Origin of the sequence: Mesorhizobium sp. ESP-6-4, from assembly GCF_020164735.1 — a bacterium.
GTDB lineage: Bacteria > Pseudomonadota > Alphaproteobacteria > Rhizobiales > Rhizobiaceae > Mesorhizobium.
The window spans coordinates 55,762-106,643 of record NZ_JAIUGS010000018.1 but is presented as its reverse complement, the minus strand read 5'-3'; the positions used below and the strand labels follow the sequence as shown (position 1 = coordinate 106,643).

At 61.7% G+C, this 50,882-nt stretch carries 42 protein-coding genes, 1 tRNA gene and 1 pseudogene (1 of these 44 running past the window's edge); 18 read left to right on the top strand and 26 right to left on the bottom strand.

Translation table 11 applies throughout. From position 1 onward, the window contains the following. Together LB523_RS24315 and LB523_RS24310 are read left to right on the top strand one after the other, a co-directional pair. Positions 1-363, top strand: a pseudogene (locus LB523_RS24315) (amylo-alpha-1,6-glucosidase); the annotation flags it as partial. A 200-nt stretch (positions 364-563) separates the two neighbouring features. Continuing rightward, positions 564-860 (top strand): DUF982 domain-containing protein, encoded by a 297-nt coding sequence (locus LB523_RS24310; protein WP_224545718.1) that lies wholly within the window; start codon positions 564-566, stop codon positions 858-860. A gap of 117 nt (positions 861-977) precedes the next feature. Here the strand turns inward: LB523_RS24310 and cysQ are convergent, their stop codons facing one another. The 3 genes from cysQ to cysD are packed head-to-tail and all read right to left on the bottom strand — an operon-like array spanning position 978 to position 4,610. After that, positions 978-1,757, bottom strand: coding sequence for a 3'(2'),5'-bisphosphate nucleotidase CysQ (cysQ, locus tag LB523_RS24305; RefSeq protein ID WP_224607722.1), 780 nt, complete (start codon positions 1,755-1,757; stop codon positions 978-980). Between the two features lie 7 nt (positions 1,758-1,764). After that, on the bottom strand, positions 1,765-3,702 hold the full coding sequence (gene cysN / locus LB523_RS24300; RefSeq protein WP_176476986.1) for a sulfate adenylyltransferase subunit CysN: 1,938 nt from the start codon (positions 3,700-3,702) through the stop codon (positions 1,765-1,767). Between the two features lie 2 nt (positions 3,703-3,704). Next, positions 3,705-4,610 carry a sulfate adenylyltransferase subunit CysD gene (cysD, locus tag LB523_RS24295; protein WP_263493165.1) on the bottom strand — a complete coding sequence of 302 codons (906 nt, stop codon included), beginning with the start codon at positions 4,608-4,610 and terminating at the stop codon, positions 3,705-3,707. A gap of 453 nt (positions 4,611-5,063) precedes the next feature. Between cysD and LB523_RS24290 the strand changes: the two genes are divergently transcribed. Together LB523_RS24290 and LB523_RS24285 are read left to right on the top strand one after the other, a co-directional pair. Continuing rightward, on the top strand, positions 5,064-6,356 hold the full coding sequence (locus LB523_RS24290; protein ID WP_224607715.1) for an O-antigen ligase family protein: 1,293 nt from the start codon (positions 5,064-5,066) through the stop codon (positions 6,354-6,356). Beyond that, a complete protein-coding gene (locus LB523_RS24285) occupies positions 6,353-7,297 on the top strand; it encodes an NAD-dependent epimerase/dehydratase family protein (RefSeq protein WP_224607713.1) in 945 nt (314 codons plus the stop codon). Before LB523_RS24290 ends, LB523_RS24285 begins: the two co-directional genes overlap by 4 nt. Positions 7,298-7,310: 13 nt before the next feature. On the opposite strand, the gene LB523_RS24280 is transcribed toward LB523_RS24285, so the two are convergent. The 3 genes from LB523_RS24280 to LB523_RS24270 all read right to left on the bottom strand — a co-directional run bounded on the left by LB523_RS24280 (position 7,311) and on the right by LB523_RS24270 (position 10,889). Continuing rightward, on the bottom strand, positions 7,311-7,847 hold the full coding sequence (locus LB523_RS24280) for a sugar transferase (RefSeq protein WP_224607710.1): 537 nt from the start codon (positions 7,845-7,847) through the stop codon (positions 7,311-7,313). 3 nt (positions 7,848-7,850) lie between these two features. After that, positions 7,851-8,762, bottom strand: coding sequence for a glycosyltransferase family 2 protein (locus LB523_RS24275; protein ID WP_318011863.1), 912 nt, complete (start codon positions 8,760-8,762; stop codon positions 7,851-7,853). A 93-nt stretch (positions 8,763-8,855) separates the two neighbouring features. After that, positions 8,856-10,889 carry a UDP-N-acetylglucosamine 4,6-dehydratase gene (locus tag LB523_RS24270; protein ID WP_224607707.1) on the bottom strand — a complete coding sequence of 678 codons (2,034 nt, stop codon included), beginning with the start codon at positions 10,887-10,889 and terminating at the stop codon, positions 8,856-8,858. A 572-nt stretch (positions 10,890-11,461) separates the two neighbouring features. Here LB523_RS24270 and LB523_RS24265 point away from each other — a divergent pair. From LB523_RS24265 to LB523_RS24245, 5 genes are all read left to right on the top strand, one after another. After that, positions 11,462-12,592: a DegT/DnrJ/EryC1/StrS family aminotransferase gene (locus tag LB523_RS24265; protein WP_224607703.1), complete on the top strand. Its 1,131-nt coding sequence runs from the start codon at positions 11,462-11,464 to the stop codon at positions 12,590-12,592. Next, positions 12,559-13,527, top strand: coding sequence for a glycosyltransferase family 2 protein (locus LB523_RS24260; RefSeq protein ID WP_224607700.1), 969 nt, complete (start codon positions 12,559-12,561; stop codon positions 13,525-13,527). Before LB523_RS24265 ends, LB523_RS24260 begins: the two co-directional genes overlap by 34 nt. 44 nt (positions 13,528-13,571) lie before the next feature. Continuing rightward, a complete protein-coding gene (locus LB523_RS24255; RefSeq protein ID WP_224607697.1) occupies positions 13,572-14,474 on the top strand; it encodes a WxcM-like domain-containing protein in 903 nt (300 codons plus the stop codon). Then, entirely contained in the window at positions 14,464-14,844 is a 381-nt protein-coding gene (locus LB523_RS24250; RefSeq protein WP_224607694.1) for a GtrA family protein, read from the top strand. Before LB523_RS24255 ends, LB523_RS24250 begins: the two co-directional genes overlap by 11 nt. 355 nt (positions 14,845-15,199) lie before the next feature. Beyond that, positions 15,200-15,823: a class I SAM-dependent methyltransferase gene (locus LB523_RS24245; protein WP_224607691.1), complete on the top strand. Its 624-nt coding sequence runs from the start codon at positions 15,200-15,202 to the stop codon at positions 15,821-15,823. A gap of 68 nt (positions 15,824-15,891) precedes the next feature. Here LB523_RS24245 and LB523_RS24240 read toward each other — a convergent pair whose 3' ends face one another. The 11 genes from LB523_RS24240 to LB523_RS24190 all read right to left on the bottom strand — a co-directional run bounded on the left by LB523_RS24240 (position 15,892) and on the right by LB523_RS24190 (position 28,646). Beyond that, positions 15,892-19,605, bottom strand: coding sequence for a glycosyltransferase (locus LB523_RS24240; protein ID WP_224607688.1), 3,714 nt, complete (start codon positions 19,603-19,605; stop codon positions 15,892-15,894). Between the two features lie 53 nt (positions 19,606-19,658). Continuing rightward, positions 19,659-20,363: an ABC transporter ATP-binding protein gene (locus tag LB523_RS24235; RefSeq protein ID WP_224604970.1), complete on the bottom strand. Its 705-nt coding sequence runs from the start codon at positions 20,361-20,363 to the stop codon at positions 19,659-19,661. Positions 20,364-20,395: 32 nt separating this feature from the next. Next, positions 20,396-21,211, bottom strand: coding sequence for an ABC transporter permease (locus tag LB523_RS24230; RefSeq protein WP_224607685.1), 816 nt, complete (start codon positions 21,209-21,211; stop codon positions 20,396-20,398). A gap of 192 nt (positions 21,212-21,403) precedes the next feature. Continuing rightward, the gene (locus LB523_RS24225; protein ID WP_224607682.1) at positions 21,404-22,564 is read right to left on the bottom strand and encodes a glycosyltransferase family 1 protein; all 1,161 of its coding nucleotides are present in this window, start codon (positions 22,562-22,564) and stop codon (positions 21,404-21,406) included. Positions 22,565-22,627: 63 nt separating this feature from the next. Next, entirely contained in the window at positions 22,628-23,125 is a 498-nt protein-coding gene (locus LB523_RS24220; RefSeq protein ID WP_224607679.1) for a GNAT family N-acetyltransferase, read from the bottom strand. A gap of 19 nt (positions 23,126-23,144) precedes the next feature. Next, the gene (locus LB523_RS24215; RefSeq protein ID WP_224607676.1) at positions 23,145-24,272 is read right to left on the bottom strand and encodes a DegT/DnrJ/EryC1/StrS family aminotransferase; all 1,128 of its coding nucleotides are present in this window, start codon (positions 24,270-24,272) and stop codon (positions 23,145-23,147) included. Positions 24,273-24,289: 17 nt separating this feature from the next. Further along, positions 24,290-25,207, bottom strand: a complete 918-nt coding sequence (rfbD, locus tag LB523_RS24210) for a dTDP-4-dehydrorhamnose reductase (RefSeq protein WP_224607673.1) — start codon at positions 25,205-25,207, stop codon at positions 24,290-24,292. After that, a complete protein-coding gene (gene rfbB / locus LB523_RS24205) occupies positions 25,204-26,382 on the bottom strand; it encodes a dTDP-glucose 4,6-dehydratase (protein WP_224607719.1) in 1,179 nt (392 codons plus the stop codon). Before rfbB ends, rfbD begins: the two co-directional genes overlap by 4 nt. 14 nt (positions 26,383-26,396) lie before the next feature. Then, positions 26,397-26,951 carry a dTDP-4-dehydrorhamnose 3,5-epimerase gene (rfbC, locus tag LB523_RS24200; RefSeq protein WP_224607670.1) on the bottom strand — a complete coding sequence of 185 codons (555 nt, stop codon included), beginning with the start codon at positions 26,949-26,951 and terminating at the stop codon, positions 26,397-26,399. Next, positions 26,944-27,834, bottom strand: coding sequence for a glucose-1-phosphate thymidylyltransferase RfbA (gene rfbA / locus LB523_RS24195; protein ID WP_224607667.1), 891 nt, complete (start codon positions 27,832-27,834; stop codon positions 26,944-26,946). Before rfbA ends, rfbC begins: the two co-directional genes overlap by 8 nt. A gap of 221 nt (positions 27,835-28,055) precedes the next feature. Continuing rightward, positions 28,056-28,646, bottom strand: a complete 591-nt coding sequence (locus tag LB523_RS24190) for a biotin transporter BioY (RefSeq protein ID WP_224607663.1) — start codon at positions 28,644-28,646, stop codon at positions 28,056-28,058. 222 nt (positions 28,647-28,868) lie between these two features. Here LB523_RS24190 and LB523_RS24185 point away from each other — a divergent pair, with 222 nt between their 5' ends. Beyond that, positions 28,869-29,777 carry an MBL fold metallo-hydrolase gene (locus tag LB523_RS24185; RefSeq protein WP_224607661.1) on the top strand — a complete coding sequence of 303 codons (909 nt, stop codon included), beginning with the start codon at positions 28,869-28,871 and terminating at the stop codon, positions 29,775-29,777. Here LB523_RS24185 and LB523_RS24180 read toward each other — a convergent pair whose 3' ends face one another. Together LB523_RS24180 and LB523_RS24175 are read right to left on the bottom strand one after the other, a co-directional pair. Beyond that, a complete protein-coding gene (locus LB523_RS24180) occupies positions 29,778-30,563 on the bottom strand; it encodes a DUF1499 domain-containing protein (RefSeq protein WP_224607658.1) in 786 nt (261 codons plus the stop codon). 82 nt (positions 30,564-30,645) lie between these two features. Then, positions 30,646-32,274, bottom strand: coding sequence for a fatty-acid--CoA ligase (locus tag LB523_RS24175; protein ID WP_224607655.1), 1,629 nt, complete (start codon positions 32,272-32,274; stop codon positions 30,646-30,648). Between the two features lie 190 nt (positions 32,275-32,464). Between LB523_RS24175 and LB523_RS24170 the strand changes: the two genes are divergently transcribed. Then, the gene (locus LB523_RS24170) at positions 32,465-32,821 is read left to right on the top strand and encodes a hypothetical protein (RefSeq protein WP_095766801.1); all 357 of its coding nucleotides are present in this window, start codon (positions 32,465-32,467) and stop codon (positions 32,819-32,821) included. Between the two features lie 204 nt (positions 32,822-33,025). After that, on the top strand, positions 33,026-33,415 hold the full coding sequence (locus LB523_RS24165; RefSeq protein WP_224605016.1) for a DUF427 domain-containing protein: 390 nt from the start codon (positions 33,026-33,028) through the stop codon (positions 33,413-33,415). An 83-nt stretch (positions 33,416-33,498) separates the two neighbouring features. On the opposite strand, the gene LB523_RS24160 is transcribed toward LB523_RS24165, so the two are convergent. The 4 genes from LB523_RS24160 to ppdK form a co-directional block, all read right to left on the bottom strand. Beyond that, entirely contained in the window at positions 33,499-34,236 is a 738-nt protein-coding gene (locus tag LB523_RS24160; RefSeq protein ID WP_224607651.1) for a polysaccharide deacetylase family protein, read from the bottom strand. A gap of 135 nt (positions 34,237-34,371) precedes the next feature. After that, complete coding sequence (locus LB523_RS24155; RefSeq protein ID WP_224607648.1) at positions 34,372-35,472, bottom strand: glycosyltransferase family 9 protein; 1,101 nt, start codon at positions 35,470-35,472, stop codon at positions 34,372-34,374. Between the two features lie 309 nt (positions 35,473-35,781). Then, positions 35,782-36,885, bottom strand: a complete 1,104-nt coding sequence (locus tag LB523_RS24150) for a glycosyltransferase family 9 protein (RefSeq protein ID WP_224607645.1) — start codon at positions 36,883-36,885, stop codon at positions 35,782-35,784. Positions 36,886-37,004: 119 nt separating this feature from the next. Then, positions 37,005-39,689, bottom strand: coding sequence for a pyruvate, phosphate dikinase (gene ppdK / locus LB523_RS24145; protein WP_224607642.1), 2,685 nt, complete (start codon positions 39,687-39,689; stop codon positions 37,005-37,007). Between the two features lie 214 nt (positions 39,690-39,903). Between ppdK and LB523_RS24140 the strand changes: the two genes are divergently transcribed. The 5 genes from LB523_RS24140 (at position 39,904) to LB523_RS24120 (ending at position 44,317) form a co-directional block, all read left to right on the top strand. Then, a complete protein-coding gene (locus tag LB523_RS24140) occupies positions 39,904-40,248 on the top strand; it encodes a VOC family protein (protein WP_224607639.1) in 345 nt (114 codons plus the stop codon). Between the two features lie 202 nt (positions 40,249-40,450). Next, positions 40,451-41,875, top strand: coding sequence for a phosphomannomutase (locus LB523_RS24135; RefSeq protein ID WP_224607636.1), 1,425 nt, complete (start codon positions 40,451-40,453; stop codon positions 41,873-41,875). Between the two features lie 99 nt (positions 41,876-41,974). Next, complete coding sequence (gmd, locus tag LB523_RS24130; protein WP_224607633.1) at positions 41,975-42,958, top strand: GDP-mannose 4,6-dehydratase; 984 nt, start codon at positions 41,975-41,977, stop codon at positions 42,956-42,958. A 95-nt stretch (positions 42,959-43,053) separates the two neighbouring features. Further along, a complete protein-coding gene (locus LB523_RS24125; RefSeq protein ID WP_224607630.1) occupies positions 43,054-44,010 on the top strand; it encodes an NAD-dependent epimerase/dehydratase family protein in 957 nt (318 codons plus the stop codon). Positions 44,011-44,242: 232 nt separating this feature from the next. Beyond that, positions 44,243-44,317: transfer RNA gene (locus tag LB523_RS24120), tRNA-Gln, on the top strand. An 86-nt stretch (positions 44,318-44,403) separates the two neighbouring features. On the opposite strand, the gene LB523_RS24115 is transcribed toward LB523_RS24120, so the two are convergent. Then, complete coding sequence (locus tag LB523_RS24115; protein WP_224607628.1) at positions 44,404-44,913, bottom strand: anthrone oxygenase family protein; 510 nt, start codon at positions 44,911-44,913, stop codon at positions 44,404-44,406. A gap of 249 nt (positions 44,914-45,162) precedes the next feature. Here LB523_RS24115 and LB523_RS24110 point away from each other — a divergent pair, with 249 nt between their 5' ends. Then, complete coding sequence (locus tag LB523_RS24110) at positions 45,163-46,875, top strand: HAD family hydrolase (protein ID WP_224607625.1); 1,713 nt, start codon at positions 45,163-45,165, stop codon at positions 46,873-46,875. Positions 46,876-46,907: 32 nt separating this feature from the next. Here LB523_RS24110 and smc read toward each other — a convergent pair whose 3' ends face one another. Together smc and LB523_RS24100 are read right to left on the bottom strand one after the other, a co-directional pair. Beyond that, positions 46,908-50,366: a chromosome segregation protein SMC gene (gene smc, locus LB523_RS24105; protein ID WP_224607621.1), complete on the bottom strand. Its 3,459-nt coding sequence runs from the start codon at positions 50,364-50,366 to the stop codon at positions 46,908-46,910. A gap of 63 nt (positions 50,367-50,429) precedes the next feature. Further along, positions 50,430-50,882, bottom strand: the 3' portion of a protein-coding gene (locus LB523_RS24100) for a DsbA family protein (RefSeq protein ID WP_224607619.1). It continues 294 nt past the right edge of the window; only the last 453 of its 747 coding nucleotides appear in the window; its start codon lies beyond the right edge, outside the window; the stop codon is at positions 50,430-50,432.

Genomic DNA, 50,882 nt, shown 5'->3' with positions numbered 1-50,882 from the left:
AGCAGCATGTTCGAGGCGGCGGTCCGGTTCAATATGCGGCTTCCGGAGCTGTTCTGCGGCTTTACGCGGGCGATCGGGGATGCGCCGATCGCCTATCCCGTCGCCTGTCTGCCGCAGGCATGGTCGGCCGGTTCCGCGTTCATGATGCTGCAGGCCTGCCTGGGGATCCGCATCGATGGTTGGAAGCGCGAGATCAATGTCGAACGCCCACGGTTGCCGATAGGCATCGACAACATCGTCATCCGGCACTTAGCCGTGGGCGAGGCGAAGGTCGACCTCAATTTCCAGCGCGTCGGCGACCGGGTCGTCTGCTATCTCGGCGAACGGCACGAGGGCTTAGTGCCGCTGGTCGTTCGTTCTTAGGAACCGGGACAGCAGGGCCTGCCATCGATGCTCACTGTAGCATCGAGGTTCTGCTGGCGACGTCTCGCAGGCTCCTCTTGAACTGAAAAGAGCTGCTTCCAATCTTTTCTCTTGTCCCCAGCCGGGCGTGCAGGTGTTCGAATATTAGCGGTGCATCTGCGGAAACGATCAACGGGGTCAGTTGTTGAAGGGAGGTCACTATGGAAAGTGATGCTTTCAAGCAGCCAGTTTTCGTAGGGGAGAATGGCTACATCCAAAAGATTGACTGCGTGATGGATGCCATTGAGTTTTTGGAAGAATGGCCTGTGGAGAGACGTGGCCTGCTTCACGCGGCGGCCTGCGAGGCGTGCTACTCGGCCTATGACGGTCGGAAACCAGTCGAGGCCGCGCACAAGGCCTTTACGACTTGGGCCCGCAAGGTTGGCGCCATCGAGGACGTGCCCACAGCACCGCCGTGGATGACTGGGCCTAAGATCAGCAACGCAGACCTCTTGTAAGGGTGCGAAAGGGCTCCTCGTCAGGCGCAGCTTGCGACGAATCGCGCCGGAGCGAAACGCAAATGTCGGCGCCGATCCCCTTCTGACCTGCCGGCCATCCCCCCTCAAGCGGCGAGGTTACGCGCCCTTCCCTCGCGCAATGAAATGCGGATTGGCGAAATCGCCGTCGCTGGCCTGGTTACGCTTGCCGTAGACGAGCGGCTGGCCGTCCAGCGTGCGCGTCATGCCACCGGCGGCGCGCAGCACTGCGTCGCCGGCGGCCGTGTCCCATTCCATGGTGCGGCCGAAGCGCGGATAGACATCGGCTTCCGCCGCGGCGAGCAGGCAGAATTTCAATGACGAGCCGATCGAGACGATCTCCGCGGCGCCTAGATCGCGGATGAATTCCTCGGTTTCCGGCGTGTTGTGCGAGCGGCTTGCCACGACCGCGAGCGGCGTGCCCCCTGCCCGCACCGTGATCGGCCGGCGGCCGGCGATGCGATAGTCGGCATCGACCTCCAGCGCCTCGGCCTTGCCGGGTCGCCCGGAGAAAAAGCGTCCCGTGCACGGCGCGAAAACGACGCCGACTTCCGGAACGCCATGGCGGATCAGCGCGATGTTGACGGTGAAATCGGTGCGGCGGTTGACGAATTCCTTGGTGCCGTCGAGCGGATCGATCAGGAAGAAGGCGCCGTCGAGATCGGGCGTTGCAATTCCCGCTGCGACCTCCTCCTCGGCCACGCAGGGGATGTCCGGATAGGCGGCGCGCAGGCCGGCCAGGATGATCTTCTCGCTTTCGCGGTCGGCTTCCGTTACCGGCGAAGAATCGGCCTTGCTGTCGACGGCGCAGCCTTCGTGGAAGACGCGCATCACCACGCGCCCGGCCTCGAGCGCCAGGCGCTCGAAGACGCCGAGCATCGCCTCGTCAGATACCGCCGCCATTGTCATACTGCTCCTCGGCAATGTCGCGCTCGGTCAGCCAGTGTTCCAAGGCTTCCGCCATCTCCTGCGGGCTCCTGCCCAGAGTTTTCAGGTGTATTTCCGGGTTCTCCGGCGCCTCATAGGGGGAATCGACGCCGGTGAAATTCTTGATCTCGCCGCTCAAGGCGCGCGCGTAGAGACCCTTTGGATCGCGGCGGGCGCATTCCTCGAACGGGGTGTCGACGAACACCTCGACGAACTCGCCCTCGGCCATCAGCTCGCGCGCCATGCGCCGTTCGGCGCTGAAGGGCGAGATGAAGGAGACGATGACGATCAAGCCGGCATCGGCCATCAGCTTGGCCACCTCGGCGACGCGGCGGATGTTTTCCACGCGGTCGGCGTCGGTGAAGCCGAGATCGCGGTTGAGGCCGTGGCGGACATTGTCGCCGTCGAGGATGTAGGTGTGGCGGCCGGACGCGAACAGCTTCTTCTCGAACAAATTGGCGATGGTCGACTTGCCTGAGCCGGAGAGTCCGGTGAACCAGAACACTGCCGGACGCTGGTTCTTCAGGTCGGAACGGCCGCGCTTGCCGACATCGAGCGACTGCCAGTGGATGTTTTCGGCACGGCGCAGCGAATGCAGGATCATACCGGCGCCGACGGTGGCGTTGGTGATGCGGTCGATCAGGATGAAGGCGCCGGTGGTGCGGTTTTCGGCGAAGGGATCGAAAGCGATCGGCGCGCGCGTCGACAGGTTGCAGACGCCGACCTCGTTGATGTCGAGCGACTTCGCCGCCTCATGCGCGAAATCGTTGACGTTGACCCGGTATTTCAGGTCGGTGACAGTCGCGCTCACCTGGTCGGTTTCGGTGCGCAGGATGTAGGAGCGGCCGGGCAGCAGCGCCTGCTCGTCGAACCAGACGATGTTGGCGGCGAACTGGTCGGCGACCTGCGGACGCGCGGCCGGCGACACCAGCAAGTTGCCGCGCGATACCTCCACTTCGTCCTCGAGGACGAGCGTGATCGCCTGGCCAGCGACCGCCTGCTCAAGGTCGCCGCCTTGCGCGACGATGCGCTTGACCCGGGACGCCTTGCCGGATTTCGCGACGACGACCTCGTCTCCTTCAGAGACGGTGCCCGAGGCGATGGTGCCGGCAAAGCCGCGGAAATCGAGGTTCGGACGGTTCACATACTGGACGGGGAAGCGAAACGGCAGCTCGACGGCGGCCTCGTCGACAGAAACGGTTTCCAGATGCTCGATCAGCGACGGCCCGGAATACCAGGGCGTGCGCTCCGAGCGGCTGGTGACGTTGTCGCCAAAGCGCGCCGACATCGGGATCGGCGCGACGCTCATGAAGCCCAGTTCCTTGGCGAATTCGCCGTAGTCGGCGACGATCCGGTCGAACACCGTCTTGTCGAAGCCGACGAGGTCGATCTTGTTGACCGCAAGCACGATATGCCGGATGCCGAGCAGCGAGGCGATGATGGAGTGACGCCGGGTCTGACGAAGCACGCCCTGGCGCGCGTCGATCAGCACGATCGCGAGATCGGCGGTAGAGGCGCCCGTCGCCATGTTGCGCGTGTACTGCTCGTGGCCGGGCGTGTCGGCGACGATGAACTTGCGCTTCGGCGTGGCGAAGAAGCGATAGGCGACATCGATGGTGATGCCTTGCTCGCGCTCAGCCTCCAGCCCGTCGACCAGCAGCGCGAAATCGATGTCGTCGCCGGTGGTGCCGTGCTTGCGCGAATCCTTTTCGAGCGCGGCGAGCTGGTCCTCGAATATCTGCTTGGTGTCGGAGAGCAGCCGGCCGATCAGCGTCGACTTGCCGTCGTCGACCGAGCCGCAGGTGAGGAAGCGCAGCAGCGACTTCTTCTCCTGCGCGGCCATGTAGTCGCGGATCGAATCGGTCGGGGCGAGGCTCTTGGCCATCATGTGGCGCATTATCAGAAATACCCTTCGCGCTTCTTCTTTTCCATGGAGCCGGCCTCGTCGCGGTCGATAAGGCGGCCCTGGCGCTCGGAGGTGCGTGCGGTCAGCATCTCGCCGACGATGGCTTCCAGCGTGTCGGCATCCGACTCGATCGCGCCGGTCAGCGGATAGCAGCCCAGCGTGCGGAAGCGCACCAGGCGGTTCTCGACCGCCTCGCCGGGATGCAGTTCCATGCGGTCGTCATCCTTCATGATGAGCATGCCGTCGCGCTCGACCACCGGCCGCTCTTTGGCGAAATAGAGCGGCACGATCGGGATGTTCTCCTGCAGGATGTACTGCCAGATGTCGAGCTCAGTCCAGTTGGACAGCGGAAAGACGCGGATCGATTCGCCCGGCGCGATGCGGGTGTTGAAGATCTTCCACATTTCCGGCCGCTGGTTCTTCGGGTCCCAGGCGTGCTGGGCGTTGCGGAAGGAAAAGATGCGCTCCTTGGCGCGCGACTTCTCCTCGTCGCGGCGGGCACCGCCGAAAGCGGCGTCGAAACCGTATTTGTCGAGCGCCTGGCGCAGCGCCACCGTCTTCATGACATGGGTGTGGGTGTTGGAACCATGGTCGAAGGGATTGATGCCGTCGCGCACGCCGTCCTCGTTGACGTGGACCAAAAGGTCGAAGCCGAGCTTCTGCGCCATCTGATCGCGAAAGGCGATCATCTCGCGGAATTTCCAGGTGGTGTCGACATGCAGGAACGGGAAAGGCGGCTTGGCCGGATAGAAGGCCTTCATTGCCAGATGCATTAGCACCGAGGAATCCTTGCCGACCGAATAGAGCATCACCGGCTTGGAGAAAGACGCCGCGACCTCGCGGAAGATGTGGATGGATTCGGCCTCGAGCCGCTGCAGATGCGTGAGCGCGATATTCATGGAGCGTCGAGCGTTCTCTCGTGCCGTGGAGCGGAAATCTTGCATCGCAGGGGCAATCCGATGCCGCCCAGGCGCAGATTTCACTTCGGACAAACTGTTTCGTGCGGGCGTTCTAACAGATCGACGCCGCCGATAACAATGCAAGACCCGCACGGCGCGCGGTGATTGGAGAACGAATTTTCCAAACACGCCCTGCAAAGCGGAAAATCCTGCCGGAGCCATCGAAAACGCTGAGCGGGAAAAGCCGTGGCGCCCAGAAAATTCCTGAGTTCCCCGATCCTCGCCAGACCAGGGGATTTCTGTCGCAACATTGTCGACCGCACTATCGCGGATCGGCGCCAGCCGCTATATGGGCTCGGGGTACGGGCAAGGCGCGGCAAACGGAGACCGGCGAGGCGGCCTTTGGCTGGCTCGATGGATCCGGGCGCAACCTGGAATTGCGAAGCGAAGCATTTGAACCCGTCTACAACGCTCCGGCGCCACCTCACGCCCGCACAGATCAACATCTATTTCTCGATCGTCTGCTTTTTTTCGCCGCCGGTGCTTGGATCGCTGGTCAGCATCGCCTTCAATGCCGGTGGCGTGTGGTCGGCGATGCTGGTGGCCGCGAAGCGGCGACGCTTCAATATCGACCGGCCGATGCTCGCCGTCACGGCGGCGATCTATGCCTATTGCGCGGCGATGGTTCTCGCTTCGATCGTCAACGGCACGCTGGCTGCTGATTTGCGGTTCTTCCTGCCGTTGATCACCTTCCTGCTTTTCCCCCTCTCCTATTCGACGTGGAGCATCACCGAGAAGACCGCGCTGGCACGCATCGCCATTCTGGCCAGCACCGCGGCCTGCTTCGGCGCGCTGGCGATGGCCGTGTTCCAGTCCCACCGGCTCGGTGTGAGGGCGGAGGGCGGCGCCGGCAATCCGATCGTCTTCGCTACCGTCACGTGCCTTGCCGCCATGACATGCCTTGCCGGCGCGCTGTCAGGCATCGAGAAACGCTGGAAGCTGCTGGTCCTGGCAGCGATAGCCGGAGCCCTGGCGATCGTCTATTCGGGATCGCGCATGATCTGGGTAGCCGTGCCGATTGCTGGCATCGTCGTGCTCCTCATCAACCGCCGCCGGTTCACCGGCGCCAGCGTGGCGCGCTTCGCGGCGATCGGCATCGTGGTGGCCCTTGTGATTGCCGCCATCGGCTCTCGCGTCATCCTGGACCGGGCCGATTTCCTGGTCAGCGACTGGGATGCGCTGAATGCCAATGGCGACCATTCGACCGCGCTCGGCTTGCGCGTGGCGATGTGGGAAATCGGTTTTGCCGCGTTTCGCGAGATGCCGATTTTCGGCCACGGCATCTCGGCGAGCCGGGCGCTGATAAAGCACGGCTTGCAGGACCAGTTCGGCCTACAGCAGGGTTTCAGCCATTTCCACAACGGCTTCCTGACGGCGCTGGTCGAGGCCGGCCTGCTGGGAGCATTGGCCCTGGCGTCGATCTTCGTCGTTGCCGCACGGAATGCGGCACGGACGCTGCGCCGCAGCGCCGATCCGGTGGAGAGGTTCGGCGCGACGATGATCCTTGTCGCCGTCATCACCTATCTCACCGGCGGAATGGCCGGAATCCTGGTCGGCCACGATATCCTCGACGCGACGCTAATGGTGTTCCTGATCTCGGGAACCTACCTCGCTTCCGGACGGACGATAGAACCGACCGGAAAAAGCGCGCCCACCATGGCGCCGGGCGCCAGCCCGCAACCATGAAGGTCCTGGTCACCGGCGCGACGGGCTTCATTGGACGCCGGATCGTCAGCCGGTTGGGCGAGGCCGGATTCGACATACGGATTGCATCGCGCCTGCCGCAGCGGCTGGCAGGCGAGGACGATGCCGTCGCGCTGCCCGGTACCGATGCACCGCAGGAGGCCTTTCTGACCCTGATGCGTGACGTGACGCATGTCGTCCACTGCGCGGCGCTCAATAATGACCGCAGCGCCGGCGCGGCCGACTTGCGAGCCGTCAACGCGACGCTGACCGGACAGCTCGCCCAGGCCGCCGCCACGCGCATCGACGGGCGCTTCGTCTATCTCTCCTCGATTCGCGCCATGGTGGGCGCAAGGTTCAGCGGCACGATCGACGAGGCCACGCCCCCTGCCCCGCAATGCGCCTACGGGCGCTCCAAGCGCGAAGGCGAGATCGCAATTCTGGAGGCTTTTGCAACGGCCGGACGCGCCGGCGCGACGGCGCTGCGGTTGGCGCCGGTCTATGGCGAAGGCATGAAGGGAAATCTGCGCGGGCTGATGCGGTTGGCCGCCACCGGCCTGCCGCTGCCGACAGCCGCTCTGACGGCGGTTCGTTCGCTCGTCTCGCATGAGGCCGTGGCCGGCGCCGTGACGCATCTTTTGAGCCGTCCCACGGCGCCGCTCCCAACTTATGTGCTGGGCGATGCTTCGCCGGTTGGGATGTCCGAAATCGTCACCGCGTTCCGGCGCGGATACGGCCGCCCGCCCCGGCTTCTTCCCATGCCGGCCTGGCCGTTTCGGATGCTGGCCACGCTCAGCGGCAGACAGGCTGCGTGGCATGCGCTGGTGGCGACGCAGGTCTGCGATTCGTCGTTGCTTGCGTCGGAAGGCTGGGAACGGGAGGCCGACACACTCGGCCGGCTTGAAGAACTAGCGCGACAGAGGAGCCGTTCGCCGCTTCCGTGAGCGGTGAAACGCTCTATGCGCGGAAGAACGTGCCCAGCAATATCTTGAGGTCCAGGCCGGTCGAGGCGGCCTTGACGTAGGCCGCATCGGTTTCCGCGCAAAGTCTTGGATCGGACATGTCGATGCCCTTGACCTGCGCCAGCCCTGTGATGCCTGGAAGTGCTGCCAGCACGGCCAGTTCCTTGCGCCGTTCGATCAGCTCCGCCTGCGTCGGCAGGCATGGACGAGGGCCGACAAGGCTCATCTCACCCTTCAGCACGTTCCAGAGCTGCGGCAGTTCGTCGATCTTGGTTGCGCGCAGAACCTTGCCGACCGCGGTGACCGAACGGGCCGGCGCCTCGTGGGTGGGCAAGGAAGGGGTTTCCCGATACATGGTGCGCAGCTTGTGACAGGCGAAGAGGGCTCCTCCCCGGCCGACGCGGATCTGCGAGAAAATGGCTGGGCCCGCCGACGTCGCCCGGATAGCCAGCATCGCGGCAAGCAGGACGGGTGACGCCAGCGCCAGCATCGGAACGGCGACCGCCAGGTCGAGCGCGCGCTTTGCCGTCATGGCTCAGATCCGGCGCCAGAGGAAAGCGACATAGAGCCCGACCGTGCCCATGAATGTCTGCCGGTAGACACCGCTTTTGCCGAGCAGGCCGAAGCGCCTGAAGATATTGCCCTTGCGCGCCCTGATGAACAGGCGAAGGCAAAGCGCTGCATCGCGCGCGATGAGGTCGCGGTTGACCGCTAGGCCGCGCAGATTGGTGTCCGTCCAGGTGGCGAACTGGCCCTTGAACAGACGGCCCAGCCTTGAAAACCTCGCTTTCCATGAAACGTTGGCGCCGACGAGGTTTGCCGCGTGCTGGCGGTATCTGACCAGCGGCCGCGGCTCGTAGCGGACTTTGCCGCCGGCGGCGGTGACGATGAGATAGGCCCACCAGTCGTGGCTGACGAATTCGGTTCTGGCTGACGCTTTTGCCAGAAGGTCGCGCGCCTTGCGGTTGAAGAGCATGGTGTTGCCGCCGGCGATGCTTTGCACCAGCGCGTTGCGGAAGGACGGCGGGCGGCGAAAGAGCGGCGAGTAGCCGGCCGGAGCACCGGCCTCAGAAATAGTCGCTGTGCGCGAGCAGAACAGGAGCGGCGTTTCCATGTCCTCTCCCTCCATCCAGCGGATGGCGGCCTCCAGCCGATCCGGCTCCCAGACATCGTCCTGGTCGCAAAAGGCGTAGCAGTCGGCATCGATGCGCGGATCGAGGATCATGGAGCGGAAATTGGCGGCGAAGCCCCTTCGCGGGCCCTGCAAAAGTGTCAGCGACCCCTTGGTCCAGCGCGATCGCCACGCCTCGACGATCGCGGCCGTGGCGTCCGACGAGCCGTCGTCGGAAACCCAGAGATCGACGAGCGGCCAGGATTGCGTAGCCAAGGATTCCAATTGTTCGCCGATATAGGCCGCGCCATCCTTCGTGCCCATGAGAACGGCCACGCGCTGATCTTTTCTGGTCACGGCTTTGGAATCACTTGCCCGCGAGGTGCTTGAAAGGTTTTCAATAGCTAATTGCGGGCCCGCGGCAAAGTTTTAACCGACCTGCCCGGCCGCTTTCGGCACCGCCTCTTCGCGCACGCCGCCCATGTCTTCTTCCGCCCGATAGAGCCCGGCCAGGATGGCAAGTGCCGCGGTCTTGTCTCGAGCTTGCATCGCGGCCGCCAGCGCCGGCAGGGCCGCCTCAATCCTCGGCCATTCGACGACGCCGGTCCTGAGGCCGAAGATCTTGGCGGTGTCGAGCTTGACCACCTCCTCGTTCTCGGCGTGCAGCGTCTCGTGCAGCTTCTCGCCTGGCCTGATGCCGGTGAAGCGGATCGGAATATCGGTGTAGGGGCTTTTGCCGGCCATGCGGATCATGGTTTCGGCGACTTCGAGGATCGGCACCGGCTTGCCCATGTCGAGCATGTAGATGGCGTAGTCGTCCTTGCCCTGGCGCTGCTCGGCATCGGCGGCCGACATGATGACGAGATCGACGGCCTCGGCCATGGTCATGAAATAGCGGGTCATGCGCCGGTCGGTGATGGTGACCGGCCCGCCGGCCTCGATCTGCGCCTGGAAGACGGTCGCCACCGAGCCGTTGGAGCCGAAGACGTTGCCGAAGCGCACGGCGATGAATTTCGTGCCCGAATGACGCAGATCGGCGGGGCCGGCATGGCCGTTCGCCGCGCCGGCACGCGGCGGCGGCGAGGCCGCCTGGGCCTCATGCAGCGAGGACACGATCTGTTCGGCCGCACGCTTGGTGACGCCCAGCACCGAGGTCGGGTCGACGGCCTTGTCGCTGGAAATCAACAGGAACTGCGGCACGCCGCATTCGGCGGCGATCTCGGCGCAGGCGAGCGTGCCGAAGACATTGGTCTCGATCGCCGCTTCCCAGTTCTCCTCGAGCAGCGGCACATGCTTCAGCGCCGCAGCATGAAAGATGATGGCGGGTTTGAACTCGCTGACGAGGCGCGTCATGTGAGGCCGGTCGGTGACGTCGACGATGCGGCTGGTCAGCCGGTCGCGGTCGGCGTCGTCGGTCTGCTGATCGAGCTGGAAAATGCCGAATTCGGAATTGTCGGCCACCAGCACCGCCTCGGCGCCCAGCTCCAGCGCGCGCTTGACGAGCACGCGGCCGATGGAGCCGGCGCCGCCGGTGACCATCACGCGCTTGCCGCCAACGAAGGTGCCGATGCGCGTGGTATCGGTGGCGACCGCCGAACGGCGCATGATGGTTTCCATCTCGACGGCATCGAGAACCAGCTTGCCGCCCTGGCCCAGTTCCGACAGGCCGGCAAACTGGACGACGGCGATGCCGCTGTGGCGGGCGACGCGCACCAGCTCGGCATAGTCTTCGATCTCGCGCTCGACCCCCTGGCCGAAGATCAGAAGGTCGAGGCTTTGCGTGCCTTTGACATAGTCTTCCAGCACCTCGACCAGGCGCGGTCGCAGCGCCACGACCGGAACGCCCTGGATCCGCGTGCCGAGCGGCGCGGCGCTCTCGGTGGCCATTATGCCGGCGATGGCGTATTCGGCGGGCTGCGCCGTGCGGGTGAAGCGCACGATCAGATCCGCTTCGCCCAGCCGGCCGATGAACAGCGCCTGCTTGGTCGAGGCATCGCCGGCGGCGCGGCGCAGGATGCGCCAGCTCGCGCCGTCGCGCAGGAAGCGATAATAGAGCCTGGGCGCCGAAATGATGGTGAAGGAGACCAGGAAGAAGACGATGAACTGGCGCTCGTTGAGGCCGGCGACCGGCTGGAAGAAGAAGCGGAAGGTAAGCGAGGCCAGATAGAGCACCACCGTCAGGCTGCCGCAGCCCTTGAGGATGTTGAAGAAGTCGGGCGTGGAGGCAAAGCGCCAGACGGTGTTATAGAGACCGCTGGATCGGAACAGCAGATGGGCGATGAGCACGATGAGCGCCCAGCAGGCCAGCCCGCCGACGGAGAACGCGTCGAAGGAAAGCCGCGACTGCGACAGGATGAGACTAAGCGCCACCGCGACCAGGACCATGACGAGATCCTGGACCATGATGATGGCGCGCCGCATCCTCGGTCGGAGTTCCGATACGGCTTCTACGTATGCGGTCATTGGGCAGTACTGACTCCAGGCGCGGTGATACTATCAGAACGGCCGCGGACAAAACACATCGCCCACCGCCACTTCAGATTGCAATCCCCAACCCCGTCACCCGGTTACCGCCTTAGCGCGGAGAGGGCGGGAGGGCTAGAGGTTTTTTGGGCGATATTCGATTGTGCGGATGATTTGACTTGAAGCCGCAATAACTCAGGCTGGATTGCCAGTCGTTCAGAGAAACTGTCAGATACCCAACAGGGAAAGCTAATAAATGTCACGATGTGACGATCCGGCTTCCATCTTTGGCTTCAGCGAGCTCGGCGAGCGGCCGAGTGGAGTCGCTGACGGCGGTGACGATCAGGTCTGCGGAAGCGGTTTGGCCAGCCCCTAGGCTCGCAGCGTCCCACAAAATGACGACAGCCTGTCGCGACCGAGCCGGGATCTCAATAGTTGGGCACGCGGTTCCGGCTTTCCGCTGTCTCCGCGATGCAAGTATTCTTAACTGAGTCATGTCAGAATCATCTGAATTTCCGGATGTTTGCGGGGCGAATACGCCGGAACGAAGAAGACACGCTGTCGAGTTGTCGATGACGAAGCCGAATGCCGTTCCGATGAATGATCTCAAGCGTCTGTACCAGCGCTATGAGGTTGAAATCGCGCGCGAAGTAGCAAGCACGCTGCGGTCCGGATGGTGGCTCAATGGCGCGGCAGGGAAGCGATTCGCGGCGAACTTTGCGACGTTTGCAGGAGCCTCGGATTGCATCCTCGTCGCAAACGGAACGGACGCCCTTGAACTAGCCTTACGCTCCATCGTCGGGCTCGGCGATGCGCATGGACGCGAGGTGATCGTGGCGGCGAATGCCGGGGGATATGCCAGTTGCGCGTGCTGGCACAACGACCTCATTCCAAACTACGTCGACATCGAACCAGCCAGCCAACTTGCAAGCGTCCAGTCGGTGCTGGAAGCGGTGAGTACCGACACGGCAGCGATTGTCGTTACCCATCTTTACGGCGGCGTGGTCGATGTTCCCGCTATCCGGGCAGGACTTGTCAATGCCGGCATGTCGCACATACCGGTCATTGAGGATTGCGCCCAGGCACATGGTGCTCGCATCAGGGGTGAAACGGCTGGATCGCTTGGAGACATCGCCACTTTCAGCTTCTATCCGACCAAAAATCTCGGCGCGATGGGTGACGGCGGCGCAGTCCTCACCTCCAACCCAAGACTGGCGGACCGCGTTCGTCAGCTTCATCAATATGGCTGGAGTTCCAAATACCATGTGGCCCTGCCGGGAGGGCGCAACTCTCGCATGGACGATGTCCAGGCCGCGATTTTGGATGTGCTGCTTCCGGACTTGAACAGCCGCAACGAACAACGCCGTAGCATCCTTGGCCGATTTAAGGCCGCCACCGGACGCCGGCTCAAATTCCTTGACGGCGGCAACGGCGCCGTCGCACACCTCGCGGTTCTGCTGTGTGACGACCGGGACGCATTCCGCACTTTCATGAAGGAGCGCGGGGTCGATACCGATGTCCACTATCCCGTGCTCGATTGCGATCAGGTTGGTTGGGCTGCCCTGCCCATGAAAGGGACCGAAAATCTCGCAATCTCCAGGGCAAGCATCAGTCGTCTCTGTTCCGTCCCGTGCTACCCGGACATGACGAATGATGAGGTCGAGCAAGTGTGCGGGGCCTTGGGCGAATGGGAGGCAATGTGACTGCGCGCTCTCTTGTTTTTCCCATTTACCGCAATGAGCCGAACATTCCTTCCCTGTTGCAGGCCGTCGCCAAATTCGACGCCATGTATGAGGGCGACATCGAGTTTGTCTTCGTCATCGACGGGTCGCCCGACCAGTCGGGCGGCCTGCTGGTCAGAGCTTTGAAGGACGCCAGCTACAGGTACAAGATCATCTTCCACAGCCGGAATTTTGGCTCCTTCACGGCCATTCGGACGGGGCTTGAGCACGCATCCGGCAAACATGTGGCCGCGATGGCGGCCGACCTGCAGGAGCCGCCCGAGCTCATTGTCGAATTCTTTTCGATGCTGGAAAAGGATACGGCCGACGTCGTTTTTGGCCGCAGAACCGGCCGCGACGATCCCCTTCTGACACGTTTCCTGTCCCGGGCCTTCTGGAGCGTCTACCGCAGGCTGATCTTGCCCAGCATGCCGAGCGGCGGGGTCGATATATTTGCCTGCAACCGCCAGGCGCTCGATGCGATCCTGTCAATCGAGGAGCCAAACAGCTCGCTTGTGGTTCAGCTGTTCTGGGTCGGGTTCAGGCGGGAGTTCGTGCCCTACCGGCGGCGCGAGCGGGAGCATGGGAAGAGTGCCTGGGGCATTGGGCGCCGGCTCAGATATATGATGGATTCGATCTTCTCGTTTTCCGATTTTCCGATCGTTTTCATACTCTGGGTAGGCATTGCGGGCTGCGTGCTCAGCCTTGTGTTTGCCGTGATCACCGTCGTCGCCCGCTTGCTGGGCAAGATCGATCCGGCCGGATACACGACCCTAGTGCTGCTGATCGTGGGCTTTGGATCAGCGATCCTCGCGGTGCAAGGCATCCTTGGCTGTTATCTTTGGCGGGCGGTTGAAAATACCAAATCGCGCCCGTTGCGGATAATAAGCCGCATTGTTGACGGGACGTCCGCATGAACGACAAACCATTTTTTGTTCATGACCGCGGGATCTGCGAAAGCATGCGCGTCGGCAATGGCACGCGCATATGGGCGTTTGCCCATGTCCTCCCAGGCGCCGTGATCGGCGCGAACTGCAACATCTGCGATCATGTCTTCATCGAAAATGACGTGAGCGTCGGCGATGACGTCACGATAAAAAGCGGCGTTCAGCTATGGGACGGCGTCCGGCTGGGCAATCGCGTGTTCGTCGGCCCGAATGCGACCTTCACCAACGACCGCTTCCCGCGTTCGAAGCACTATCCGGAGCAGTTTCTCCAGACGATTGTCGAGGACGGCGCGTCGATCGGTGCCAACGCAACGATCCTGCCGGGCATAACGATTGGCCGCCAGGCGATGATCGGCGCCGGCGCCGTGGTGACCAAGAACGTGCCGGCAAACGCCGTGGTGGTTGGAAATCCGGCCGTCATCGTCGGCTATCAGACCGGCCCGCAGGTCGAGCCTGTGATGACGCAAGCGGCCCCCGGCGCCGCGGGCGACAGAATGGCGCTGGGCGTCGGCGGATGTGAACTCTGGCGGCTGCCGCATTTCAGCGACCTTCGCGGCGAGCTGGCCCCGCTCGAGTTCGGACACAACCTGCCGTTCAAGCCCTTGCGCTCGTTTCTCGTCTACGGCGTCCGTTCCGACAAGGTCAGGGGCGAGCATGCGCACCGCCAGTGCCAGCAATTCCTGATTGCCACCCATGGCCGCCTGTCGGTGGTCGTCGATGACGGTCACGACAGAAAGGAAGTGTCGCTGGCAGACCCTTCGGTCGGGCTCTATCTGCCGCCCGGGGTGTGGGGCATCCAGTACAAGTTCCAGCCGGACACGGTCTTGCTCGTCATGGCCTCGCATCCATATGACGCAAGCGATTATATCAGGGACTATTCGGATTTCCTCGCGACGGTCGGGCCGGATGGCCGCTGACCGGATAGGCTCGGACGCGCTTCGTTTTCTTGCGGCGGGAGGACTGAACACCGCGCTGACGAGTGCCGTCTACTTTGCCGGCCTGACGATCCTGTCGTCGGGCATTTCCTACACGATTGCCTGGCTGGCAGGCCTCGCATTCGTGATGGTGTTCTATCCGGATCGTGTCTTTCCCGGCGGGCGCACCGGCTTGACGGACCGGCTGGCGGTCGGCGGCTCGGTCTCCGCGGTGTTTGTGGCAGGCTTGGTAAGCCTTCATCTTCTCGAGCGAGCGCTGCAAAGCCGAGCGGCGGCATTCTTTGCAACGCTTGTCGTCACGACGATGCTCAATTTCCTGGTTTCTCGATGGATACTGCGCAGACGATACTGACACGCCCCTCCTCGATCCGGGCGGCGGTCTCGGTGGCCATGATGCCGGCGTATTCGGCAGGCTGGGCCGTGCGGGAGAAGCGCACGATCATGGCGCGCCGCATCCTCGGTCGGAGTTCGCAGAGGGACATGCTATCAGAACGGCGCCGGACAAAACATCGTCCGCCGCCACTCTGGATTGCAAATCCTCAACCCTGTCGCCCGACTACCGCCTTTAATGTTCACGTCAAAGTGAAGACTGCTGCGTCCATCGGTTACCTACTAAGGGGCCACCGCCCTGATGTCTCCCAGATTACTGTCTAGATGCATGCTGTTGCGAATTGCCGACCCGACTCTTGAATCAGAGGAAGTTATCAGTGAGCCGAGACTGGGAAAACTGGGATGTTGGTGAAATCGCAAATGAGATTCATTCAATCTGGCAGAAGTCCCCAATTGAAAACGCTCATCGCCAAGAGCTTGTGGATATAGTATTGGGTCACGTCCCTGCTACAGCACCGTCGATTTTGGAAGTCGGTTGCGGGTCAGGTCTTATCTATCAAAAACTGATAGGACGTCTACCTACTGGCTCCAGATATATGGGCGTCGACTCGTCTTTAAAAATGTTGAATATAGCGAGAAAAAGTTTTCCCAAAGGCGAATTTCATTTCGGGGACGGCTACGGCCTTCTATTCGAAGATCGGGAATTCGACGTAGTTCTGTGCTTTGAGGTGCTCGGGCATATTCCCGAAATAGAACAGTTCGTGGCGGAATTGCTTCGCGTTTCACGCAAAACGTGCATCTTTACCACTTGGCCGAGCGAGAGTCAGGAGGTAGTGGAAAATTACGAAACGATTGGCAACGTTCAGTTTCTGCACCGACGGTATTCAGACGCCTTTGTTCGGAAAACAGTCAACTGTAGGAAGTTGGAGAGCCAAGGCAACATTGAATCCGTCAAGCTCCGCTCGGGAGGGCAAGTCTATATTGTAACGCGCACGCCATGACGCCTGGTGTGCGCGATGCACTCTACTGTCCGTAATTTATGAGCCGATTGAAGTGCCGTGCCCTTGTGCTACTCGAACTTGGCAAAAGGGAAACGTTTTGGCGTGCCGTACAGCGCCGTTGGCCGCACTACTTCATAGATGGTGACAGGTACGTCTGCTTCCCGCACGAACACTCGAAGCCGCCAGCCCGCCTGAAGATCGGTGACAGAGGTATTCAGGGAAAACTTCACTGGAAGATCCGCTTCAAGGCCCGAGAGAGAGCGTGTCGTAGAGCCAAGGATCTTGTCTTTGTTTGACACGATTTCTATGCCTATGAACCCGACTGCCGTCGGGGCAAGCGGCACGACGCCAAGATAGACTGTCGCGAGGGAGGGAAGCGCGAATTGCACCGTGTACTCCCTGTAGGATAGCTCCGATAGACTCTCGCTCAGCCGCAGCTCATCACGTCGGGCCCGGCCAAAGTGCCGACGGCTGAACAGCTCAAGCGGAGAAAACACGGAGGAAATGGTATCCCACACTTCGCTCGACCGCCAGGTGACGGCTCTCGCAAGTCTGAGTGGGCGAGAGAAATGCTGAGCCTCCACCTCCGAATGGAGCCTAGCAATTGTGGAAGCCACGGTGGGTTCAAATCTTTCGTGGAGCATGTCTGGTCGGACTCCCGAGGCGTCGGTGATTACGCCGATGGACGTGGGCGCCCATCTTTTGAAGGCACTGGCATAGAGGTCCATCAGTTCCGCACGGACGTAGCTCGAGCGCCCAAGAATAGATATCGTCCGGTAGGCGGCGCGCAACATCTCCGCCCGCCGTACAGTTGAATACCCAATAAGCTCCTTGACGGACTGCGCCAACTCTTCAGGTGACGTATTCTTAGCTATCAGGCCGCTATAGCGATGCTTGATCAATTCGGATACACCACCAACATTAGCCGATACAACAGCCAAACCAGACGCCATAGCCTGCAGCATCGTCTGCGGCATGGATTCGTCTAGCGCGGAGATAAGCAACAAGTCGCAGCTCGCGTAGAAGCGTTCCGGATCAGAAACGAAACCATGAAAAATTACATGATCTTCCAGACCTTGCTCCACCACATAATCGCGGCATACTTTAGCGTAGTCAGGGCGGAGGTCATCGTAACCGAGCACATGAACTGTAACGTCGTGCCCCACCTTCTGCAGCAGGAGAGCCGCCTTGATGGCAGCGAGTTGATTCTTGCGAGGCTGGAGCGTTCCTGAGACGACTATCTGCACCGGACTTTGCATAGCGAAGTTCCGAGCCTCACGAGCCTCGAAAAGCGAGAAAAAGACGCTATCAACTGGACAGACAATGCGCCGCACGGGAACCCCAGACGCTTTCTTCCATTGCTCTCCATGCGTTGACGAAGAACAATGAATCGCATGGGCGAAAGCCCGCGTGTTAGCACCCTCATAATATTGGTGGACACTGGCAACAACCGGAACGCCCAGTACCGATCCGAGTGCCGTCATGGTTGGCTGCCATGTAGCGAAATGAACAAGTCCAACATTCGAATCGCCCAGTCGTTCCCCAACGCGTTGGGCAACCTCTATATCGGTCGCATGTAGCGACCGTGCCTTGAATTCGTCGGCGCTGTTCGCTCCATGAGGCCAGTCCTCCTCCAACAGAGGTGCATCCTTCACTGCTTCGCGCCAGCGACGAGCAAACTCCGGTCCGAACTTGTCGTCCCGCCGGACCAAACCAACAACCCGGAAGCCAAACGACGCCACAAGCGCCGCATGTCGTAGCAAATGAAGCGTCGCACCTCCCAGTGCCGCTTCGTGAAACGCGTATAGAACTGCCTTGTTCTTCAAACGCTTGTGAAGTCCTGTCGCAGCGAGCGCGCCATACAGGTCGTAATACTGCACCTCCGCAGTATAGGCACCTTCGACAAATGCCCGCGCCCGCTCCAAGATTTCATCGCGCTGCTCCGCCTTGAGTGTGAGCAAACCTTCAATCGCGTCTGCCCAATCCTCAGGTCGATTACGCACTTTGACACAAACCGTGTCAGGCAGGCCGCTATAGGGTGGCACGTCACTCATCACACTAATTGCACCGGCGGCGACCGACTCCAGCAATTTGATAGGGCTTTTGCTCTGATCTGCGCGTGTCTCACCCTCGAGTGGCGTGAGCGAGAGATCGAAATACGTGCTGCTCAACTCATCCAGATATCTCTCGTAAGAATGGGTGAAAGGCCTGAAATGAACATCGCACTTCAGTGCCGGAAAATCACCCGGATCAACTCCCCAGAAATGAAATTCAACATTGTCTCGGTATTTAGACGCAATACGTTGAAGCCCTGGCCATATCTTCGATATAACTGGCGCGCGAAATTTATTGCTAAATATCGCAATCCTAAGCTTTCCATTCCGTTTGTATAAACGTGGCTCTATGTAGCGACGCTGTATACTGGTATTTAGTCTAATTGCATGCGGGTTATAAGTTTTGACGTCGTCGAGAATTTGATCGCTATATCCAATAACGGCATCAGAAGCAGTCACCTGAGCCACTATGCTGCGATATGCTGGCGTGCCAGGCGCGATAGAGGAATGTTCTGACCCCACTTCATGGAAGCGAAGCATATTGTCATCCATAAGGTAGGCGCAGGAGATCCCTCTTCCCTCGGTGCCCGTCACTAACTTTTCTGCCGATCCTACAGTGCGGTATAGAATGGCTACGTCGGTATCCGAGGTGTCAAAGGAAGGGACATCTCGCTCCCTAACGAAGGTACTTGAAAAACCCTTCTGCCCCTCAAGACGCTCGAAATTGCGGATAGTTACATCGACCGATGTGCTGTAGTCCGGCTTCGACACCAGGATGCGCCTGTGCTGCATTGCTCCTGATGCAGCAACTGCCATTTCTGTAGGAGTACAATAATCATTGAACTTCGATATGAAAGGCAATGCCTCCTCTCTATAATATTCCCTTATCTCTTTATCCGAGAACCTATTTCGCCAACCCTCCGCTGAAACCAGATCGTAATTAGCAATATTGTCAGGTCTTAGCTTTCTATCCCGATCAACTTGGAGGTACTTTGAAGTGCGGGTAAAATCTGCTCGTATATCTCGACCGAGCGAGTTCTTCATGTTAGCGTGAACAATTGAGCACGTCGTATCTATCCATTGGAACGGGGCACTTCGTCCGAAGCGCAGCCAAAGATCGTAATCCGAATATCGCCTTGCCACCACGTGAGGATCGTACATGCCGTGCCTCTCGAAAAGAGCGGCATGGTGAATCACTGAGTTGTTAGCGATGTAATTGCCCTGTAGGAGAAGGGCGTAATTGAACTCCTGTCCCAGCACGCGCTGAAAGGCCTCGCCCTCTTCGGTCGAGCGATAAGCATCGCAACTTCCATAGACGACGCTTGGTACGGACTGGCGCTCGAGCCACCCCATGCGAACCTTCAAGCTGTCTTCCGTCCAAAGATCATCATCAAACTGATAAGCGATGTACTTCCCACGGCCGCGAAGCGCAGCCTGATTCACTCGTAGAGCCGGAAGGCCACTATTATGTTTATAAGAGTGGATGACGACCCGATTGTCGGCAGAATGGTATTCATTCAGCACATCAGCGGTTCCATCGCGCGAACCATCATCCACGACGATGAGCTCTAAGTCACCATAACTCTGTGAAAGGACGCTCTCAATCGACAGCTTCAGAAGCCCATCTGCGCGCGCAAATGTGGGAAGGATAACCGTCACCCTGGGTTCTGATCCTCCCTTCTCTATGCGCCTAATGGAAAGATCGTGGCCACAGTCACCAAACTTCATGCTACCCTCGTAATTCTATGTTTATCAAGTATAAATATCAAAATCAAACATAACTATCCCTGAACCGACTCATACTTTTCTATCACTTCATCAGTCTTTCCGTCCATGACGACCCTTCCTTTTTCGAGCCATACCGTCCGAGCACAAAAACTTCTCAATAAATCAAAATTATGTGAAGAAAAAACTAATATTTTACCTTGTTCCATAAACTCGAACATTCTTCGCTTTGCTTTATTTGCAAAACGAATGTCGCCAGCTCCCATGACTTCGTCAATCAAAAGTATTTCTGGATTTATACTTGTAGATACAGCAAATGCAAGGCGGATGAACATGCCCGCGGAATACGTACGGACGGGATATGACAAGAATTCTCCAAGCTCGGTAAAATCCTCGATTTCAGGCAGCTTTGCCTCTACCTCTTCGGGCGTCATGCCGAGCAGCAATCCTCGGATGCGTATGTTATCTCGACCGGTTTGGTGCATTTCGAAACCGGTTGCAAACTCAAACATGGGGCAGACATGGCCCTCCGTTTCGGCGATACCGCTGGTCGGCGTGTAGATACCTGCTATAACCTTCAACAGAGTGCTCTTGCCCGCCCCGTTAAGTCCGATAAGCCCCACCCTCTCCCCCTGTTCGATAGCGAGAGTGACGTCCTTGAGTGCCTCAACACTGTAGGTGCTGGGGATTGCGCCTCCGCTCCGCTTTCTGGCTAGCCATCCAATCAAGCCGTCGGTGTTCATATCGCCGGTGAAACGCACACCGACGTTCTGTAATCGTATGAAGTTCCGCGTCAAAGGAGAAACACCACCTTCTTGTCCAACCGCCCCGCCACGTACCAGGCAACGCAATACACCACCACAATATAGATCGACACAAAGCCATAACTCGAGAGCGGCGCCAATTCGCCAGTCAGTATTGGATACCGAACGACTTCAATCAAATGATAGATCGGATTGATGAGATAAACAAATTCTAGCCCATGAGTCTTTAGAACACTCGCCGGAACGACGATCGGAGTTAAGTAGAATACTATCTGCAACACACCCGCTAATGCATGCGGCAAATCGCGAAAGGCGGTTCCTAGGTAGGAAAAGACAGTAGTTTGGCCTAGTAGCGCAACATATAGCAAAACAAGACCTGGGGCAGCCAAAATCCACCCGGAAATTTGAACGGTTCCTATAAAAATTTGCACAACAGCCACAGCCAATAGACCCATTGCGAAATTCGTACTGGCGCTTACGACTGCCCGTAAGATATATATCTGCTTTGGGTATGAAAACTGCTTAATATAACCTTCGGCGCTCACAAAGACCGATCCAGCATCGATTACGGACGCGGAAATCACCCCCCAAGTGACGAAACCGAGCATCAGATAGGGTAGAAACGCCTTCAGATCTTGCCCGAACATGACGCCATAGACGAAACCAATAGCCCCAACATACATGCCGAGGTTGAGAAGAATCCACAACGGACCGATGAACGAACGACGGTAGCGACGCTTGATGTCTTGCATACCGATGAAGAACCAGACGCGATGCAGCAGCAACGAGCGAATAACATCCCGGAGTAGCCTGCTCTTGTCTGCACTGGAATAGCTATGCTTCATGAACCGCACCGGTTTGCCCAAGATCGTTTCGCTTCCAATCATGACGCCGTTTCGGGCAATTCCAAGGTTTGAGAGTGGAGCATATCTGGATCAGCCGACACGATGTCACCATGAGTGACCACAATCCCTCGGCGCTATACCGCCCTCGGCAGATGACGCACCCGGATCGGCTAGACATCAAGAAATGAGCCATCAAGCAATTACCAATAATTTTTTGGCTATCCTTCTAGCTACCAAATAAATTCCACCTTCAATATAAGAAATATGTATGTAAATTGCGTATCTTTGCAATTTTCTTAAAGTCTTTCTCCATCCAAATCCGCCACGCCCAAGTTGTTTTGTAAATTTTTGCCTCGACATATCTATGCTTTGAAATAACCTAGCCCACTCAAGTGCCACTTTTTGCAAATTATATATCTCATCTACGTGATTAAACGCCGAATTACCAATATTTTTCCGGGTTCCTGGTGAGCTAATTAGATTTTCGATCGCATTTAGCCACAGCTCTTTGGTGTTTTCGATCAGTAATCCCGTTTCATTGTCTATAACTACATTTCTATAGGGGGGAATATTTGAGTATATACCTGCTATGCGGCACGCGCCATATTCCCGATACTTGTTGTCGGTTTTGCCGCGGTTCGCCTCGTGGTCAAGCAAAGGCGCCAAGCCAATTGCCCAGTTCCTCGAAGCTTGGAACCTGATATAGGTGGCGTAGTCACCGGTATGTGGAAAAAAACGTACCCTCGTCCCCGCTGCGATCCCTCTCGGAAGAACACCGGCAAACTCGAAAATCGTTTTCGGGAATCTTTCCAGAACCGGTTCTATAAGCGGCGCGATCAGATCCAGATCGTCGATACGTGAGGGACTTCCCGCAAATCCGATCCGGATTTCCTCGCTAGCGGATTGAGCCACCCCCTCAATAAGCGAGAAATCAAAAAAAGCCGGCAGGATTGCCACGCGGGTATTAAATCTGGAAACGAATGTTGCTAGTTCAGGAGAATTGACGATCACCGTTTCAGCATGGGAGACCGCGAATTGTAGGGCCTTTCTAATGAGTGGGTGCCGATAATACACGGCAAGCGGGCTTTCCCCTCTGATCCGCCAGAAGTTGTCATCAATGTAGTATATGTACGACCTGTTTGCATCGACAAGCAATTGTGCCCACGAAAGAACCAGAGGATCACCGCACCGCACAAACATGGGGATGGTATTTGGAGTAACGTCGTCGATCCGAAGTTCATTTAGAAATTTCACTTCGTAGTCAACACCATGCAATCCACAAGCTCGCATGATTTGCTCTACCAAATATGTGGTAGCAATCTTTGCTTCTATAACCATTAGAATGCTAGCCATGTCGGCCTCGCAAAGCTGTTCGATATGGCGACCACAGCATCCGCTCAACGGTGCGCCCAAGGATCATGAGGCTCTATCTCGGCCAAGGGCCATGCGAATTAAGCCGTCCTGTCGGCTCTCTTCAACGAATCCCTGGCGTGTGTAGACACGAATAGCCCTGGCATTTTCCTCCATCACTTCCAGAAAGAGGTAGGAGAGGTTCAGAAACCCGGTGCTGAAACGGATGATCTCGGCGCACGATCGGCCAATGTAGCTTTTTCCCGCCATTTCAGGCGCAACAAGAAACCGCCCTATTTCGGCGCTTCCGTTAGTGATGCCGTAAACACCGCATTGGCCGACCGGCTCCCCATTCGCTTCCACCAAGAAGAAAAAATCGTCTTCCTTTTGAAGGTAGCTTCTGTACCAAGCAAGGTGCGCATCGAACGCAATCTTGTCGGAGTTTTTGAACCAAACCCGTGCCTCGTCGCGATTGCGCCAAGCGAGGATGGTCTCGAGATCTCTTTCCTCCATAAGCCTCAAGACGATGGTTCCATCTCCAAAGGGAGCGACGTGCTGCTTCATTGTGCGTAGACGTGCTGCTTCATTGTGCGTATTTGAGAACCAAGTCCGAAACCAGATCCACGTCCGCCTTGCGCATCCGAAGGTGTAGAGGCAAGGAGATGATTTCTTGGCTTGCGATTGCCGCATTCGGGCATGTGCCCGCCGCGAAAGCGTACATCTGGTAATCGGTGTTGTCGCGATAATGGACGCCGGGATAAACGCCGTGCTCGTTCAACGCCAGCATCAGCATGTCACGATTCTTCACGCGTATTTGCAAGAGATGCTGCGCAGATTCACACTCCTTGGCGGTGGGCACAACGGTTACCCTGTTGTGTCCATCAAAATGCTGCCGATACCAGGCGGCCAGCTGCCGCCGGAAGGAATTGTCGATATCGAGATATTTTAACTGGACGATGGCCATGGCTGCCATGATCGAGTTGCCGTGGAACTTGTAGCCGACCTCCTCGACGTCATACATCCATTTGTAAGCCCCCTGGGCGGCAGTGCGGGCATAAGTGTCCTTGTTGATGCCCAGCCAAGTGAGCTTGCGGACCCGTTCGTCGTCTTCGGCCTCCTTGAAGCAAATCATGCCGGAGTCGGCTGTGGGGAGATTTTTGACAGCTTGGAAGCTGAATACCGAGACGTCCGCCTCACCGCCAACGTGCTTGCCGTCAACGCGGGTGCCCGCCATGTGAGCCGCATCGAGCACAACTTTGATGCCGTTCGCACGGCATATTTCCAGGATTTTCTGATACCTGCCCACGTTCCCGCCCATCCCGACGAAAATGACGGCTTTTGTTCGATCGGTGATGAGCTTAGCGACGCTTTCAGGGTCCAGGCAAAGATATTCGTCAACGTCGGCGAACACCGGCTTGAGGCCAGCGTAGAGAATGGCGTGGTTTGTCGAAACGAATGTCAATGGCGTTGTTATGACTTCGTCTTCGTTGGTCCATCCATATTTCGATTTAAAAATCTGGAAAGCGAGATGAAGTCCAACCGTATTAGAATTGAGAAAATGAGCGTGTGGAATGCCGGTGTAATCCTTCCACGCCGTTTCAAATTCCGTTGTCTTGAAGCCTAGTCCTGTCCAGCCTTTTTCGAGACACTCACGGATCTCCGATAGACACTCTTCAATGCGGAAACTTGGTACAAATAGCTGAACAGTCATAGTTCCTCCAGCGTTGCCTACTGGTTCAGTTGTGTGTTTGCCAGCCTCGCCTCTCTGAGCACAAGACGAGACACGATTTCTACAGTGGACCGGCGCCACTGTGGCGCGGTCCATCCGAACGCCGAGGCGAATTTCTCTGTTGAGAGCCGTGAATTAACAGGACGCCTAGCCTTGGCTGGATAATCTGCCATAGCAATATCGCGTATCTGCGCATAAGGACCACCAAACTCCCGGCTGCTGTCCAGGATGTGACGGGCAAAGCCGCTCCAGTTGGCATCACCGGTTCCTACCAGATGATAGACGCCGAATCTGGAAAGGTTCCCGTCGTCACGCAGGCTTGCCGCCGCCAGCAGAATCGCCTCGGCGATGTCGAATGCCGACGTCGGATTGCCCCACTGGTCGGCGACGACCGCGATCTTGTCCCGCTCCGTGGCCAGCCGCAGCATCGTCTTGACGAAATTCCTGCCGAAGGGGCTGTAGGCCCAGGCCGTGCGCAGGATGAGGTGGCGCGGGTTGGCCGCGGCGACCGCCTCTTCGCCGGCGAGCTTGGAGGCGCCGTAGACGCCGAGCGGCGCGGTCGGGTCGGTCTCGACATAGGCGCCGTGCTTGGCGCCGTCGAAGACATAGTCGGTCGACAGATGGATGACGGGGACGCCGAGCCTTGCGGCGGCTTGCGCCACCTTGCCGGCGCCGGTTGCGTTCACGGCGAAGGCCAGGTCCTTCTCGTCCTCGGCCTGGTCGACGGCGGTGTAGGCGGCGGCGGACACGACGATGTCGGGCCTTGCCGCTTCAAGGGCCGCGAGCACCGTGTCGGGTCGCGCAAGGTCGAGCGCCGGCCGGCCGACGGCGACGACCTCGACATCGTCGCGGCCCCGCGCCGCCTCGACCAGGCTTGCGGCAACCTGGCCTTCGCGTCCGGTGACGGCAAGCCTCACGTCGTTACCTTCCTGCTCTCAGCCGCGTTCCCGACCGGGCCGCCTTCGGTCTTTGCAGCGCCGATCGGGGCGTTGCCGATCAAGGCGTTCTCGGCTGGGGCGTTCTCGACTGGGCGCGCCGTAGCCCGGCCCAGCCGCGCGCCGTCGTAGCGCTGCTCGCGGATCGGCTCCCACCACCATTTGTTGTCGAGATACCAGTCGACGGTCCTCGCCAGGCCGCTGTCGAAATTCTCCTTGGGCGTCCAGCCTAGCTCGCGCGCGATCTTGGAGGCGTCGATCGCATAGCGCCGGTCATGGCCGGGGCGGTCGGTGACGAAGGTGATCAGCTCGCGATGGCGCTTGCCGCCGGCGCGCGGCCGCCTGAGGTCGAGCAGGTCGCAGATCGCCTCGACGACGCCGAGATTGGTGCGCTCGGAATTGCCGCCGACATTGTAGCTCTCGCCCGGCCGCCCCCTGGTCGCCACCAGCTCCAGGGCGCGCGCGTGGTCCTCGACGAACAGCCAGTCGCGCACATTGGCACCGGCGCCGTAGACGGGCAGCGGCTTCTCGTCGAGCGCGTTGAGGATGACCAGAGGGATCAGCTTTTCCGGGAAATGGTAGGGGCCGTAATTGTTCGAGCAGTTGGAAAGCACCACCGGCAGGCCGTAGGTCTCGTGCCAGGCCCGCACCAGATGGTCGGAGGCTGCCTTGGAGGCCGAATAGGGCGAGGACGGCGCATAGGGCGTTTCCTCCACGAACATGCCGCCGTCGAAAGGCAGGTCGCCGAACACCTCGTCGGTCGAGACGTGGTGGAAGCGGAAGCCCGCCTTGCGCTCCTCGGACAGGCCGCGCCAATATTCCAGCGCCGCGTTCAGGATGCGGTAGGTGCCGACGATGTTGGTCTCGATGAAGGCGCCCGGACCGTCGATCGAGCGGTCGACATGGCTCTCGGCGGCGAGGTTCATGACGATGTCGATATCGTCGCGGCGCAGGATCTCCAGCACCGCGCGCTCGTCGCAGATATCGGCCTGCTCGAAGCGGTAATTATGCGCGTTCTCGATCGGCCGCAGCGAAGCGAGGTTGCCGGCATAGGTGAGCTTGTCGAGATTGGTGACGCGGTAGGCCGGATTGGCGCATAGATGCCGGCACACGGCCGAGCCGATGAAGCCGGCGCCGCCGGTGACCAGGAAATTCATGCCGCCGTCCCTCCTCACGCGAACACCTCCGCCGCGCCGAGCAGCGGCGCGTTGCGGTCCTTGTCCGAAAGCTGGAAGCCGCCCGCGATCTCCGGCCATGCGATGCCGATCGCCGGGTCGTCGAAGCGGATCGAGCGGTCGTGCCCGGGCGAGTAGGTGTCGGTCACCTTATAGAGCACCTCGGTATGCGGCACGAGCGTGACGAAACCATGCGCGAAGCCTTTCGGCACCAGGACCTGGTTGCCCTTGTCGGCCGATATCTCCAGCGCTTCCCATTTGCCGAAAGTGGGCGAAGAACGGCGGATGTCGACCGCGACGTCGAGCACGCTGCCGCGGATGACGCGCAGCAGCTTGGCTTGCGCGCGCGGCGGCAGTTGGTAATGCAGGCCGCGCAGCACGCCGGCCGCGGCGGAATAGGAATGATTGTCCTGCACGAAAACGAGATCGATGCCGGCTTCGGCAAAGTGCTCGGCATTCCAGGTCTCGCTGAAAAAGCCGCGCGCATCGCCATGCCGCTTCGGCACGATCTCCAGCACGCCGTCGAGGCCGAGCCGCCTGACCTCAAGCACCGCGTTCCTCCATCAGATCGGTGACCCGCCGGCGCAGATAGGCGGCATATTCGTTCTTGCCGAGCCGCGCGGCGCGATCCAGCACCTTGTCGGCGCTGATCCAGTGCTGTTCCAGCGCAATCTCCTCCGGACACGCGATCTTGATGCCCTGGCGATGCTCGATCGTGCGCACGAAAGACGATGCCTCGAGCAGGCTGTCATGCGTGCCGGTGTCCAGCCAGGCATAGCCGCGGCCGAGGCGGTGGACATGCAACTCGCCACGCTCGAGATAGACATTGTTGACCGCGGTGATCTCGAGCTCGCCGCGCGCCGAAGGGCGGATCGTCGAGGCGATATCGACTACCTTGTTGTCGTAGAAATAAAGACCGGTGACGGCCCAGTTTGACTTCGGCTTTTGCGGCTTCTCCTCGATCGTCAGAGCCTTGCCGGTGGCCTTGTCGAAGGAGACCACGCCATAGCGCTCGGGATCGTCGACATAATAGGCGAAGACCGATGCGCCGCCGTCGCGCGTCGCCGCCTCGCGGCAGAGCTGCGACAGGCCACCGCCGAAATAGATGTTGTCGCCGAGAATCATCGACACGCTGTCCTTGCCGATGAAGTCGCGGCCGATGATGAAGGCCTCGGCGAGGCCGTTGGGCTGCGCCTGCACGGCATAGGACAATTCCAGCCCGAATTCGGAACCGTCGCCCAGCAGCGCCTGGAAGACCGGCAAGTCGCGCGGAGTTGAAATGACCAGAATCTGGCGAATTCCCGCGAGCATCAGCACGCTCAGCGGGTAATAGATCATCGGCTTGTCGTAGATCGGCAGTATTTGCTTAGAAACCGCTAATGTTAGCGGATAAAGACGTGTTCCGCTGCCACCCGCAAGGATAATTCCTTTCAACAAGCTCTCCTTGAACTACCGCGGCCCCCGCCTCGACGCCAAGTTGCCCGTGCTTAGTTTTCGGGCGCTGGCTTGTCAATGTCGGCTTTGACTGCTTCCCGACGTTACTTCATCGCTTTCTATCATCTGGTATAAGGCGGTTTCGAGCGAAATCCGACTGCGCCATGAAAAAGGGCCGGCGGGCGCTTGTCGCCCGCCGGCCCTTTTCTCGTCGATTGTTCTCAGCCGCGCTTGAGCAATGTCCACACGGCCGGCACCAGGCTGGCGGCCAAAGCCACCTTGATCAGGTCGCCGACGATGAAGGGCAGGACGCCGAACTGCCAGGACTTTTCCGGCCCGATCAGCGTGGCCAGCCAGGCAAAGCCCATGGCCATCATGACGACCTCGGCCGTCAGCATGGCGCCGAACAGCTTGAAGGGATCGCGGTCCCAGCCGCGGTCGGCGGCCCATCCGGCGATCGCCGCCATGACCACGAAGCCGGCGAGATAGCCGCCCGTCGAGCCCAGCATATAGACAATGCCGATGCCCTTTTCCGGCGTGCCCTGGAAGACCGGCAGACCAAAAGCGCCCTCGGCGAGGTAGAGAAGGAGCGTCGCGACGGCAAGGCGCAGGCCGAAGGCAGAGGCGATCAGCAGCACGGCCAGCGTCTGCAGCGAGATGTCGACCGGGCCGAGCACCACTTTGGTCTTGGCCGAAAGCGTCAGCAGCAGGATTCCGGCGAGCGCCAGGAAGAGCTGGGTCGCCAGCCGGGCAACACCCCGATCCGGCAGGGTGAGAGAAACAAGCGGGCGCATCGTGGTTGCAGTTGCCATGGTCTTCCCCATTCTGGCTGATTTGCCGGGTGGCTGATTAGCTGGCTCTTAAAGCGCATCGCGCAGAAACGCATTCAGGCGACGCGCTTTAAAAATTGTCTTTATGCATGTCGTTCTCCCAAAAACCGCTGCGCAGTTTTGGGCGACATCCATTGATTTTCCTATATTGGCTTCCGTATCGGACGGCAATCATTTTGCCGCATCGCAACGGAGCCCGCAGGCATGGCCCTTGAATTCGACACCAGCTTCGATCCCGCCTACGGCCGGGCGGTTCCGGTTGCGCCGGATGTGCTGCGCATCACCGCAAGAAATCCGGGTCCTTTCACCTTCCACGGCACCAACAGCTATCTCGTCGGCAGCGACACGCTGGCGGTGATCGATCCGGGGCCGGAAGACGACGCCCATCTCGAAACACTGCTCAAGGCGATCGGCGGCCGACCGGTCAGCCACATCTTCGTCAGCCACACCCATCGCGACCATTCGCCTTTGGCGGCGCGACTGAAGGAGCGCACCGGCGCGGCAACGCTTGCCGAAGGCCCGCATCGGCCGGCGCGCCCCTTGCGCATCGGCGAGGTCAATCCGCTCGACGCCAGCGCCGATCTCGCCTTCGTTCCCGATGTCGTGCTGGCCGACAATGCGCTGACTGAGGGCAACGGCTGGGCCATCCGAACCGTGCTGACGCCCGGCCACACCGCCAACCACGCCGTGTTTGCCCTCGAGGGAACCGGAACGCTGTTTTCAGCCGACCATGTCATGGCCTGGTCGACCTCGATCGTCGCGCCGCCGGACGGCGCCATGGCCGACTATATGAGCTCCCTCGACAAGCTTTTGGCACGCGACGATCGCTTGCTGTTACCTGGCCACGGCGGACCTGTGGCCACGCCCCAAAGCTTCATGCGCGGCCTGAAGACGCATCGCAAGATGCGCGAAAGGGCGATCCTGGAGCGCATCCGCGCCGGAGACCGGACGATCGCGGAAATGGTCGCGGCGATCTATCGCGACACCGACCCGCGGCTATACGGCGCCGCCGGTCTTTCGGTGCTTGCCCATCTCGAGGATCTGGTTGCACGCGGCCTCGTGGCCACAGAAGGCGATCCGGCGATCGACGGCGTTTTCAGCCCCGCCGCGTGATCACTCAGCCGGCGCCGCGCCGACCTGCCCGGCGACTTGCTGGTCCAGCTCGCCAAGGAAATCGGTGATGCGGGCGGCGTTGTCGCCGAGGTCGTAGCGGCCGTAGCGCGAGGCCGAGCGCATGTCGACGATGACCTGCTCGCCGTCGTCCGTGATGCGGATGGCGACGTCGGCCGGCAATCCGAGCACAAAGCCCCTGGCCAGCGCGTTGATCGTCGCCTCACTCTGCCCGTTGATGTCGGGATAAGGCGCCGTCAACTGCCAGTCGCGGCGGTCGAGCACGGTTTCGACAGCGTCGACGACGGTTTCGAAAGGCAGGTTGTAGCTGCGCCCGCTGACCAGCGGATAGGCCTCGGCCTGCAGGGCCTGCTCGCCCGGGGTCGGCGGCGACAGCTCGTTCATGTCGGCGGTGCGGTCGCTGGTGTCCAACGCGGGCGGATCGTCGAGATCGGTCGAGATGTCGCGCAGCGGCGGATAGATCGTCGCCCAGTAGACGGCGATGCCGTAGGGTGCCAGCACCAGCAGCGCCAGCAGCGCGCCGATGGAGAGATCGCGGCCGCCGCGATCGCCGAAGCTCCAGACCCTGGCCAGGCCGAGACCGGCCAGCAACAGGGCAAGCGCAGCCAGCAGCGCCACGAGCGCCAGCACCCACAGGAAAGGCGGCGTCTCGACGAGACCCAGCCTGTAAGCGGCAACGGCGGTGAGCAAAAGGACGAGAGAGAATGCCCCGATCCGCCGCGACCAGCCGGCCGCCCTTGACGTCTGCCGTTCAGGAATTGTAGCCATTGTCTCCCGCATTACCCCAGTCCGAACCGAGACTTAGAGGTTTTTGGCGCGGGCTTGAAGCCGAAAGATCGAACATTTTTCGTCAATCCGTCGGCAGGCGGTAATCCTTGAACTGGGCACGCAAACTGGTCTTCTGGATCTTGCCGGTGGCGGTGTGCGGAATTTCGCCGACGAAGGCGACGTCGTCGGGCATCCACCACTTCGCCACCTTGCCGCTCATGAAGGCGAGGATGTCGGTCTTGGTCGGCTCCTTGCCGGGCTTGCGCACGATGACGAGCAAAGGCCGCTCGCCCCATTTGGAATGCGGGATGCCGATGGCCGCCGCCTCCGCCACGTCCGGATGGCCGACGGCAAGGTTCTCGAGATCAATGGTCGATATCCACTCGCCGCCGGACTTGATGACGTCCTTGGCGCGATCGGTGATCTGCATATAGCCGCTGGCGTCGATATGGGCGACGTCGCCGGTGTCGAACCAGCCGTCGGCGTCGAACTGCTCGGCGCCGGCGCCGCCATAATATGCTCGTGCCACCGCGGGGCCGCGCACCTTGAGATGTCCGAAGGTCTTGCCGTCCCAGGGCAGCGCGTCGTTGTCGTCGTCCGTCACTTTCATCTCGACGCCGAAGGGGGGAAAACCCTGCTTGCCTTGGACATCGAGCCGCGCCTCGCCGGTCAGCGCCTCATATTGCGGCTTCAGGGTGCAGAGGGTGCCCAGCGGCGACATCTCGGTCATGCCCCAGGCATGCACCACCTGCACGCCGTAATTGTCCTGGAACTTGGCGGTTATGGCGCGCGGACAGGACGCCCCGCCGATGACGACCTTATTCAGGTGAGGCAGCTTCTTGCCGGTTTCCTCAAGATATTGCAGCAGCATCATCCAGACGGTCGGCACGGCCGCGCTGAACGTCACCTTCTCGGTGTCGAGCAGCTCATAGATCGAGGCGCCGTCCATCTTGCAGCCCGGCATCACCAGCTTGGCGCCGATCATCGGCCCGCTCTGGCCGAGCCCCCAGGCGTTGGCGTGAAACATCGGCACGACCGGCAGGATCACGTCTCGGGTGGACATACCCATGGCGTCGGGCATGGCGGCCATCATGGCGTGAAGGACATTGGAGCGGTGGCTGTAGAGAACGCCCTTCGGGTCGCCCGTCGTGCCCGAGGTGTAGCACATGCCGGCGGCGGTATTCTCGTCGAACGTCTTCCAGGTGAAGGCGCCGTCGGCTTCGGCCAGCCATTCCTCGTAGGCGACGGCGTTCGGCAACGACGTTTGCGGCATATGCGCCAGGTCGGTCAGCACGATAACCCGTCGCAGCGATCGGACCGCGCCGGCGATCTTTTCCAGGATCGGCACGAAGGTCAGGTCGACGAAGATCGCCTTGTCCTCGGCATTGTTCATGATCCAGGCGATCTGCTCGGGAAAAAGCCTCGGGTTGAGCGTGTGATAGATCGCGCCGATGCCCATGATGCCGTACCAGGCCTCGATATGGCGGGCGGTGTTCCAGGCAAGGGTCGCGATGCGGTCGCCCAGCCTGAAGCCGTCACGCTCCAGCCGTTGCGCCACCTTGAGCGAACGGTGATGGATTTCGGCATAGCTGGTGCGCACGATCGGGCCCTCGATCGAACGCGACACGACCTCCCGGCTGCCGTGCTGGCGTTCCGCATGGTCGAGCAGCTTATGGCAAAGCAGCGGCCATTCCTGCATCAATCCAAGCATCAATTCCTCCCTTTGCGCATTCGCGTCGTTTTGTTTCACGCATTGTGAAACGAACCGGCGGTTTGTCCAGCCGCCATAAGTCGAAGCCAGTGGATGGATCGAAGGACCGGGAAAACCGCCATAATCCGGCCATCGTCGCCGTTAAGCTTCGTTAACGGGCTGGGTGAGATTGGCGAATGGAGAGATTCGCATGGACGCGCAGCTCGACGAAAAAGCCCTCGAAAGCACGCTTGCCGAAAGTCTGGACGATCTGACGCCGGACATCAAAACCGTTTCCGAAGATGAATTTGCCGAAGTCGTCGGCGGTGCGCTGGAGGCCGTCGGCGGAACGCTGCTGTTCAAGATGCGCGTTGAAAACGGCGCCGAGGGCGAGCATGTCGCCGCGGCCTGCATCGGCAACGCCGACAATCGCCAGTTCCTGCTGCTCACGCTGCCGACCACCGGCGGCGCGCTGAAGGTCGAGACGGCGGCGAGAAGCACCAATCCGGTCGCGGGCATTGCCGCCGCCTATGCCGGCCTCATGGATGCCTTCAAGACGGCCGCCTGACGACCGGAAGCAGACGTTCAATGAATGGTGATGACGCCAAGCGGGACGCGCGCTTGCGCGACGCGCCTGCGCGACACATGTAAGTCTCCCCTGAGAACGTTTCACGTTTCGCGGAAACGACGAAACGTTCTCTCTTTGTTTTGACGCAATTCCGGACGGAAAACCGCTTCGCACTTTTCCTGGAATTGCTCCAGGAGACCATTCATGGACAAGCTTGCCAATCCAGCCCCCGGCTTCCAGCGCAACCCGGACAAGGTGATCACGGTCGAACCTTATCGCGGCACCGTCACGGTCCGCGCCGGCGACAGGATCATCGCCACATCGACTGCGGCAAAGGTTCTCTCGGAGCCACCTTACCCGGCCGTCTTCTACATCCCGTTCGACGATATCGATTTCGGCAAGCTCGCCCCGACCGACCATTCGACACATTGCCCATACAAGGGCGATGCCAGCTACTGGAGCGTCCAGCCGGCCGGCGAAGCCGGCGAGAATGCGATGTGGGCTTATGAGCATCCGTTCGACGAAATGGTCGAGATCCGCAATCACGGCGCGTTCTACACGAACAAGGTGACGGTCGAAGCCACGCCGGACTGAGCCGTAAAGGGAGGGGCGCTTAGGTCGATCTCGGAAGGAGGTGGCCGCCAAAATTCAGCGGTCGCCACCCTCGCGCCGCGCTCTCAATCGGTGGTGCCGTCATTGCCGACGCCCTCGGCATCGTCGAGGCGTACGAAGGTCATGCCCTTCTGCTTCAAGGCCAGCAAGCCCTGAACCACGCCCTCGCCGGCGGCATGGGTCGGCTGGTTGATGTGGGCGATGATGACGTCGCCGTCCTTGGCGGCGCCGATGCGGCGCGCCGTTTCCTTCGCGCCGAGCAGCGAACCGCCGTCGCCATTGACCGAGAAGCCTGCGATCTTGAAGCCCAGCCTGCGGATCATGGCGATCGCCGAGGGACTGTATTCGGCGGTGGCGCCGCGAAACCATTTTGCCGCAGGGCCGCCCGCGCCGGCCAGGGCGGCGGCGCCGGATTCAACCTCGGCCTGCACGGCGTCCGGGCTGCCGGCGCTGCGGATGCCGAAGATTTTCCGCGGCGTATCGACCGCCGGAACGTGGCGGCCGCCGTGATTTTCCAGCTCGAACAGGTCGGGATGCGCCCGCATGATCTCGACGGCCTCGGCATTGCGCTTCAGCCAGATGCCGGTAACGAAGATCGTCGCCGGTATCCTGTTGTCGACAAGCGCCGAAAGTATCCTTGTGTCGGTCTTTCCGCCGCACGCATCGAGCGTCAAGGCGACGCGACCGCCGCCTTCAACGCCCTGCGGCTTCAGATGCAGCGTCGGCTCGAGCAGCGTCGCGGCATTCCCCGCCGACGCCGCGAACAGCGCCATCGCGCAAAGGGAGTTTCGAAGCAGACCCATCATTCATTCCACACCGGCACGCTCGGCATCATCCTTCGCGCCGCGCCAAAAACTTGTCTCTAGAAGACCGGCATCTAGGCGAAAATCGGGACGGCAAACAGCGCAAAAACAGCAATCGCGAAAATTTGCTTTCGCCTATACCGCTGCTTCCAGAGGCATCTCGGTTCGGGCCAGCAACTGGAGCGCTGCCTCGACGACCGCGTCGACCTCCAGGCGCCAGACGCAGCATGCCTTGTTGGGGTCGGGCCTTTCGCACAGGTCGCCACCGACGCAGTCACAAGGCATGGACGGGCATACCGCGATGCTCGGCGCGCCGACTGGCCCCCAGTGGATCGGGCTCTGCAGGCCGAACAGGCCGACGACGGGAGTGCCGACTGCGGCAGCCATGTGCATGGGGCCGCTGTCGTTGCCGAGAAACAGCCGCGCCTGCTTGAACAGCGCCGGCAACGTTTCGAGCGGGAGCGCTCCGACCAGGTTGACGATCGGCGTCTTCGCAGTCGCCAGAATCTTCTCGGCCACCTCGTTCTCGTCCGGGCCGCCGACCAGGGCGACGTCGAGACCGGTTTCGGCCGCTATCCGATCGATTGCGGCGGCAAAGCGCTCGGGCTGCCAGCGGCGCCCAGGGAAGCTTGCTCCGGCATGCACCGCGACAAAGGCGTTCGGCCGAAGGTGCAGCTTGTCCAGCAGCGCCAAGGCTTTCGTCGTCTCGAACGGCAGCGGCCGGACGGCGGGAGCCCGCGCGCGCAGGTCCACGCCAAGTGCCTCCAGCGGCGAAAGATAACGATAGAGAAAGTGCTGCTCGCCATACCCGAACGGCTTGGCCTTCACATTGGCAGGTTGGCGCGCAAACCAACCCAGGGGCCTTTCGGACGGGTGATATCCCACGCGAACCCGCGCGCCGACCAGGCCCAAGATGAACCGCGACGTCTTGGTGTCGGTGATGTCGATGGCCATGTCGAAATGGTAGCGGCGCAACTTAAAGAGCGTGAGAACGAGTTCCTGCAGGCGTAGCAGCGGCGTGCCGCGCATATGGGAACGGCGGAAGGTCACAACCTCCGAGGCGATGCCGTTGGCGGTGAGGAGACCGCCGAACCGGGCGTCGGAGAGGAAGACGATGCGGGCGTCGGGATATTCGAGCTGCAGGTTCTTCGCCAGCGCGGAGGCAAGAACGAGATCGCCAATGTGCTTCGTCTGCAAGATCAGGATCGAGCGGACTGCAAAGGAAGCCCGCGACATCGGTGTCTGGGCTCCGGACAGACCGGAGTTCGCGAAGCTGGGTTGAGATGTCGACATGTGGAACCATCACGCGCATTTTCACGTGATCTTATACAAGACGACACGGTCGCGGACCATCGGACTCTCGCGCGCCGATAGAGCGTTTCACTGTTTCTCGGAATCCGCGAAAAATGCGCTATTTCGTCGTCTTTGACGCAATTCCGGACGGAAGGCTAAGGCAAAGTCCCAGGACCTGACCGTTTCACACTTTTCCTGGCTTGCGCAAAGCGGGGGACGCGGCCGGCGGGCGGTCCGCAATTCCAGCAAATGTCAGACCGCGGCTTCCAGGACCATCTCGGTGCGCGCCAGGAGTTCCAGCGCCGCGTCCACCACCGGATCGACTTCCAGGCGCCAGACGCAGCATGCCTTGCTCGGGTCGGTCCGGCGGCACAGGTCGCCCCCGATGCAGTCGCAAGGCATCGATGGCCGCAACGAAATGCTGGGCACGCCGACCGGCGCCCAAAGGACCGGGTTGGTCAGGCCGAACAGGCCGACGACCGGCGTTCCAGCCGCGGCTGCCATATGCATCGGTCCGCTTTCGTTGCCGAGAAACAGCCGCGCCTCCCTGAGCAGCGCCAGCAGCGTTTCCAGCCGCAGCGTGCCCGCCAGGTTGACGACGGGCGTCTTCGCCGCGGCCATGATCCTGTCGGTCGCCTCAACCTCGTCCGGACCGCCGACGAGGACCACGCGCAGGCCGGTTTCGCGGACGATTCTGTCGATTGTCTCGGCAAAGCGCTCCGGCTGCCACCGCCGCCCCGCGAAGCTTGCTCCGGCATGGACCGCAACAAAAGCGTTTGGCTGGATCTGGTGCCTGGCGAGCAAGGCGAGGACGCGCGTCGTCTCGAAGGGCAGCGGCCGGATGGCCGGCGCCCTGACGCGCAGATCGATGCCCAGCGCCTCCAGCGGAGACAAATAACGGTAGAGATAGTGCTTCTTGCCGAATCCGAACGGCTTCATCCTGACGGTGGCGGGTTGACGCTCGTGCCAGCGCAAAGGCCGCTCCGTCGGAAAATAGCCGACCCTGACCGGAGCGTTGACCAGTCCAGAAATGATCCGCGAGGTCTTGGAATCTGTGATGTCGACGGTCATATCGAAGCGGTGCTGCCGCAACGTGCGCACCATCCGGAAGAGCTCGCGCCCTCGTTCGAGCGGCGAGCCACGCATCTTGGCACGGCTGAAGGGGACGACCTCGGAAGCTATGCCATGGGCAGTCAGGAAGCCGGCGAAATGGGCTTCGCAAAGAAACACGATCCTGACGCCCGGATATTGAAGCTGCAGGTTCTTCGCCAACGCCGAGGCAAGCACGATGTCGCCGATGAACTTGGTCTGCAGGATCAGGATCGATCGGTAAACGGATTGGTAAATCTGCAACATGGGTTTTCCGACACCAACAAATTCGGTGCCGGAAAGTCGCTTGGAACGGTGTCGAGATTCAGGGCTGTCACGCGCACGTTCGCGTGACATTGCATACAAAACCGTAAGGTGTCGGGATGTCAGGCGCGTTTTGTCGCGCCCTTCGCTGCCGCCACGGCCGCCTGCGCGGCGGCCAGCCTGGCGATCGGCACGCGGTAGGGCGAGCACGACACATAGTCGAGGCCGACTTCCTCACAGAAGCGGATCGAGGCCGGGTCGCCGCCATGCTCGCCGCAGATGCCGAGCTTGATGCCCGGCCGCGTCGCCTTGCCCTTTTCGGCCGCGATCCGCACCAGCTCGCCGACGCCGTCAATGTCGAGCGACACGAACGGATCCTGTTCGATGATGCCCTTCTGCCGGTAGGTTTCCAGGAACGACGCCGCATCGTCGCGCGAGATGCCGAACGTGGTCTGCGTCAGATCGTTGGTTCCGAATGAGAAGAATTCGGCCGCTTCGGCAATGACATGCGCCCGGATCGCCGCACGCGGCAGTTCGATCATCGTGCCGGTCAGATAGTCGATCTTTGTGCCAGTCTCCTGCATGACGCTTTGCGCGACCGCATCGATGCGCGCCTTGACGTATTGCAGCTCCTTCACCAGGCCGACCAGCGGTACCATGATCTCCGGCACGACCAGCGCGCCGGCCTTGTGGCCGGCCTCGACCGCCGCCTCGAAGATGGCGCGCGCCTGCATCTCGGCGATCTCGGGATAGGAGACGGCGAGCCGGCAGCCGCGATGGCCCAGCATCGGGTTGAATTCGTGCAGCGCTTCCGTGCGCTGCCTGAGCTTGTCGGCCGACACGTTCATGGCGGAGGCGACCTCGGCGAGCTCGGCCTCGGTCTTCGGCAGGAATTCGTGCAGCGGCGGGTCGAGCAGGCGGATCGTCACCGGCAGGCCGGCCATGATCTCGAACAGCTCGAGAAAGTCCGAGCGCTGCATGGGCAAGAGCTTGTCCAGGGCCGCACGCCTGTCCTTCTCAGTGTCGGCCAAGATCATCTCGCGCATGGCGACGATACGGTCGCCATCGAAGAACATGTGCTCGGTACGGCAAAGCCCGATGCCCTCGGCGCCGAAAGAGCGCGCCATGCGGGCGTCGAGCGGCGTTTCGGCGTTGGTGCGTACCTTCATGCGGCGCGCGGCGTCGGCCCATTCCATGATGGCGGCGAAATCGCCCGACAGCTCCGGCTGCAGCATGGCGACCGCCCCTTTGAGCACCTGGCCGTTGCCGCCATCGATGGTGATGATGTCGCCTTTGCGGAAAGTCTGGCCCGTCGAGAGCAGCGTGCCGGCCTTGTAGTCGACACGCAGCGAGCCGGCGCCGGACACGCAGGGCTTGCCCATGCCGCGTGCCACCACCGCGGCGTGGCTGGTCATGCCGCCGCGCGTGGTGAGGATGCCTTCGGCGGCATGCATGCCGTGGATGTCCTCCGGGCTGGTTTCGATGCGCACCAGGATTACCTTGCGGCCTTGCGCCCTGGCGTCCTCGGCATCGCTGGAGGAAAAAACGATCTCGCCGGTGGCGGCGCCGGGCGACGCCGGCAGGCCCGTGCCTATGACATCGCGCGCGGCATTCGGGTCGATGGTCGGATGGAGCAGTTGATCGAGCGAGGCCGGATCGATGCGGGCGACCGCCTCCTCCCTGGTGATCAGCCCATCCTTCGCCATCTCGACGGCAATCTTCAGCGCAGCCTTGGCGGTGCGCTTGCCGGAGCGGGTCTGCAACATCCACAATTTGCCGCGCTCGATGGTGAATTCGAGATCCTGCATGTCGCGGTAGTGCTTTTCCAGCCTGTCGGAGATGTCGACGAAAGCCTGGAAGGCATCAGGCATAAGCTTCTGCAGCGACGGCTTGTCGGAGCCGGCGGCGATGCGCGCCGCCTCGGTGATGTTCTGTGGCGTGCGGATGCCGGCCACCACATCCTCGCCCTGGGCATTGACCAGGAATTCGCCGTAGAGCTGCCTCTCGCCGGTCGAGGGATTGCGCGTGAAGGCGACGCCGGTCGCGGACGTGTCGCCCATATTGCCGAACACCATGGCCTGGACGTTGACCGCCGTGCCCCAGCTTTCCGGGATGTCGTGCAGGCGCCGGTAGGTGATGGCGCGGTTGTTCATCCAGCTCGAGAACACGGCGCCGATCGCCCCCCAGAGCTGCTCCTGCGGATCTTGCGGGAACGGCTTGCCGAGCTCTTCCTCGACCTTGGCCTTGTAGAGCGAAATCACGCCTTGCCATTCCTGGGCCGTCAGGCCGGTGTCGAGCTCATGGCCGAGGCTCGCCTTCTGGTCCTCGAGGATCTCCTCGAACACTTCGTGGTCCAGGCCCATGACCACGTCGGAATACATCTGGATGAAGCGGCGGTAGCTGTCATAGGCGAAACGCGCATCGCCGGAATCGGCGGCCAAAGCCTCGACCGTCTCGTCGTTGAGGCCGAGATTGAGCACCGTATCCATCATGCCGGGCATCGAGGCGCGAGCACCGGAGCGCACGGAGACCAGAAGCAGCTTCGACGGGTCGCCGAAGCGGCGGCCGGTAATCCGGCCGATATGGTCGAGAGCGGAGACGACATCCGTCTCGAGCCCGCCGGGATAGGTGCGGCCGTTGGCGTAATAGGCGTTGCAGACCTCCGTGGTGATGGTGAACCCGGGCGGCACCGGCAGCCCGAGGCTGCACATCTCGGCCAGATTGGCACCCTTGCCGCCGAGAAGGTTGCGGTCGCCGGCACGGCCCTCGGCGGCACCGTCGCCGAAGGTGTAAACCCACTTGGTCATGCTTGCCCTCCAGTTCGTGGGAGATAGAAACATCCGGATGATGGCCGTTTCCCGCCTTCCCCGCTCCGAGCGATAGGATGCTGCACTGCGAAAGGCAAGGCACCGGCAAGCAACCACTGCGGCTACAATCGATTAAGCAAGAGCTGCGTCAAAAAGACTTGCTGGAGGGAAAAGACCGATATAGAACATAACGGGAACGCAGTGGAGTAGCGTGATGAAACTCAATGGAAAACTCGACTATCTTGAACTGCCCGCGAAGGGCGGCACGCTGGACAGCGTCAAATCTTTCTACAGCGCCGCCTTTTCATGGTCGTTCACCGACTACGGCCCGACCTATTCCGCCTTTGCCGAAGGGCTCGACGGCGGCTTCCAGGCGGATGCCGGCGAGGCGCCGGCCAAGCCGCTTCCGGTCATCTACTCCGAAAATCTCGAGGAAACGCTGGACGCGGTCGAGAGTGCCGGCGGCACCATCGTCAAGCCGATTTTCGCCTTTCCCGGCGGCAGGCGATTCCATTTCACCGATCCGGCCGGCAACGAACTGGCCGTTTGGGGACATTAGAGCGGTTCACCGTTTTACTGAAACGGTAAAACCGCTCTAACTCTCTGATTTTACGCAATTCCGGACGGAAAGCCGCTCACACTTTTCCTGGAATTGCTCCAGGAAAGATACGGATTTCGAGTTGTTTTTGCTGTTGACAGCCGGGGGGCAGCCGGGCTCATTCCATCGAGCGGCGGCAATCTTCCAACAGCAAAGCAGACTGATGAAATTCGGCTCAAGCGGGGTTCGGGGTTTGGCTTCCGAATTGGTTGGAAGGCCAAGCGGACTTTATACCGAGGGTTTCGCCCGGCGCTTGCGGTCGACCGGATTTCAGCAAGGCAAGGTCTTCGTCGGGCGCGATTTGCGCGACAGCAGTCCAACGATTGCCGAAGACTGCATGGCGGCATTGGCCGCGGCCGGCTTCCAGCCGGTCGATTGCGGTTCCATCCCCACGCCCGCGCTCGCCTTTTACGCCCGCCTGCACGGCGCTGCGGCGCTTATGGTGACCGGGTCGCATATTCCCGCCGACCGCAACGGCATCAAATTCTATGGGCCGAAGGGCGAGATCGACAAGGCGGACGAGGCCGCCATCACCCGTCACGTCGCGGAACTGTCGGATCGATATCCCTGGCCTCCGGCCCATGCGGATCGGCAAGCCGGCCATGAACACACGCTCGCGGCCTTTCGAGATCGTGTCGACGGCATTCTGCCCCCTGGCGCCCTTTCCGGAATGCGTCTCGGCGTCTACCAGCATAGCACGGTTGCGGCGGAGCTGCTGGTCGAGGTCCTGCGGTCCTACGGCGCCGAGGTGATCCCCGTCGGGAAAACGGAAACCTTCGTGCCCATCGATACGGAGGCCGTCGGCCAGGAAACGATGGCGAGGGTGAAAGGCTGGGTGCGCGAATTCGAATTCGACGCAGTGCTCTCGGCCGACGCCGATGCCGATCGTCCGCTTGTCATCGACGACAGTGGCGAGCTGTTCCGCGGCGACCTGATCGGGCTGGCCACGGCGCTGTTCCTCAAGGCCGACATTGTAGTGACGCCGATCACCTCCAATTCAGGCATCTCCGAGGCTTTCGGATTCGGCGTCAGGAGAACGAAGGTCGGATCCCCTTTCGTCATAGAGGAAATGGACGCCGCGCGGCAGGCAGGCGGCATTATCGTCGGCTTCGAAGCCAATGGCGGGGTTCTTCTGGGGTCGGACTGCGTGGTGAACGGCAAGATCTTGTCGGCGTTGCCGACACGGGATTCATTTTTGCCGATCCTGGCGGTGCTGGGCACGATGGCATCGACCGGAAAATCGCTGTCCGGCCTGCGCGAAACCTGGAGCCTTCCGGTCTGCGCCAGCGAACGGCTCGAGAACTTCCCTGTCGAGAAATCGCGCGGCTTGATGCGAAAGCTCGCCGGCCGCGATGCCTTGCAGCACTTCCTTGCCCCCCTCGGCACCGTCTTGGACGTCGATGAGACCGACGGTCTCAGGGCACGGATGACCAGTGGCGAGATCATCCATCTGCGGCCTTCCGGCAACGCTCCCGAATTTCGGTGCTATGCCGAGGCCGCCAGCCATGACAGGGCGAGCAAGATTGTGGCAATGGCGCTGGAACGAGCGCGCGACACCACACTGGCAGATGAATCAGAAGCCGTATAACGAAAACGGAGCCAGCGATCGCCGCAGGCTTCGGGCGCGGCCCGCTCTACAATAACGGGGACTCGTGCCCCACGTCTCGCTCGAGCCCTGAGAGCATCGATGACAAGAACGGCGTTGATAACCGGCATTACGGGGCAGGATGGCGCCTATCTGGCCCAGCTCCTGCTTTCGAAGGGTTACCGAGTCCACGGGCTGGCGCGGCGGTCGAGCACAGCCGACGTCAACACCATGCGCCTGAAATGGCTGGGGATCGAAAACGATGTGCGGATCGTGGACGGCAACCTGACGGACTTGTCGGGTCTTAGTCGAACCATGCGCGACGTAAGGCCGGACGAGGTCTACAACCTGGCCGCACAGTCTTTCGTCAGATCCTCGTGGCAGCAGCCGATCCTGACAGGCAACGTCACCGGTATCGGCGTCACCAATGTTCTCGAGGCGCTGCGTCTCGAGATCCCCGAGGCGCGTTTCTACCAGGCGTCGTCGTCGGAGATGTACGGCCTTATCCAGGAGCCGGTGCAGTCGGAGACCACGCCTTTCCATCCCCGCTCTCCCTATGCGGTGGCGAAGGTCTACGGTCACTGGATCACCGTCAATTATCGCGAGAGCTTCGGCCTGCACGCTTCGAGCGGCATCCTGTTCAATCACGAATCGCCGCTTCGCGGCATCGAATTCGTGACACGCAAAGTCACGGACGCCGTCGCGCGCATCAAGAAGGGCATGGCCAAGGAACTGCGCCTGGGCAACATCGACGCCAAGCGCGACTGGGGCCACTCCAGGGACTATGTCCGCGCCATGTGGCTGATGCTGCAGCAGGATCAGCCCGACGACTATGTGGTCGCCACCGGCAGGACGACGACGGTGCGCGATATGTGCAGGATCGCGTTCGAGCATGTCGGGCTGGAGATGGATGACCATCTTGTCATCGATCCCGACCTGTTCAGGCCGGCGGAAGTCGAAATCCTTCGCGGCAATCCGGCCAAGGCAAAGGCGAAGCTCGGATGGGAAGCGACGATCTCCCTGGAGGATATGATCCGCGAAATGGTGGACGCCGATCTGGCGCGCCACTCGGCTCTCAGGAATTGAAAGGAAGCTCTTGCATCCACGGGTCGATGACTTGACGCACAGTCTTCCGCCACGCATCCGCATGCGGACAATTCGTCGTGGTCCGTGAGGCCGGCATGCGCGTTTTGATAACCGGCGCCAACGGTTTCGTCGGGCCCTATGTGGGCGACGCGCTGCGCAGGATTTGCGGCCGCGAAATTGCCGTTGCCGCGACCTCCAAGGATGGTGGTCCGCATCCCGCCTTCGGCCAGGTCGAAGAACTGGACGTGACCGATCCGGCCGCCGTCCATGATGCCATTGCCCGTCACCAGCCCACCCATGTCATTCACATGGCGGCGGTCGCGGCCTTGGGTGCCGCCCAGGCCGATCCCCGCAACACATGGCGCATTCATGTGGACGGCGCGCTCAACGTGGCCCATGCCATCCTCGACAAGGCACCGGACTGCTGGCTGGTTCATGTCGGATCGGGCCTGGTCTATGGCGAAAGCGCCAAGACCGGACGCCCGCTCGACGAAGGCACGCTGCTTGCTCCGATCGACGACTACGCCGTGACCAAGGCCGCGGCCGACCTCGCGCTCGGCGCGCTTTCGCGCCAGGGGTTGAAGTGTGTCCGAATGCGCCCCTTCAACCATACGGGCCCGGGCCAGACCGAGGCATTTGCCGTGCCGGCTTTCGCCATGCAGATCGCCCGGATCGAAGCAGGCCTGGCTCCGCCGGTGATCCGCGTTGGCAACCTCGATGCGAGGCGCGATTTCCTGGATGCGCGCGACATCGCCAACGCTTATGCGCGCGCGGTTCTGAAGAGCCGCGATCTTGCGCCGAGCGCCATTTTCAATCTCGCGTCCGGCCTCTCCTGGCGGATGGGAGACATCCTCGATCGGCTGCTGGCCCGCAGCAGCGTCAAGATCGTCACGGAGCAGGATCCGCTGCGGCTGCGGCCAAGCGATCTGCCATGCATCGTCGGCGATGCCACCCGCGCCCGGACCCTGCTCGGCTGGGCGCCCGAGCATCCCTTCGAGGATACGCTTGCGGCCGTCCTGGAGGATTGCCGCGCGCGCGTGGCCCAGGCCTAGGCAAAGGATGCATCGCCTGCTTCCCTGAACGCGGAGCTGAGCCGCTCGCGGCCTGCACAGCCCGAAGCTGGCGCGCGACGCGTGCGGCTTACGATCCACCGCCGGGCGATCGGCGACAAACTGGCCGGAAATGGCGGCCCCGCCTCACTGCCGATTTTAGTTGATCTCCCGGCATTGAGCTTTGCGCCGCCTCGTCCTATAAGGCCGCGCGCAGCGCGGCATGCCCGCCTGCTGGGGCGTCGCCAAGTGGTAAGGCATCGGTTTTTGGTACCGACATTCCCAGGTTCGAATCCTGGCGCCCCAGCCAACCTCCACATCAACGCCAAGCTCGAACGGACGATCGGCCAACGGGTTTGAAGCATCGCGCGGTTCGACCGGGAAGCCGGTCGGACATCAGGCGCCTTTAATGGCGATTGCGGTGGTGAGCAAGATCAGGCTCAGCATCGCCAGTGCCGCGCGGATAACGTGCGATAGTTCCCAGCGGTTGCGCAGCGCCGTCCACTCCTGCGCCGGTGGGAGCGGAGCTCCGTCGCTGCCCTCAGTCGCGAAGAAGCGCTTGGCCGGCGCGTTCAGTTCCACGTCCTGCAGCCAGTGCTTGTTGACCGGCTGGGTCATGAACCAGAAGACAAACTGCATGGCGAGGAGCGCGATCAAGGCGCCGGCGATCAGCCAGACATGGAGCGCACCGCTCGACGTCAGCATCAGCGCAAAAGTCGCGAGGATCCCACCGATCTCCGCGATGCCGCCTCCAATTGTGAAACCCGGGTAGTAGATGCGTTGGACAACGAAATACTCTTGCCTGCCGAGTCGCAACTTGCCCGGGAGCTCCAGCGCGTGGGCGAGCGCCATAGCCATCGCACCGGCCACAAGGACGACGGTCAGGACCTCCAGAAAGACATACATCGGATCGGCCTCTCACTCCAGCTCGAGCGCTTGTGCGGGAGCAACCTCGTCAAGACCGAACGTGATCCTGCCTACCGGGTTCCCATCGGCGTACGCTCCAATTCGGCTGGGCGGCGCGCTGTATGGGCCGTGAGCTGGGCGAAACACCGCGATCGTTTCGACGCCAACCATCGGCCTAAACCTTTTCCGCCGACAGGCGTTGTTCGTTCCAGACGGACCGACAAACACCGTTCGGAGAGGTTTCAACCGATGTATTTCATGGCACTGGCCACCGATTATGATGGCACGCTGGCGCATGATGGCCTTGTCGCGGCCAGCACGATCTTGGCACTGGAGAAGCTGAAGAAGTCCGGGCGCAAGCTGATCCTGGTCACAGGGCGGGAACTGCCCGATCTCAAGGAGGTGTTTCCCGAACTTTCCCTGTTCGACAAGGTGGTCGCCGAAAACGGCGCGCTGGTCTACACGCCGGCCAGCGAGGAAGAGCGCACGATCGCCCCCTCGCCTTCCGCGGATCTTGTCGACAGGCTCAAAAAGCGCGGCGTGAAGCCGCTGTCCGTCGGCCGCTCGATCGTCGCCACCTGGGAGCCGCACCAAGCCACCGTGCTCGACGTCATCAAGCAGCTTGGGCTGGAGCTGGAGATCATCTTCAACAAGGGCGCGGTTATGATCCTGCCTTCCGGCATCAACAAGGCGACCGGGTTGGCGGCAGCGCTCGACGACCTGAAGCTGTCGCCGCACAATGTCGTGGCCGTCGGCGACGCCGAAAACGACCACGCCTTCCTCAGGGCTTCGGGCTGCAGCGTCGCGGTGGCCAATGCGCTGCCCGCCGTCAAGGAAACCGCCGACCTCGTCACCAAGGAAACGCGCGGCAAGGGCGTCGAGGAGCTGATCCGCAGGCTGGTCAAGCACGATCATCTGCTGGCTAAAAAACGCTTGCGCGGCGTGCTGCTCGGGACCTCACGCGGCAAGGACATCTACTTGTCGCCGATGGAAACAGTGCTGATCGCCGGCAGCTCGGGCATCGGCAAATCGACCTTGGCCACGGCGCTCACCGAGCGGCTGGTCGAAAAGGGTTTGCAATTCTGCATTTTCGACCCCGAGGGCGACTATGACGGACTGAAAGGCGCGGTGCCGCTCGGCAACGGCTCGACCGCGCCGAACAAGGAACAGTTGCTGGAATTGATCGAGAAACCGCAGACCAATATCGTGGTCAACGGCCTGGCGCTGAAGGTCGATGAGAGGCCCGATTTCTTCGCTGAATTGCTGCCCGGCCTCGGCAATGTCCGCTATCGCACGGCAAGGCCGCACTGGCTGATCATCGACGAGGCGCATCATTTGATGCCCAAGCGACGCGGGGATACGCGATCCGTGCTTTCGATCGAGCTGCCCGGCACGGTGCTGATCACTGTCCATCCGGAAGCGATCTCGACCGATGCGCTCGGCCTGGTGACGGCGGTGATTGCGCTTGGGCCCAAGGCGAAGGGCGTGATCAAGACCTTCTGCAAGGAGACGGGGCTCCAGGCTCCAAAAAGCATTCCGTTGCCCAAGGGCGACCGGGTGCTGTTCTGGCGGCCGCACGACGGCAAGAAGCCGTTCACGGTGAAGGCGGTCGAGCCCGACCAGTCGCTGAAGCGCCACAGCCGCAAATATGCCGAGGGCGAGCTCGACGAGGCGGGCAGCTTCTACTTCACCGGCCCGAGGAAGGCGATGAACCTCAGAGCCCACAATCTCATCATCTTCGCGCAGATGGCGGAAGGCATCGACGACAAGACATGGGAATACCATCTGCGCGCCGGCGACTATTCCAAATGGTTCCGCCAACAGATCAGGGACAAGGACCTCGCCCGAGAAACGGCTGAGGCGGAGAAGAACAAGGCATTGTCGGCCGACGAGAGCCGCAAGCTGGTGATCGACGCCGTGCGGAGGCGCTACACGGCGCCTGCTACGGCTGCGGAGACGTAGAGCAGGTTCGCCAGCCTGAACCGGCCGAGCTCTCAGCTCGCCTCGCGCATCGCTTCGGCAGCCTGCAGATCGACCGAGACCAGCTGGCTGACGCCCTGCTCGGCCATGGTAACGCCGAACAGCCGGTCCATGCGCGCCATGGTGATGGGGTTGTGGGTGATGATGACGAAGCGCGTCTCGGTGGTCTTCGACATCTCGTCCATCAAATTGCAGAAGCGCTCGACATTGTGATCGTCGAGCGGCGCGTCGACCTCGTCGAGCACGCAAATCGGCGCGGGGTTGGTGAGGAACACCGCGAAGATCAGCGACATCGCGGTCAGCGCCTGCTCGCCGCCGGAAAGCAGCGTCATAGTCTGCGGCTTCTTGCCGGGCGGGCGGGCGAGGATTTCCAGCCCCGCCTCCAGCGGATCCTCCGACTCGATCAACTGCAGCTCGGCCGTGCCGCCGCCGAAGAGATGCGAGAAGAGCCGCTGGAAATGGCCGTTGACCACCTCGAAGGCCGACAGCAGCCGCTCGCGGCCCTCGCGGTTGAGGCTCTGGATTGCCTGGCGCAGCTTGCGGATCGCCTCGATGATGTCCTCGCGCTCGGAAACGATGGTTTCCAGCCTGTCGGACAGTTCCTTCTGCTCCTCCTCGGCGCGCAGGTTCACGGCGCCGAGCCGCTCGCGCTCGATCTTCAGCCGGTCGAGCTGGCGTTCGATCTCGGCCATGTCGGGCATCGGATCGTCGGCTTCGAGGCCGGTATGCTTGATGACCAGATGTGGCGGCGTGTTCAGCGCCTCCTGGATGCGCGCCTCGACCTCGGCGCGGCGTTCATCCGCCGCGGTCAGCCGCTCCTCGGCGCGAACGCGGGTTTCGCGCGATTCGGCGAGCGACTGGATGGCGGCGGTGGCCGCCTTGTCGAGCTCCGCCTGCTTGTTTTCCGCCTCCTGCAGGCGGTCGCCGGCAGCCTTGCGCAGCGCCTCGGCCTCGGAAAGCTGCGTCAGCAGGGCACGGCGCTTGGCGTCGATCTCGTCCGGCGCATCGGCCAGCCGCTCGCGCTCGGCTTCGGCTTCAGCCTTGCGCTCGCCGAGGGCGGCGATCTGTGTCGAGGCATTTTCGGCGCGCTCCAGCCAGTTCCTGCGCTCGGCACCGATGGCATCCAGCCGGCGAATACGCGCCTCGGCCTCGCGCCGTAGCCCTTCATGCACTGCGCGCGCATCGGCAAGCGTGGCGCGGTCGCGCGCGACGTTGGCGGAAGCCTGTTCGAGCTGAAGCTGCAGGTCGCCGAGATCGGGCGCGTCCTTCAGCATCTCCTCGGCTTCGAGGAAGGCGGCCTGCGTCTCCTCATGGCTATCAACGATGCGAGCGCGTGCCTCTTCAAGCGCGGCGCGCCGGCTCAACAGCTCGCCGCCGGCCTTCTCGGCCTCGGCCAGCGCATTGCGGGCGGCATCCAGCGCATGCTGGGCATCGCGGCCGGCTTGGCGCGCATTGCGCTCGGCCTCACTTGCCTGGCGCATCGCCTGCTCGGCGCGAGCCAGCGCTTCCTCGGCCTCGCGCACGACGCGCGTCGCCTGCACGGCTTCGGCATCGAGCTCGGCCAGGCGGTTCTTCTGCGCCAGCCGCTGCGCGGCGGCGGTCGGGGCATCGGCGCTCGCGGTAAGGCCGTCCCAGCGCCAGAGCGCGCCGTCGCGGCTGACCAGCCGCTGGCCGGGCGAAAGCTGCGCCTGAATACGACGGCCGTCGGCGCCGTCGACGATGCCGATCTGCGCCAGACGGCGCGCAAGCTGCGCCGGCGCGCGCACGACGCTGGCAAGGCTCTTCACGCCTTCAGGCAGCGCCGCATCGCTGGGCTGCACCGCGCTTTCGCCCCAATGCACCGGGGCGCTGCGGTCGAGCGGGACGTCGAGATCCTCGCCGAGGGCTGCGCCAAGCGCGGTTTCATAGCCGCGCTCGACATTGATCTGCTCCAGCACGGAAGGAAAGAGATCGCCGCTGGCGGCGTTGAGGATCTTGGCCAGCGTGCGCGCTTCGGTCTCGATGCGCGCCAGTTCTGCCCTGGCGTCCTGCAGCGGCGGGCGAGCCGCGCTTTCGGCGGCGCGAGCCTCGGCGACGGCCTGCTCGGCGGAAATGGCGCCGGCCTCGCTCTCTTCCAGCCGAGCCAGCGCGTCCTCGACCAGCAGGCGCTTCTCGGCCGGATCGGGCAGGCCGGAAATCCGCGCGACGATATCAGAAAGCTCGCGATCTACCTCGGCAAGCTGGCGCGCGAAGCGGTCGCGGCGCTCGGCGGTCTCGCGCAGCGAGCGCTCGATCTGGTGGCGCGAGGCGGCCGCCTCGGCGCGCTCGGCGGTCAGCGCGGCAAGTTTTGCTTCGCTCTGCGAGAGCGTCGCGCCGGCCTGCTCGAAGGCGGCGCGCGTGGTCGCCTCGCGCTCGGCAGCACCGGCGTTTTCCGAATTGAGCTCGGCTTCCTCGGTGCGCAGGCGCTCGAGGATGTCGGCATTGTCGCGCACCATCCGCTCCTCGCGGGCGATGTCGGCGTCGAGCTGCTGCAGCCGGCGTTCGAGCTCGGTCTGGCGCGCACGGATGCGGCCGGCCTCTTCCTCGATCTGGGTCTTGGCGATCGACAGGCGCTGGAAGGCGGCGGCTGCGGCGGCTTCGGCGTCGCGCAGATCGGGCAGCCGGTGCGCGGCGATGCCCTGCTCCCTGGCCGCCGCCATCTGGGCGGCGGCGCGGTCGCCGACCAGCGTGGTGGCGACGGCAAGCGCTGAACGCGCCTCGCCTTCCTGCGCCTTGGCCAGCGTCCAGCGCAGATGCAAGAGCGTTGCCTCGGCCTTGCGGATATCGGCCGACAGGTTCTTGAAGCGCGAGGCCTGGCGCGCCTGGCGCTTCAGGCTTTCGATCTGGCCTTCCAGCTCGCCGACGACGTCGTCCAGCCGTTCGAGGTTCTGCTCGGCACCCTTCAGTCTGAGCTCGGCTTCATGACGGCGCGTGTGCAGGCCGGAAATGCCTGCCGCCTCTTCGAGCAGCGCGCGACGGGCCTGGGGCTTGGCCTGGATCAGCTCGCCGATGCGGCCCTGCCCGACCATCGAGGGCGAGCGCGCGCCGGTCGACTGGTCGGCGAACAGAAGCTGCACGTCCTTGGCGCGCGCTTCCTTGCCGTTGATGCGGTAGAGCGAGCCCGCCTCGCGCTCGATGCGGCGCGACACCTGCAATTCATCGGCATCGTTGAAGGCGGCGGGTGCCGTGCGGTCGGTGTTGTCGAGGAAAAGCGTGACTTCGGCGGTGTTGCGCGCCGGCCGGGCACCGGAGCCCGAGAAGATCACGTCGTCCATGCCGGACGCGCGCATGTTCTTATAGGAGCTTTCGCCCATCACCCAGCGCAGCGCTTCGACGAGGTTCGACTTGCCGCAGCCGTTCGGCCCGACAATGCCGGTCAGCCCGCGTTCGATGACGAACTCGCCGGGCTCGACGAAGGACTTGAAACCAAGGAGGCGAAGGCGCGAAAACTTCATTCGCGCCGCCCAACACTACAGGGGTGCGCGCCGAAGCCGGACCGCTTCGGCGCGGCCTGGACGTCAGAGCAGAGGGTCGATGATGGCCGACATTTCCTCAATCGACATCGCCCCTTTGTAGGTCTTTCCATTGATGAAGAAGGTCGGCGTCGAGTCGACCTTGAACTCGTCCGCTCCGCGTTTCTGGACTGCTCTCACATCGTCCAGAAGTTTCTGGTCCGTCAAGCAGGACTCAAAGGACTCCTGTGTAAAACCGGCAAGCTTCGAGATCTGCAGCAGCGCTTCCTTGGTGTTGCTGACGCCAACCCAGCTCGGCTGCTGCTTGAACAGCACGTCGACCATGGCGAAGTAATTATCCTTCGAGCAGCGCGCCAGCATGAAGCCGGCCTCAGCGCTCGGGTCGAATGGGAATTCGCGCAGGATGTAACGGACCTTGCCGGTGTCGATGTATTTCGACTTCAACTGAGGGAAGGTGGTGTCGTTGAAATGCGCGCAATGCGGGCAGGTCATCGATGC

What these genes read in the sequence shown, in the direction of transcription:
- LB523_RS24310 (WP_224545718.1), top strand. Translation starts at nt 564, where the DNA reads ATGGAAAGTGATGCTTTCAAGCAGCCAGTTTTCGTAGGGGAGAATGGC.
- cysQ (WP_224607722.1), bottom strand. Translation starts at nt 1,757, where the DNA reads ATGCTCGGCGTCTTCGAGCGCCTGGCGCTCGAGGCCGGGCGCGTGGTG.
- cysN (WP_176476986.1), bottom strand. Translation starts at nt 3,702, where the DNA reads ATGCGCCACATGATGGCCAAGAGCCTCGCCCCGACCGATTCGATCCGC.
- cysD (WP_263493165.1), bottom strand. Translation starts at nt 4,610, where the DNA reads ATGAATATCGCGCTCACGCATCTGCAGCGGCTCGAGGCCGAATCCATC.
- LB523_RS24285 (WP_224607713.1), top strand. Translation starts at nt 6,353, where the DNA reads ATGAAGGTCCTGGTCACCGGCGCGACGGGCTTCATTGGACGCCGGATC.
- LB523_RS24280 (WP_224607710.1), bottom strand. Translation starts at nt 7,847, where the DNA reads ATGACGGCAAAGCGCGCGCTCGACCTGGCGGTCGCCGTTCCGATGCTG.
- LB523_RS24270 (WP_224607707.1), bottom strand. Translation starts at nt 10,889, where the DNA reads ATGACCGCATACGTAGAAGCCGTATCGGAACTCCGACCGAGGATGCGG.
- LB523_RS24265 (WP_224607703.1), top strand. Translation starts at nt 11,462, where the DNA reads ATGACGAAGCCGAATGCCGTTCCGATGAATGATCTCAAGCGTCTGTAC.
- LB523_RS24255 (WP_224607697.1), top strand. Translation starts at nt 13,572, where the DNA reads ATGCGCGTCGGCAATGGCACGCGCATATGGGCGTTTGCCCATGTCCTC.
- LB523_RS24250 (WP_224607694.1), top strand. Translation starts at nt 14,464, where the DNA reads ATGGCCGCTGACCGGATAGGCTCGGACGCGCTTCGTTTTCTTGCGGCG.
- LB523_RS24240 (WP_224607688.1), bottom strand. Translation starts at nt 19,605, where the DNA reads ATGAAGTTTGGTGACTGTGGCCACGATCTTTCCATTAGGCGCATAGAG.
- LB523_RS24230 (WP_224607685.1), bottom strand. Translation starts at nt 21,211, where the DNA reads ATGAAGCATAGCTATTCCAGTGCAGACAAGAGCAGGCTACTCCGGGAT.
- LB523_RS24225 (WP_224607682.1), bottom strand. Translation starts at nt 22,564, where the DNA reads ATGGCTAGCATTCTAATGGTTATAGAAGCAAAGATTGCTACCACATAT.
- LB523_RS24220 (WP_224607679.1), bottom strand. Translation starts at nt 23,125, where the DNA reads ATGAAGCAGCACGTCGCTCCCTTTGGAGATGGAACCATCGTCTTGAGG.
- LB523_RS24215 (WP_224607676.1), bottom strand. Translation starts at nt 24,272, where the DNA reads ATGACTGTTCAGCTATTTGTACCAAGTTTCCGCATTGAAGAGTGTCTA.
- rfbB (WP_224607719.1), bottom strand. Translation starts at nt 26,382, where the DNA reads ATGAATTTCCTGGTCACCGGCGGCGCCGGCTTCATCGGCTCGGCCGTG.
- LB523_RS24190 (WP_224607663.1), bottom strand. Translation starts at nt 28,646, where the DNA reads ATGGCAACTGCAACCACGATGCGCCCGCTTGTTTCTCTCACCCTGCCG.
- LB523_RS24185 (WP_224607661.1), top strand. Translation starts at nt 28,869, where the DNA reads ATGGCCCTTGAATTCGACACCAGCTTCGATCCCGCCTACGGCCGGGCG.
- LB523_RS24180 (WP_224607658.1), bottom strand. Translation starts at nt 30,563, where the DNA reads ATGGCTACAATTCCTGAACGGCAGACGTCAAGGGCGGCCGGCTGGTCG.
- LB523_RS24175 (WP_224607655.1), bottom strand. Translation starts at nt 32,274, where the DNA reads ATGCTTGGATTGATGCAGGAATGGCCGCTGCTTTGCCATAAGCTGCTC.
- LB523_RS24170 (WP_095766801.1), top strand. Translation starts at nt 32,465, where the DNA reads ATGGACGCGCAGCTCGACGAAAAAGCCCTCGAAAGCACGCTTGCCGAA.
- LB523_RS24165 (WP_224605016.1), top strand. Translation starts at nt 33,026, where the DNA reads ATGGACAAGCTTGCCAATCCAGCCCCCGGCTTCCAGCGCAACCCGGAC.
- LB523_RS24160 (WP_224607651.1), bottom strand. Translation starts at nt 34,236, where the DNA reads ATGGGTCTGCTTCGAAACTCCCTTTGCGCGATGGCGCTGTTCGCGGCG.
- LB523_RS24155 (WP_224607648.1), bottom strand. Translation starts at nt 35,472, where the DNA reads ATGTCGCGGGCTTCCTTTGCAGTCCGCTCGATCCTGATCTTGCAGACG.
- LB523_RS24150 (WP_224607645.1), bottom strand. Translation starts at nt 36,885, where the DNA reads ATGTTGCAGATTTACCAATCCGTTTACCGATCGATCCTGATCCTGCAG.
- ppdK (WP_224607642.1), bottom strand. Translation starts at nt 39,689, where the DNA reads ATGACCAAGTGGGTTTACACCTTCGGCGACGGTGCCGCCGAGGGCCGT.
- LB523_RS24140 (WP_224607639.1), top strand. Translation starts at nt 39,904, where the DNA reads ATGAAACTCAATGGAAAACTCGACTATCTTGAACTGCCCGCGAAGGGC.
- LB523_RS24135 (WP_224607636.1), top strand. Translation starts at nt 40,451, where the DNA reads ATGAAATTCGGCTCAAGCGGGGTTCGGGGTTTGGCTTCCGAATTGGTT.
- gmd (WP_224607633.1), top strand. Translation starts at nt 41,975, where the DNA reads ATGACAAGAACGGCGTTGATAACCGGCATTACGGGGCAGGATGGCGCC.
- LB523_RS24125 (WP_224607630.1), top strand. Translation starts at nt 43,054, where the DNA reads ATGCGCGTTTTGATAACCGGCGCCAACGGTTTCGTCGGGCCCTATGTG.
- LB523_RS24115 (WP_224607628.1), bottom strand. Translation starts at nt 44,913, where the DNA reads ATGTATGTCTTTCTGGAGGTCCTGACCGTCGTCCTTGTGGCCGGTGCG.
- LB523_RS24110 (WP_224607625.1), top strand. Translation starts at nt 45,163, where the DNA reads ATGTATTTCATGGCACTGGCCACCGATTATGATGGCACGCTGGCGCAT.
- smc (WP_224607621.1), bottom strand. Translation starts at nt 50,366, where the DNA reads ATGAAGTTTTCGCGCCTTCGCCTCCTTGGTTTCAAGTCCTTCGTCGAG.